The organism is Phenylobacterium sp. LjRoot219 (assembly GCF_964252995.1).
In the GTDB taxonomy this organism is placed as follows: domain Bacteria; phylum Pseudomonadota; class Alphaproteobacteria; order Caulobacterales; family Caulobacteraceae; genus Phenylobacterium.
This window is the reverse complement of the sequence record NZ_CAXUQI020000001.1, coordinates 329,564-384,824: the sequence shown is the minus strand read 5'-3', so window position 1 is coordinate 384,824 and position 55,261 is coordinate 329,564. Positions and strand designations below refer to the sequence as shown.

49 protein-coding genes and 1 pseudogene (2 of these 50 cut by a window edge) are annotated in these 55,261 nt (G+C 70.8%); 25 read left to right on the top strand and 25 right to left on the bottom strand.

The genetic code is table 11. The features are described 5' to 3' along the window. Positions 1 to 425 carry the start of a WD40 repeat domain-containing protein gene (locus ACSQ14_RS01915; RefSeq protein WP_436009167.1) on the bottom strand. It extends 544 nt beyond the left edge of the window, so only the first 425 of its 969 coding nucleotides appear in the window; the start codon lies at positions 423 to 425; the stop codon falls past the left edge of the window. 141 nt (positions 426 to 566) lie between these two features. Between ACSQ14_RS01915 and ACSQ14_RS01910 the strand changes: the two genes are divergently transcribed. Further along, positions 567 to 1,562, top strand: a complete 996-nt coding sequence (locus tag ACSQ14_RS01910; RefSeq protein WP_436009165.1) for an aldo/keto reductase — start codon at positions 567 to 569, stop codon at positions 1,560 to 1,562. Between the two features lie 102 nt (positions 1,563 to 1,664). On the opposite strand, the gene ACSQ14_RS01905 is transcribed toward ACSQ14_RS01910, so the two are convergent. Further along, positions 1,665 to 2,669 carry an aspartyl protease family protein gene (locus ACSQ14_RS01905; RefSeq protein ID WP_436009164.1) on the bottom strand — a complete coding sequence of 335 codons (1,005 nt, stop codon included), beginning with the start codon at positions 2,667 to 2,669 and terminating at the stop codon, positions 1,665 to 1,667. 251 nt (positions 2,670 to 2,920) lie between these two features. On the opposite strand from ACSQ14_RS01905, the gene ACSQ14_RS01900 reads away from it, so the two are divergent. Next, positions 2,921 to 3,361, top strand: a complete 441-nt coding sequence (locus ACSQ14_RS01900) for a hypothetical protein (protein ID WP_436009162.1) — start codon at positions 2,921 to 2,923, stop codon at positions 3,359 to 3,361. 9 nt (positions 3,362 to 3,370) lie between these two features. On the opposite strand, the gene dmeF is transcribed toward ACSQ14_RS01900, so the two are convergent. Continuing rightward, a complete protein-coding gene (gene dmeF / locus ACSQ14_RS01895) occupies positions 3,371 to 4,336 on the bottom strand; it encodes a CDF family Co(II)/Ni(II) efflux transporter DmeF (RefSeq protein ID WP_436009160.1) in 966 nt (321 codons plus the stop codon). Positions 4,337 to 4,429: 93 nt separating this feature from the next. On the opposite strand from dmeF, the gene ACSQ14_RS01890 reads away from it, so the two are divergent. After that, on the top strand, positions 4,430 to 5,554 hold the full coding sequence (locus ACSQ14_RS01890; RefSeq protein WP_436009158.1) for a CobW family GTP-binding protein: 1,125 nt from the start codon (positions 4,430 to 4,432) through the stop codon (positions 5,552 to 5,554). Further along, positions 5,547 to 5,933: a hypothetical protein gene (locus tag ACSQ14_RS01885; protein ID WP_436009156.1), complete on the top strand. Its 387-nt coding sequence runs from the start codon at positions 5,547 to 5,549 to the stop codon at positions 5,931 to 5,933. Before ACSQ14_RS01890 ends, ACSQ14_RS01885 begins: the two co-directional genes overlap by 8 nt. Before the next feature lie 36 nt (positions 5,934 to 5,969). Here the strand turns inward: ACSQ14_RS01885 and ACSQ14_RS01880 are convergent, their stop codons facing one another. Then, entirely contained in the window at positions 5,970 to 6,605 is a 636-nt protein-coding gene (locus tag ACSQ14_RS01880) for a TetR/AcrR family transcriptional regulator (protein WP_436009154.1), read from the bottom strand. 148 nt (positions 6,606 to 6,753) lie between these two features. On the opposite strand from ACSQ14_RS01880, the gene ACSQ14_RS01875 reads away from it, so the two are divergent. From ACSQ14_RS01875 to ACSQ14_RS01865, 3 genes and pseudogenes are all read left to right on the top strand, one after another. Next, complete coding sequence (locus ACSQ14_RS01875) at positions 6,754 to 7,569, top strand: UDP-2,3-diacylglucosamine diphosphatase (RefSeq protein WP_436009152.1); 816 nt, start codon at positions 6,754 to 6,756, stop codon at positions 7,567 to 7,569. A gap of 47 nt (positions 7,570 to 7,616) precedes the next feature. Continuing rightward, a pseudogene (locus ACSQ14_RS01870) lies at positions 7,617 to 7,808 on the top strand (helix-turn-helix domain-containing protein); the annotation flags it as partial. Positions 7,809 to 7,928: 120 nt separating this feature from the next. Further along, positions 7,929 to 9,032, top strand: a complete 1,104-nt coding sequence (locus ACSQ14_RS01865) for a glycosyltransferase family 4 protein (RefSeq protein ID WP_436015331.1) — start codon at positions 7,929 to 7,931, stop codon at positions 9,030 to 9,032. Between the two features lie 187 nt (positions 9,033 to 9,219). On the opposite strand, the gene pstB is transcribed toward ACSQ14_RS01865, so the two are convergent. The 4 genes from pstB to pstS all read right to left on the bottom strand — a co-directional run bounded on the left by pstB (position 9,220) and on the right by pstS (position 12,967). Beyond that, a complete protein-coding gene (gene pstB, locus ACSQ14_RS01860) occupies positions 9,220 to 10,029 on the bottom strand; it encodes a phosphate ABC transporter ATP-binding protein PstB (protein WP_436009150.1) in 810 nt (269 codons plus the stop codon). Next, a complete protein-coding gene (gene pstA, locus ACSQ14_RS01855) occupies positions 10,026 to 10,871 on the bottom strand; it encodes a phosphate ABC transporter permease PstA (RefSeq protein ID WP_436009148.1) in 846 nt (281 codons plus the stop codon). The genes pstB and pstA overlap by 4 nt, the downstream gene beginning before the upstream one ends. Continuing rightward, complete coding sequence (gene pstC / locus ACSQ14_RS01850; RefSeq protein ID WP_436009146.1) at positions 10,868 to 11,836, bottom strand: phosphate ABC transporter permease subunit PstC; 969 nt, start codon at positions 11,834 to 11,836, stop codon at positions 10,868 to 10,870. The genes pstA and pstC overlap by 4 nt, the downstream gene beginning before the upstream one ends. A gap of 93 nt (positions 11,837 to 11,929) precedes the next feature. Then, positions 11,930 to 12,967 (bottom strand): phosphate ABC transporter substrate-binding protein PstS, encoded by a 1,038-nt coding sequence (gene pstS / locus ACSQ14_RS01845; RefSeq protein WP_436009144.1) that lies wholly within the window; start codon positions 12,965 to 12,967, stop codon positions 11,930 to 11,932. A 266-nt stretch (positions 12,968 to 13,233) separates the two neighbouring features. Here pstS and ACSQ14_RS01840 point away from each other — a divergent pair, with 266 nt between their 5' ends. Then, entirely contained in the window at positions 13,234 to 14,820 is a 1,587-nt protein-coding gene (locus ACSQ14_RS01840) for a porin (protein ID WP_436009142.1), read from the top strand. Between the two features lie 222 nt (positions 14,821 to 15,042). Here the strand turns inward: ACSQ14_RS01840 and phnE are convergent, their stop codons facing one another. From phnE to ACSQ14_RS01825, 3 genes are read right to left on the bottom strand one after another with little or no spacing between them, the layout of a single operon-like run. Next, the gene (gene phnE, locus ACSQ14_RS01835) at positions 15,043 to 15,846 is read right to left on the bottom strand and encodes a phosphonate ABC transporter, permease protein PhnE (protein WP_436009140.1); all 804 of its coding nucleotides are present in this window, start codon (positions 15,844 to 15,846) and stop codon (positions 15,043 to 15,045) included. Next, positions 15,846 to 16,847: a phosphate/phosphite/phosphonate ABC transporter substrate-binding protein gene (phnD, locus tag ACSQ14_RS01830; protein WP_436009138.1), complete on the bottom strand. Its 1,002-nt coding sequence runs from the start codon at positions 16,845 to 16,847 to the stop codon at positions 15,846 to 15,848. Before phnD ends, phnE begins: the two co-directional genes overlap by 1 nt. Further along, positions 16,844 to 17,638 carry a phosphonate ABC transporter ATP-binding protein gene (locus ACSQ14_RS01825; RefSeq protein WP_436009136.1) on the bottom strand — a complete coding sequence of 265 codons (795 nt, stop codon included), beginning with the start codon at positions 17,636 to 17,638 and terminating at the stop codon, positions 16,844 to 16,846. Before ACSQ14_RS01825 ends, phnD begins: the two co-directional genes overlap by 4 nt. Positions 17,639 to 17,782: 144 nt before the next feature. Between ACSQ14_RS01825 and ACSQ14_RS01820 the strand changes: the two genes are divergently transcribed. From ACSQ14_RS01820 to ACSQ14_RS01805, 4 genes are all read left to right on the top strand, one after another. Continuing rightward, a complete protein-coding gene (locus tag ACSQ14_RS01820; RefSeq protein ID WP_436009134.1) occupies positions 17,783 to 19,909 on the top strand; it encodes a protein-disulfide reductase DsbD family protein in 2,127 nt (708 codons plus the stop codon). A 42-nt stretch (positions 19,910 to 19,951) separates the two neighbouring features. Next, positions 19,952 to 20,572, top strand: coding sequence for a thioredoxin family protein (locus ACSQ14_RS01815; RefSeq protein ID WP_436009132.1), 621 nt, complete (start codon positions 19,952 to 19,954; stop codon positions 20,570 to 20,572). A gap of 224 nt (positions 20,573 to 20,796) precedes the next feature. Beyond that, entirely contained in the window at positions 20,797 to 22,071 is a 1,275-nt protein-coding gene (locus ACSQ14_RS01810; RefSeq protein ID WP_436009129.1) for a type III PLP-dependent enzyme, read from the top strand. A gap of 101 nt (positions 22,072 to 22,172) precedes the next feature. Next, a complete protein-coding gene (locus tag ACSQ14_RS01805; protein WP_436009127.1) occupies positions 22,173 to 23,243 on the top strand; it encodes a 1,9-bis(guanidino)-5-aza-nonane synthase in 1,071 nt (356 codons plus the stop codon). Between the two features lie 310 nt (positions 23,244 to 23,553). On the opposite strand, the gene ACSQ14_RS01800 is transcribed toward ACSQ14_RS01805, so the two are convergent. Continuing rightward, a complete protein-coding gene (locus ACSQ14_RS01800; protein WP_436009125.1) occupies positions 23,554 to 25,638 on the bottom strand; it encodes a TonB-dependent siderophore receptor in 2,085 nt (694 codons plus the stop codon). Positions 25,639 to 25,882: 244 nt separating this feature from the next. Between ACSQ14_RS01800 and ACSQ14_RS01795 the strand changes: the two genes are divergently transcribed. Beyond that, the gene (locus ACSQ14_RS01795; protein WP_436009123.1) at positions 25,883 to 27,817 is read left to right on the top strand and encodes a methyl-accepting chemotaxis protein; all 1,935 of its coding nucleotides are present in this window, start codon (positions 25,883 to 25,885) and stop codon (positions 27,815 to 27,817) included. 41 nt (positions 27,818 to 27,858) lie between these two features. Here the strand turns inward: ACSQ14_RS01795 and ACSQ14_RS01790 are convergent, their stop codons facing one another. Further along, complete coding sequence (locus ACSQ14_RS01790) at positions 27,859 to 31,809, bottom strand: CHAT domain-containing protein (protein WP_436009121.1); 3,951 nt, start codon at positions 31,807 to 31,809, stop codon at positions 27,859 to 27,861. 118 nt (positions 31,810 to 31,927) lie between these two features. On the opposite strand from ACSQ14_RS01790, the gene ACSQ14_RS01785 reads away from it, so the two are divergent. Then, entirely contained in the window at positions 31,928 to 33,016 is a 1,089-nt protein-coding gene (locus ACSQ14_RS01785) for a trypsin-like peptidase domain-containing protein (RefSeq protein WP_436009119.1), read from the top strand. A 1-nt stretch (position 33,017) separates the two neighbouring features. Here the strand turns inward: ACSQ14_RS01785 and ACSQ14_RS01780 are convergent, their stop codons facing one another. Beyond that, positions 33,018 to 34,226, bottom strand: coding sequence for an MFS transporter (locus tag ACSQ14_RS01780; RefSeq protein WP_436009117.1), 1,209 nt, complete (start codon positions 34,224 to 34,226; stop codon positions 33,018 to 33,020). Between the two features lie 192 nt (positions 34,227 to 34,418). Here ACSQ14_RS01780 and ACSQ14_RS01775 point away from each other — a divergent pair, with 192 nt between their 5' ends. Together ACSQ14_RS01775 and ACSQ14_RS01770 are read left to right on the top strand one after the other, a co-directional pair. Continuing rightward, positions 34,419 to 35,381, top strand: a complete 963-nt coding sequence (locus tag ACSQ14_RS01775; protein ID WP_436009115.1) for an SDR family NAD(P)-dependent oxidoreductase — start codon at positions 34,419 to 34,421, stop codon at positions 35,379 to 35,381. 79 nt (positions 35,382 to 35,460) lie between these two features. Next, the gene (locus tag ACSQ14_RS01770; RefSeq protein WP_436009113.1) at positions 35,461 to 35,934 is read left to right on the top strand and encodes an META domain-containing protein; all 474 of its coding nucleotides are present in this window, start codon (positions 35,461 to 35,463) and stop codon (positions 35,932 to 35,934) included. Between the two features lie 150 nt (positions 35,935 to 36,084). Here ACSQ14_RS01770 and ACSQ14_RS01765 read toward each other — a convergent pair whose 3' ends face one another. The 4 genes from ACSQ14_RS01765 to ACSQ14_RS01750 form a co-directional block, all read right to left on the bottom strand. Then, a complete protein-coding gene (locus ACSQ14_RS01765) occupies positions 36,085 to 36,780 on the bottom strand; it encodes a glutathione S-transferase family protein (protein WP_436009111.1) in 696 nt (231 codons plus the stop codon). A 3-nt stretch (positions 36,781 to 36,783) separates the two neighbouring features. After that, positions 36,784 to 37,233, bottom strand: a complete 450-nt coding sequence (locus ACSQ14_RS01760) for a cupin domain-containing protein (protein ID WP_436009109.1) — start codon at positions 37,231 to 37,233, stop codon at positions 36,784 to 36,786. A 344-nt stretch (positions 37,234 to 37,577) separates the two neighbouring features. Further along, complete coding sequence (locus ACSQ14_RS01755) at positions 37,578 to 38,339, bottom strand: molybdopterin-binding protein (RefSeq protein WP_436009107.1); 762 nt, start codon at positions 38,337 to 38,339, stop codon at positions 37,578 to 37,580. Beyond that, on the bottom strand, positions 38,336 to 39,172 hold the full coding sequence (locus ACSQ14_RS01750) for a cytochrome b/b6 domain-containing protein (RefSeq protein ID WP_436009105.1): 837 nt from the start codon (positions 39,170 to 39,172) through the stop codon (positions 38,336 to 38,338). Before ACSQ14_RS01750 ends, ACSQ14_RS01755 begins: the two co-directional genes overlap by 4 nt. 101 nt (positions 39,173 to 39,273) lie before the next feature. Here ACSQ14_RS01750 and ACSQ14_RS01745 point away from each other — a divergent pair, with 101 nt between their 5' ends. Then, a complete protein-coding gene (locus ACSQ14_RS01745) occupies positions 39,274 to 39,492 on the top strand; it encodes a hypothetical protein (RefSeq protein ID WP_436009103.1) in 219 nt (72 codons plus the stop codon). Between the two features lie 71 nt (positions 39,493 to 39,563). Beyond that, positions 39,564 to 40,484: a thioesterase family protein gene (locus ACSQ14_RS01740; protein ID WP_436009101.1), complete on the top strand. Its 921-nt coding sequence runs from the start codon at positions 39,564 to 39,566 to the stop codon at positions 40,482 to 40,484. Here the strand turns inward: ACSQ14_RS01740 and ACSQ14_RS01735 are convergent. After that, entirely contained in the window at positions 40,481 to 41,347 is an 867-nt protein-coding gene (locus ACSQ14_RS01735; protein WP_436009099.1) for an alpha/beta fold hydrolase, read from the bottom strand. The genes ACSQ14_RS01740 and ACSQ14_RS01735 overlap by 4 nt on opposite strands. Positions 41,348 to 41,386: 39 nt before the next feature. On the opposite strand from ACSQ14_RS01735, the gene ACSQ14_RS01730 reads away from it, so the two are divergent. After that, positions 41,387 to 41,821: a DUF488 domain-containing protein gene (locus tag ACSQ14_RS01730; protein ID WP_436009097.1), complete on the top strand. Its 435-nt coding sequence runs from the start codon at positions 41,387 to 41,389 to the stop codon at positions 41,819 to 41,821. A gap of 142 nt (positions 41,822 to 41,963) precedes the next feature. On the opposite strand, the gene ACSQ14_RS01725 is transcribed toward ACSQ14_RS01730, so the two are convergent. After that, positions 41,964 to 43,178 carry a pentapeptide repeat-containing protein gene (locus ACSQ14_RS01725; protein WP_436009095.1) on the bottom strand — a complete coding sequence of 405 codons (1,215 nt, stop codon included), beginning with the start codon at positions 43,176 to 43,178 and terminating at the stop codon, positions 41,964 to 41,966. 215 nt (positions 43,179 to 43,393) lie between these two features. Continuing rightward, positions 43,394 to 44,074: a CHAP domain-containing protein gene (locus tag ACSQ14_RS01720; RefSeq protein ID WP_436009093.1), complete on the bottom strand. Its 681-nt coding sequence runs from the start codon at positions 44,072 to 44,074 to the stop codon at positions 43,394 to 43,396. Between the two features lie 474 nt (positions 44,075 to 44,548). Here ACSQ14_RS01720 and ACSQ14_RS01715 point away from each other — a divergent pair, with 474 nt between their 5' ends. Together ACSQ14_RS01715 and ACSQ14_RS01710 are read left to right on the top strand one after the other, a co-directional pair. Next, positions 44,549 to 45,337, top strand: coding sequence for a TerC family protein (locus ACSQ14_RS01715; protein WP_436009091.1), 789 nt, complete (start codon positions 44,549 to 44,551; stop codon positions 45,335 to 45,337). 145 nt (positions 45,338 to 45,482) lie between these two features. Then, positions 45,483 to 47,732, top strand: a complete 2,250-nt coding sequence (locus tag ACSQ14_RS01710; protein ID WP_436009089.1) for a hypothetical protein — start codon at positions 45,483 to 45,485, stop codon at positions 47,730 to 47,732. A 3-nt stretch (positions 47,733 to 47,735) separates the two neighbouring features. Here ACSQ14_RS01710 and ACSQ14_RS01705 read toward each other — a convergent pair whose 3' ends face one another. Further along, positions 47,736 to 49,898 (bottom strand): primosomal protein N', encoded by a 2,163-nt coding sequence (locus ACSQ14_RS01705; protein WP_436009087.1) that lies wholly within the window; start codon positions 49,896 to 49,898, stop codon positions 47,736 to 47,738. A 66-nt stretch (positions 49,899 to 49,964) separates the two neighbouring features. Here ACSQ14_RS01705 and fsa point away from each other — a divergent pair, with 66 nt between their 5' ends. From fsa to ACSQ14_RS01685, 4 genes are all read left to right on the top strand, one after another. Continuing rightward, positions 49,965 to 50,618, top strand: coding sequence for a fructose-6-phosphate aldolase (gene fsa, locus ACSQ14_RS01700; RefSeq protein ID WP_436009085.1), 654 nt, complete (start codon positions 49,965 to 49,967; stop codon positions 50,616 to 50,618). Positions 50,619 to 50,642: 24 nt separating this feature from the next. Further along, positions 50,643 to 51,320, top strand: a complete 678-nt coding sequence (locus ACSQ14_RS01695) for a DUF484 family protein (protein ID WP_436009083.1) — start codon at positions 50,643 to 50,645, stop codon at positions 51,318 to 51,320. Further along, complete coding sequence (locus ACSQ14_RS01690; protein WP_436009081.1) at positions 51,305 to 52,246, top strand: tyrosine recombinase XerC; 942 nt, start codon at positions 51,305 to 51,307, stop codon at positions 52,244 to 52,246. Before ACSQ14_RS01695 ends, ACSQ14_RS01690 begins: the two co-directional genes overlap by 16 nt. 170 nt (positions 52,247 to 52,416) lie before the next feature. Next, positions 52,417 to 53,991 carry a fatty acyl-CoA synthetase gene (locus ACSQ14_RS01685; RefSeq protein WP_436009079.1) on the top strand — a complete coding sequence of 525 codons (1,575 nt, stop codon included), beginning with the start codon at positions 52,417 to 52,419 and terminating at the stop codon, positions 53,989 to 53,991. Between the two features lie 33 nt (positions 53,992 to 54,024). Here ACSQ14_RS01685 and ACSQ14_RS01680 read toward each other — a convergent pair whose 3' ends face one another. The 3 genes in view from ACSQ14_RS01680 to lpdA are tightly spaced (at most 54 nt apart) and all read right to left on the bottom strand, a layout consistent with a single transcriptional unit that may run on beyond the window. Next, positions 54,025 to 54,279 (bottom strand): hypothetical protein, encoded by a 255-nt coding sequence (locus ACSQ14_RS01680; protein WP_436009077.1) that lies wholly within the window; start codon positions 54,277 to 54,279, stop codon positions 54,025 to 54,027. A gap of 54 nt (positions 54,280 to 54,333) precedes the next feature. Continuing rightward, positions 54,334 to 54,783: an N-acetyltransferase family protein gene (locus ACSQ14_RS01675; RefSeq protein ID WP_436009075.1), complete on the bottom strand. Its 450-nt coding sequence runs from the start codon at positions 54,781 to 54,783 to the stop codon at positions 54,334 to 54,336. Positions 54,784 to 54,794: 11 nt separating this feature from the next. Beyond that, on the bottom strand, positions 54,795 to 55,261 hold the end of the coding sequence (gene lpdA, locus ACSQ14_RS01670) for a dihydrolipoyl dehydrogenase (RefSeq protein ID WP_436009073.1). The gene runs 940 nt beyond the window's last position; only the last 467 of its 1,407 coding nucleotides appear in the window; its start codon lies off the right edge, out of view — the gene reads right to left on this strand; the stop codon is at positions 54,795 to 54,797.

Here is a 55,261-nt window from a genome sequence, read left to right as displayed (position 1 = left end):
CCGTAGCTGGCGGCCGCAATCCGCCGCCCCTTCGGATCGAAGGCGACGTCGGCGACCGACTTTTCGTGCGTGAAGACCCGGGCGAAGGCGGGATCGGCGGCGTCGCGCACGTGCACCTCGCGACCGGCCGAGAAGGCGATCAGCTTGGACTCGGCGCTCGCCGCGACGCTGTCGAGCCAGCGGCCCGGAACCTTGGCCAGCTCGGTCGCGCCGTCCGGCCTGGCCCAGACCAGCCGGCCGTCGTCGCCGCCGCTCAAGATCCCCTCGCCGGTCGGATGCAGGCAGGCGCTGAGCGAGGCGCCGTCGTGCGCCTCGACGCTCGCGCCGTCCTCGAAACGGACGGTCCCGTCGCCCAGGGTGAAGACCGCGCGGCCGGCGCGGTCGAACAGGGCGGCGGTGACGAAGGCGTCGAAGGACTGGTTCATGCCCTCCCCCTAGATCGGAGAGGCCGGCGGCGGGAAGTGCTTTCGCATCGCCGGGCGGCAGGATTTTCGGGCTCGCAAAGCGAAAACGCCCGCCGCAAGATCCCGCCGCTCCGCGAAGAGGGGCGCCAGGGAGAAACAGACATGCAGAGCCGCAAACTCGGAACCCAGGGCCTCGAAGTCTCGGAAATCGGCTTCGGCTGCATGGGCCTGACCGGCGTCTACAACGCCGCGGTCGCGGAGGCGGACGGCCTGGCGGTGCTGCAGCGCGCCGTCGAGCTGGGCGTCACCTTCTTCGACACCGCCGAACTCTACGGGCCGTACGCGAACGAGCAGCTCGTCGGCAAGGCGCTGAAGCCGGTGCGCGACCGGGTGGTGATCGCCACCAAGTTCGGCTTCAAGATTGAGCCGGGCGCCAACCGGCCCTCCGGCGTCGACAGCCGGCCGGAGCACATCCGCGAGGTCTGCGACGCCTCGCTGCAGCGGCTCGGCGTCGAGACCATCGACCTGCTCTACCAGCACCGCGTCGACCCCTCGGTGCCGATCGAGGACGTCGCCGGCGCGGTCGGCGAGCTCGTCAAGGCCGGCAAGGTGCGCTTCTTCGGCCTGTCCGAGGCCGGCGCCGAGACCATCCGCAAGGCCAATGCGGTGCATCCGGTGAGCGCCGTGCAGAGCGAATATTCGCTGTGGACCCGTGACGTGGAGCAGGCGGTGCTGCCGACCTGTCGCGAGCTCGGCGTCGGCTTCGTGCCCTACAGCCCGCTCGGCCGCGGCTTCCTGGCCGGCAGCGCGACCGACGCCGGCACGGAGATGAACCAGAACGACTTCCGCCGGATGATGCCGCGCTGGCAGGACGCGGCGATGGCCAAGAATCGGAGCCTGGTCGAGACGCTGACCGCGCTGGCCAAGAGCAAGGGCCACACCCCCGCCCAGCTGGCGCTCGCCTGGCTGCTGCATCAGGGCCCGGACATCGTCCCGATCCCCGGCACGACCAAGGCGCACCGGCTGGAAGAGAACCTCGGCGCCGCCGGGTTCCGGCTGTCGGCGGACGAGCTGGCCGAGATCGAGCGCGCGGTGCCGGAGTCGGCGGTCGAAGGCGGCCGCTACGACGCCGGCGGCCTGGCTATGGTCAACCTCTAGAGCCCTTCCCACTCGCGATGGATCACGCGAGTGGATGAGAAGGGCTCTCACTCCAAGACGACGACCCTGTTTATCCCGCCTGCAAGTCAGGCGGGACAGGGTCTAGGGCGACGGGGCGGCGGAGAACCGGGTCGGCCGCTGCGGCGTCTGCAGCCGCGGCGGGTGCTCCGGGCCGATCAGGAACAGCCGGCCGCCGGCGAGGTCGAGCGCCACGTGGAAGCGCGCCAGCACGCCCAGGCCGAGCAGGCCGTCCGGCACCGGGGCGTTCTCAGCCGGGCGGAAGATCTGCACGTCGAGATCGTGCAGCGCATGGCCGGCGAACTCCAGCCGGCGGGCGCGGACCATGCCGTCCTGGCTGACCCCGCCCAGGGTCACCGACTGGCCGAGCCGCACCGGCCGGCCGTCGAGCAGGCCGGCGGTGCGGGCGCTGGCCTCCGACAGCGCCAGCGCGCCGGTGGCGCCGGTGTCGACCATCACCTCGATCGGCGGGGCGTCCTCGATGCGCACCGGCACCATCGGCCCGCCGGCCTCCAGCCGCACCGCGACCGGCCGGGCGTCGGCCGGCGGCGTCCAGCTCTGCGGCACGAAGAAGGCGACCCGGCGCTGCGGCAGGTCCGCCTGGACCACCACCGTGCGCAGGAAGTCGCGGCCGAGCAGCAGGGCGAACGGCTGACGCGTCAGCCCGGACAGCGGCTGCAGGTCGAGCGTCGCGGCCCGCAGGCCGCGAACGCCGACGCCGTCGAGCCGGACATCGAGCCGCACCGCGCGGGTCACGCTGGGCCCGCCGCTGACGCCGAACGCGACCATCGGCAGCGGGGTGGCGGACGGCAGGCGCAGCTGCTCGGCGAGCCCGGCGTCGATCGCCGAATACTGCGCGCCGGAATCGATCACCGCCTGCAGCCGCGCCTCGCCAATGCGGGCGGGCAAGGCGATCAGCCCGCCGGCCGCCGGCGTCGGCATCCAGCCGCTCCAGCGGCCCTGGGCCAGCGTCACCTCCGGCGTCGGCCAGGCCAATTGCTGGCGAACGACCAGGAAGCCGGCCCCGCCGGCTCCCAAAATCGCCAGTCGCCGCAGAAACGCCCGACGGTTCGCGTCCAATGCGCTCAAGACACCGTGCTGCGGCCTGCGCCGCGCCCCACTCGGCCGGGGCGTTCCCCGTCGGTCATAGCTACACCTCTTCCTGGTTCTAATGCCGAGATGGAACCGGAAGTTCACAGGCGCGCGACGGCGCCTTCGGGCGTTTAACCGCCGGCCGTTAACCGGTCAGTCAGGCGCAGTTCATACGCCGGGTCCTAGACATCCGATGCGCCCGTCATGGAAGCGGGCGCGATCACGAGATTGGAGCGTTGATCCGCGGCATGCGATCCCTGCGTTACGCCCGGCGGGCCGCCCGCCTGAAACTCGCCGCCCGCGCGGTCACGGCAGCCTGCGTGGCCTTCGTCGGCCTGAACGCCCAGGCCGCCGAGCCGGGCGTCGCCGCGGCGTTCGGCAACACGGTGGTGTCCACCTATCCGGACGGCACCTCGCAGAAGATCTGGCTGCATCCCGACGGCAAGTGGACCGGCATCTCGCGCGGCAACGGCCCGCTCGCCGGCAGCTGGTCGATGCGCGGCGAGAAGGTCTGCCTCAAGCAGTCGCAGCCGCCGACCCTGCCGGTCGCCTACTGCACGGCGTTGCCGACCAACAGCCAGCCGGGCGTGCAATGGGCCAGCCGCGACGTCGCCGGTCGCTCGATCACCTTGTCGCTGATGCGCGGCGTGCCGGCGCAGTACCAGTCGGGCGCCGCCGCCCGCCACTAAGCTCCAGGGCTAGCAGCAGGCGTGCGTGCCGTCGCGCCGGACCTCGATGGTCAGGTGCGACAGTCCCGGCAGCCCCTCGAGCCGCGCGCGGTAGGTTTCCGCCGGCTGCGGCGGATCGGCGGCGAGCACCGCGACCGCCGCGTGGTGGCCCGGTCCTAGCCGCCACAGATGCAGGTCGAGCACCCGCGCGCCGCTGGCCTGCAGGCGGGTGCGGATCTCCTCGGTCAGCACCGGCGACGGATTGACGTCGAGCAGCGCCGCGCCGGCCCGGCGGATCAGGGTGTAGGCGAACTGCGCGACCAGGGCGGCGCCGACCAGCCCCATCAGCGGGTCGGCGAAGCTCCAGCCGAAGGCCTGGCCGGCGACCAGGCCGCCGATCGACAGCACCGAGATGATGGCGTCGGCCGACAGGTGCAGGTGCGCCGCCGACAGATTGAGGTCGCCGTCGTGGTCGTGATGGCCCTCGGCCTTGTGCGCCGGCCGCAGCAGCCAGACGCACAGCAGGGTCACGACCAGGCCGGCGCCCGCCAGCGGGATCGCCGAGCCGTAGTCCACCGCCTCCGGCGCGATCAGCCGGTGAACGCTCTCGACCGCGATGATCACCGCGGTGATCGCCAGCACCACGGCGTTGGCGAAGCCGGCCAGGTAGCCGACCTTGCCGGCGCCGAAGGCGAAACGCGCGTCGCCGGCCATGCGCCGGGCCAGCCAGTAGGCGCCGGCGGCGGTCAGCAGGGCGGCGACGTGGGCGGCCATGTGCAGGCCGCTGGCGGTGAGCGCCATCGAGCGGAACAGCGCGCCCCCGGCCAGCAGCCCGACCAGGGTGACGAGGCAGATGCCGGTGACGATCCAGGTCCGCCGCTCGTTGCGCCGGTGGTCGGCGCCCAGATAGGTGCGGTTCTCGCGGAACGCGTCGAGCTCGCGCGGCGGCTCGCCCCCGGAAACGGCGGTCGGAAGAGGACGGGCTACGCTCGACATTTCGTTACTTTATAACACCGCGAGGCGGAGACAAGCCGCTTCGCGGCGAGAAGGCGCTTCATAAGTCGCCGCCTGCGCCTTACATGGGAACCCATGACCGAAAAGACGCCCGTCACCGTCCTCACCGGCTACCTCGGCGCCGGCAAGACCACCCTCCTCAACCGCATCCTCTCGGAAGACCACGGCAAGCGTTACGCCGTGATCGTCAACGAGTTCGGCGAGGTCGGCATCGACAACGACCTGATCGTCGGCGCCGACGAAGAGGTCTTCGAGATGAACAACGGCTGCGTCTGCTGCACGGTGCGCGGCGACCTGATCCGGGTGCTCTCCGGCCTGATGAAGCGCAAGGGCAAGTTCGACGCGATCATCGTCGAGACCACCGGCCTGGCCGACCCCGGCCCGGTCGCCCAGACCTTCTTCGTCGACGAAGACGTCAAAGCCAAGACCCAGCTCGACAGCGTCACCGCCGTGGTCGACGCCAAGCACCTGCCGCTGCGCCTAGCCGACTCCAAGGAGGCGATCGAGCAGATCGCCTTCGCCGACCAGATCATCCTCAACAAGACCGACCTGGTCTCCGAGGCCGAGTTGCTCGACGTCGAGTCCGCGATCCGCACGCTGAACCCGCTGGCGCCGATCCACCGCGCTCAGCGCTCCAACGTGCCGCTGGAGACCATTCTCGGCCGCCACTCCTTCGACCTGGAGCGGATCACCAGCCTCGAGCCGGACTTCCTCAATCCGGGTCACGGCGAGCCCGGCCACGTCCACGACGAGCACTGTGATCACGATCACCACGTGCACGACGAGCACTGCGGCCACGACCACCATGTGCACGATGAGCATTGCGGCCACGACCATGGTCACGACCATGACCACGGCCACGCCCACCACCATCACGGCCCGATCCACGACCACGTGGCCGCGTCCGGGATCCGCGGGGTCTCGCTGACCAGCGACAAGCCGCTGCACGGCAACCGCTTCACCGCCTGGCTGAACAACGTGCTGCAGACCCAAGGGCCGGACGTCCTGCGCGCCAAGGGCATCATGGACATCGCCGGCGAAGATCGGCGGCTGGTGTTCCAGGCCGTGCACATGATCCTCGAGGGCGACTTCCAGGGCCCCTGGAAGGACAGCGAGCGCCGCTACTCGCGGATGGTGCTGATCGGCCGCAACCTCGACGAAGCGGCGCTCAAGGCCGGCTTCGAGAGCACGGTTGCGTAGGGCCGCGCGGTTGAGCGAGATGCGCCGCCGCGCCTTTTCGCCGCCCCTGCTGCTGCTGGCCACGGTGGCGGCCTATGCGGCCGTGCGGCTGGCCGATCCGCAGCAGCGCTGGGCCGCCATTCCCGTGGGCGGCGACCGCGTCGAGCACGCCGTCGTCGCCTATCTGCTGGTGATGTTCAGCTTTGTCGGCCTGCCGCGCTTGCCGCTCTGGGCGCCTGCGGCGGGTCTGATCGCCTTCGGCGTCCTGATCGAAGCCGCCCAGGCACTGCCGGGCGTCGTCGGCTCGCCGCAGCCGGGCGACGTGGTGGCGAACGCCGTCGGCGCGCTGGCCGCCACCCTGCCGGCCTGGCTGGCCCGCCGGCGCTACGAGGCGGCGTGAGACAAATCCTCTCCCGAGGGAGAGCACTTTGCGCGCTTAGTCCCAGAGGTCCTGGATGTCGCCCTTGCGGTTCAGCATCCGCACGGCGCGCTTGACGATCTGCAGCAGCCGGTCGCGGCGGGCGTCGACCTCGTAGGTCATCGCGCCGCGCGCCAGCCCCTCCAGCAGGAACCGGCCGAGGTCGCGGCTGGCCTGGAAGCGCGGGTCAGCGCCGGCCTGCACCAGGGCGCCGAACCGGTCGCCGCCGACCTGGGCGTGGTCGAAGGCGCTTTGGGCGCTGGCCAGCTGCTCGCGCAGCATCGGATCGGTGCGGGCGGCGGCCTCCAGCTCGGCGAAGGCGATGAACGGCGTCTCGTGCAGCAGCGTCCAGTAGCTGTCGATCGCGTGCTCGGCGGCGTCGACCCCCGGCCCCGCCGGCGTCGAGCCGGCGCGCTCCAGCAGCTTGGCGCGTTGCAGCTCGATGTGGGCGACCGCAGCCTCGACCAGCTCTTCGCGGGTGGCGAAATGGTAGAGCATGGCGCCGCGGGTCAGCTTGGCCGCCTCGGCGATCACCGCATTGGTCGCCGCGTGATAGCCGACCTCGGCGAAAAGATTCATCGCCGCGTCGAGAATGCGCGCGCGGGTGCGGAGCGACTTCGGCGTCGCTTTCGCCGGATTTGTTCTGGCGTCCATGGGGACCAATTGTCGTAAACCGGGGAGGGTTTAGCGGAGGCTCTTAGCAGGACAACTGCAGATCGCGCCACCTTTCCCGCTGATTTCATCAAACCGACACGCAATCAGCCTAGCCGATGGGCGAAATCGAGGCGCCTGGAGAGGCGAAATGACCGAGCTTCCGACCGGCCGCTACCGCAGCGTGTTCATCTCCGACGTTCACCTCGGCACCCGCGGATGCCAGGCCGAACTGTTGCTCGACTTCATCCGCCATGTGGACTGCGAGGCGCTCTACCTGGTCGGCGACATCATCGACGGCTGGAAGATGAAGAGCGGCTGGTACTGGCCGCAGAGCCACAACGACGTGGTGCAGAAGGTCCTGCGGATGGCGCGCAAGGGGGTGGCGGTGACCTACATCCCCGGCAACCACGACGATCGGGCGCGCGACTTCTTCGGCGTGCACTTCGGCGGCGTGGTGGTCGCCCGCGACGCGATCCACCAGACCGCCGACGGCCGGCGGTTCCTGGTGACCCACGGCGACGAGTTCGACGGGGTGGTGCAGCACGCCCGCTGGCTCGCCTTCCTCGGCGACTGGGCCTACCGCTCAGTGCTGGCGGCGAACACCATGATCAACCGCGCCGGCCGCCGGCTGGGCTTCGGCTACTGGAGCTTCTCGGCCTTCCTGAAGACCCGGGTGAAGAACGCCCTGCAGTTCATCGAGAACTTCGAACTGGCGGTCGCCGACGAGGCCCGCCGGCGCGGCGTCGACGGGGTGATCTGCGGCCACATCCACAAGGCCGAGATGCGCGACATCGGCGGCGTCGCCTACATCAACGACGGCGACTGGGTGGAGAGCTGCACCGCCCTGGTCGAGCATCCCGACGGGCGGCTGGAGATCCTCGAATGGGCCAAGCTGCGCTCCTGGTCGGCGATCGACCGCGCCCGCCGCTCGCCCGAGGCCCTGCCCGCGCCGCTCGCCGCGTGACCGGTTCAATTTGACAGCGGCCCGAAACTACTGACAGTGCGGCTGCCATGAAGCCTCCCTCGGCCTCGCATCCCAGCGCGCGCGACAAGCAGCGCGAAGAGACCCACGAGCAGATCCTGCGCGCCGTCGCCCGGCAGCTCGAAGCCGGACAGATGGAGGATCTCAGCTTCGCCGAGATCGCCCGGCTGGCCGGGGTCGGCGAGCGCACGGTCTACCGCCATTTCCCGACCAAGGAAGCGCTGCTCGGCGCCTTCTGGTCGTGGATGCAGACCCAGGCCCAGCTCGAGCGGCCGAGCCGCCCGGCGCAAATGCCGCGGATCCGCGAGTCGATCCAGGCCACCCGCGAGTCCCATCGCCCGATGCGCATCCTTCTGGCCACCGACGCCTGGGAGCCGCAGGTCAACGGCGTCGTGCGCACCCTGACCCGGGTGGTCAAGGAGCTGCGCGGCATGGGCCACACGGTCGAGGTGATCAGCCCCGACCAGTTCAAGACCTTCCCGCTGCCGACCTATTCCGAGATCAAGGTGGCGATCGGCGTCTATGAGCCGGTGCAGGAGCGCTTCAAGGCGTTCGAGCCGGAGGCCATCCACATCGCCACCGAAGGCCCGATCGGGCTGGCGGCGCGGCGCATCTGCGTCGAATGGAAGCTGCCGTTCACCACCAGCTATCACACCCGCTTCCCGGAATACGTCTCGGCGCGCCTGCCGCTGCCGCTGGCCGCCGGCTACGCCTACATGCGCTGGTTCCACAAGCCGTCCGGCCGGCTGATGGTGGCCACGCCGACCATGCGCGACGAGCTCGAGCAGCACGGCTTCCGCAACATCTCCGCCTGGTCGCGCGGCGTCGACACCGAGGTGTTCCGTCCCCGCCAGGAGGGCGAGCCGGACATCTTCGAGGGCCTGGCGCGGCCGATCTACCTCTACGTCGGCCGGGTGGCGGTGGAGAAGAACATCGAGGCCTTCCTCGGCCTCGATCTGCCGGGCACCAAGGTGGTCGTCGGGCCCGGCCCGCAGCTCGAGGAGCTGAAGGCCAAGCACGCAGACGTGGTGTTCCGCGGCGCCAAGTCGGGCGCCGAGCTGTCGGCTCATTTCAACTGCGCCGACGTGTTCGTCTTCCCCTCGCTGACCGACACCTTCGGCCTGGTGATCCTCGAGGCGATGGCCTCGGGCACGCCGGTGGCCGCCTATCCGGCCCCCGGGCCGATCGACATCATCCCAGGCTCCGGCGCCGGCGTGCTGGCCCCCAGCGCAACCGAGGGCCTGCGCGAGGCCTGCCTGGAGTGCCTGAAACTCGACCGCAAGACGGTCCGGGCGTTCGCCGAGAAGTTCTCCTGGCGCGCCTGCGCCGAGGACTTCGTGCGCAACCTGCAGCCCTATCCGGAACCCGAGAAGACCCGCTTCTGGCGCCGCCTGCGCCGGCTGGCGCGGGTGCGCCGCCGCCGGCCGGCGGAAGCGGCGGCCTAAAGCCCCAACGGCTGTCATCCCGGAAAGCGCGCAGCGCTTGTCCGGGACCCATGCACATCGATCGTGGAATTGAGGGCGCCGGCCGCGCCGCGTCCCGGGGACCGCCCGTGAACGCCTGCCCGCGCGGTGTTCACTGGGTCCCGGACAAGCGCTGCGCGGCTTCCGGGATGACACCGATGAAGAAGGCTTAGCCGAACCGGCCGGTGATGTAGTCGCTGGTGCGCGGGGTCGCCGGACGGGTGAAGACCTGGTCGGTGGGGCCGTACTCGACCATCTCGCCGAGGTACATGAAGCCGGTGTAGTCGCTGATCCGCGCCGCCTGGCCGAGGTTGTGGGTGACGATGACGATGGTGTGGTCGGCCTTCAGCTGGCTGACCGTCTCTTCCAGGCGGGCCGAGGAGATCGGGTCCAGCGCCGAGGTCGGCTCGTCGAGCAGCAGCACTTCAGGGCGGACCGCGACGCCGCGGGCGACGCACAGCCGCTGCTGCTGGCCGCCGGACAGGCCGAGGCCCGAGCCCTTCAGATTGTCCTTCACCTCGTCCCAGAGCGCCGCGCGGCGCAGCGCCTCCTCGACCCGGTCGTCCATCTCCGAGTGCGAGAGGTTCTCGTACAGCCGCACGCCGAAGGCGACGTTGTCGTAGACCGACATCGGGAACGGCGTCGGCTTCTGGAACACCATGCCGATCCGCGAGCGCAGCCGGGCCAGGTCCATGCGCGGGCTGAGGATGTTCTCCCCGTCCATCAGGATCTCGCCCTCGGCGCGCTGGCCCGGATAGAGCGCGTACATCCGGTTCAGCGTCCGCAGCAGGGTCGACTTGCCGCAGCCCGACGGGCCGATCAGCGCGGTCACCTGGTTGCGCGCGAAGGACGCCGAGATCGACTTCAGGGCGCGGCTCTTGCCGTAGAAGAACTCGAGGTTCTTGACCTCAAGCTTCACCTGATCGGCCGGGATCGACGCGATACTGACGTCGATGTTGTCCATTTTCATCGTATTCATGAGCGACTGGGCTCCTTGGCGAGGGCGCGGGCCAGGACGGTCACGCCCAGCACCGTCGCAGCGATGAGAAGCGCGCCAGCCCAGGCGAGACGACGCCAGTCGTCGTAGGCGCTGAGCGCGAAGTTGAAGATGACAACGGGCAGGTTGGCGGTCGGGTGCCTGAGGTCAAGGCTGAAGAACTGATTGTTCAGCGCCGTGAACAGCAGCGGGGCGGTCTCGCCGCTGATCCGGGCGAAGGCCAGCAGACCGCCGGTCATCATGCCGCTGCGCGCCGCGCGCCACATGATCTTGCGGACCACGAAGGAGAAGGGCGCGCCGAGCGCCACCCCGGCTTCGCGCAGGGTGACCGACTGCAGCTTCATCACGTCTTCGGTCGTCCGGGTGATCACCGGGATGGCGATCAGCGCCAGGGCGACCGCGCCGGCGAAGCCGGAGAAGCCGCGGAACGGCGCGACCAGGATCTCGTAGACGAACAGGCCGACGAGGATCGACGGGGCCGACAGCAGCACGTCGTTGAGGAACCGCACCACGCTGCCGTAGCGGCTGGCGCCGGCGTACTCGGCCAGCCAGGTGCCGGCCAGCACGCCGATCACCAGGGCCATGACCATGGCCAGCACGCACATCAGGATCGAGCCGACGATGGCGTTGGCGAGGCCGCCGTCGGAGCCGGGGGCCGGGGTCGACTTGATGAACACGTCGAGGTTCAGCCCGCCCAGCCCCTGCTTCAGCAGCGACCAGAGGATCGCCGCCAGCGCGATCAGCGCCACGCCGGTGACGAGGGTGCAGAAGACGGAGAAGACGCCGTTGGCGATCTGCCGCCTGAGGATGCGCGTGTTGGTCACAGACGTTGCTCCGCGCGTCGCAGCATCAGGCGCGCCAGCGCCAGCACGGCGAAGGTGATGATGAACAGCACCAGGCCCAGGGCCACCAGGGCGGCGCTGTGCACCGGGCTGGTCGCCTCGGTGAACTCGTTGGCGATGGTCGAGGCGATGGTCGAGCCGCTGTCGAACAGCGAGGCCGGCATGCCGTGGGCGTTGCCGATGATGAAGGTCACCGCCATGGTCTCGCCGAGCGCGCGGCCGAGGCCCAGCATCACTGCGCCGATCGCGCCGGCGCGGACGTAGGGCAGGGTCACCTTAGTGACCACCTCGGCGGTGGTCGCCCCCAGGCCGTAGGCGCTCTCACGCACCGCCGGGGGCACGGTCAGCAGCAGCTCGCGCAGGGTGGCGGCCATGAACGGCAGGATCATGATCGCCAGGATGATCGAGGCCGAGAGCACGCCGGAGCCGTTCGGCACGCCGGTGGTCAGCTTCTCGAGCAGCGAGCCCGGCTCGGCCTTCATCATCAGCGGCAGCTGCACGTATTTCGAGAACAGCGGGGCGAAGACGAACAGGCCCCACATGCCGTAGACGATCGAGGGAATGCCGGCGAGCAGCTCCACCGCCGTGCCGATCGGCCGGCGCAGCGGCGCCGGGCAGAGCTCGGTGAGGAAGAAGGCCACGCCGCCGGCCACCGGCAGCGCCAGCATCAGCGCGATCGCCGAGGTCACCAGGGTGCCGACGATCGGCCCGGCGGCGCCGTAGACGTCGGTCACCGGGTTCCAGGTGGTGGTGGTGAAGAAGCTCAGGCCGAAGCGCTGGAAGGCTGGCCAGCCGCCGATGAACAGCGAGACCAGCAGGCCGCCGAGCATCACCAGAAGGGCGGTCGCAGCGGCGAAACAGACGCCTTCAAACACCTTGGCCACCAGCGCCCCGCGAGGGTGCGATCGACGCAAGGGCGGCGCACTGGAAAGAGCGGTGTCGGTCATGGGCGCGCTCTACTTGGGATGTGCGACAGTTCTACGACAGTTCTGTCATGAAGCGCCCTCCCGCCCTGCGGCAGGAAGGCGCTCCGAAGACGATCAGCGGTAGATCGGCTTGCCGTCCGGACCGACGACCTTGGTCCACGAGCGACGGATCAGGTCCTTCACATTGGCCGGCAACGGCACGTAGTCGAGCTTGTCAGCCGACGCGTCGCCATTGCGGTAGGCCCAGTCGAAGAACTTCAGCACTTCGCGGGCATCGTCGGCGCTGGCCTGCTTCTGATGCATCAGAATGAAGGTGGCGCCGGTGATCGGCCAGGCGTTGGCGGCCGACTGGTCGAGCAGCAGCAGGTAGAAGCCTGGAGCCGACTGCCACTTCGCGCCAGCGGCGGCGGCGGCGAAGTTGTCGCCGGTCGGGGCGACGAACTTGCCGGACTTGTTCTGCAGCAGGGTGTAGGTCAGGCCGTTCTGCTTGGCGTAGGCGTATTCGACGTAGCCGATCGAGCCGGCGGTCTGGCGCACGAAGGCGGCGACGCCGTCGTTGCCCTTGCCGCCGATGCCGGTCGGCCATTGCACGGCGTCGTTGGCTCCGACCTGGGCGGCCCAGCGCGGGGCCTTCATGCTCAGGTAGCTGGTGAACAGGAACGAAGTCCCCGAGCCGTCCGAACGATGGACCACGGTGATCGGCAGGTTCGGCAGGTTCACGCCCGGGTTGGTCTTGGCCAGCAGCGGGTCGTTCCACTTCTTGATCACGCCGCGGTAGATGTCGGCGATCTGCGGGCCGGTGAGCTTCAGCTGGCCCGCGGCGATCCCCGGCAGGTTCACCACCGGCACGACGCCGCCGATGACGGTCGGGAACATCACCAGGCCGCCGGCGGCGAGGTCATCCGGTTTCAGCGGCTTGTCGCTGGCGCCGAAGTCGACGGTCTTGGCGTTGATCTGCTTGATGCCGCCGCCCGAGCCGATCGCCTGATAGTTCAGCGCGGTGCCGGTCTGGGCCTTATAGCTCTCCGCCCACTTCGCGTAGACCGGCGCGGGGAAGGTCGCGCCAGCGCCGGAAATGGTCGCGGCCTGGGCCAGGGTGGCCGCGCCGGCGATCAGGGCGGCGCCAAAGGCGGCCCCCAAGGTCTTCAACATGGTTCTCTCCAGAATTCTTAGAGCGCCCCATCCATGTCGCTCTTGCGGCGCTGCTTAGCGGCCCAGCATCTCAGTTTTGCGACACCTTCCGGCGGCTGAAAATCTTCCGATCACGGCGTGCGAATGCCTGTCTCGGCCTGACACACAACTGTCATGCAACTGTAGGCTAGCCGTCACAGCTCGGCTTTAGACCCCGCCGCGGCGGCGAGGCGGATGGCATTCGATCATTCCCCCGTGACGGCCGAACCGAGATTGGGGGATATTCCATGAACCATTCCACGAAGATGCGGACGCGCGCCGCGCGCGCCGCGTTCGTCGCGCTGCTGATGTCGAGCGCCGCCACCACCGTCCTCGCCGCGCCGGCCTCGCGCGACGCCCAGCTGCAAGAGATGCAGCGTCAGCTGGACGGCATGCGCGCGCAGATGGAGCAGATGCGCGCCGCCAACGCCGGCGACGCGCGCCTGTCGGCGATCCAGCAGCAGCTCGACACCTTCGGCGCCCAGCTCACCGAGCTGAAGGCCAGCCAGGAGACCGCCAACTCCGACATCGCCACGCTGAAGAAGCCGACCGGCGCGACCGTCGTGCCGAAACTGTCGAACGGCAAGCCGACCTTCGCCACCGCCGACGGCGCCTTCACCGCCAACTTCAAAGCGATCGTCATGTTCGACGGCGCCAGCTACATGCAGAGCGACGACCTGTCGCCCGCGGTCGTCGGCCGCGACCTCAACGACGGCACCAACTTCCGCCGCGCCCGCTTCGGGATCGACGGCAAGCTGTTCAAGGACTTCGGCTACAGCCTGCTGTATGAATTCGGCGGCTCGGGCGCTGAAGAAGCCGGCCGGATCCACGAAGCCTTCTTCCAATACACCGGCCTCGGCCCGGCGGTGATCAAGCTAGGCGCCATGGAGCCGAACATCGGCCTCTCGGCGGCCAGCTCGACCAGCGGCATCCCGCTGATGGAGCGCCCGTCCTCGGCCGAAATCGCGCGGAACGTGGCCGCGGGCGACGCTCGTAGCGCACTGCAGATCCAGGCCAATACGGTCCTCGGCGAGGGCGACACCGGCCTCTCCGCCAACCTGTTCGGCTCCACCGCGGTGACCGGCGCGGTGGTCGGCGCCGCGCAAGGCTTCGGCGAGCAACAAGCCTGGATCGGCCGCGTGGCGATCGCGCCGTCGACGGCGAACGGCTTCCAAGCCCACCTCGGCGCCAACGCCCAGTACGTGTTCCATCCGAGCGATGCGACCGGCGGCGCCAACCCGCGCTACCCGGTCCAGCTGCGCGACCGTCCGGAACTGCGGGTCGACGGCACCCGCCTGATCGACACCGGCGCGATCGACACCAACCACATCGCCGTCTACGGCGCCGAAGCGGCGATCGGCTACAACCAGTTCCTGATCGAGGGCGAGTACTTCAAGTTCGACATCGACCGTCGCCAGACCACGACGACGGCGCTCGGCGATCCGGACTTCGACGGCTGGTACGTCCAGGGCTCGTGGGTGCTGACCGGCGAGAAGCGCGCCTACAACGGCAAGGAAGCCCGCTTCGACGCGCCGAAGCAGGCCTTCAACTTCAACCCGTCGGCCGGCACCTGGGGCGCCTGGGAGCTCGCGGCCCGCTACTCGACCATGAACCTGAACTACCGCGAAGGCGTGGCCGGCGCGGCGACCCCGACCGGCGGCGTCCGCGGCGGCGAGCAGACGATCTGGGCGCTGGGCGTCAACTGGTACCTGAACCCGGTGATGCGCCTGATGCTCGACTACCAGAACGTCGACGTCGACCGTCTGGGCGCCACTGGCCTGCAGATCGGCCAGGACTACGACACGATCGCCATGCGCGCTCAGCTCAGCTTCTAAGTCCGACTTTCCCCGAGAAACCTGGCCGCCGCGGACCCCCGCGGCGGTCTTTTTCGTTTTTGTTGGGGCATTCCCCCTCTCCCCGTTGGGGAGAGGTCGGGTGAGGGGTGGCGCGATCGCGTCAACGCCGCCGAGGTCGAACGAGGATCCTCGACCAGACATCCGGCGCAAATGGCAAGGCCCAGCCGCTCCTCACTCCGCCCCCCGGCGGGGAGCGGGAGATCAGATCAGCCGGCTGCGCATCGCCTGGGACAGCAGGTCGATCAGCGAGACGGCGATGACGATCACCACCACCATCGCCGAGAGCTGGGCGTACTGGAACGCGTTCAGGGTCTCGAACAGCAGCTGGCCGATGCCGCCGGCGCCGATCAGGCCGAGCACGGTGGCCGAGCGGGCGTTGGACTCGAAACGGTAGAGGGCGAACGAGGCCCAGTGCGGCGCCACCTGCGGCACCACCCCCCAGGCCAGTTCCTGCAGCTTGCCGGCGCCGGTGGCGCGGATGCCCTCGACCGGGCCGCGGTCGATCGCCTCGACCGCCTCGGAGAACAGCTTGGCGAGCACCCCCCCGGTGTTGAGCGCCAGCGCCATCACCCCGCTGAACGGCCCCAGCCCGACGGCGACGATGAAGATCAGTCCGATCAGCAGGTCCGGGATCGAACGCAGCAGATTCATCACCAGCCGCAGCGGCTGCTGCAGCCAGGGCGGCGAGACGTTGCGCGCGCAGCCGAGGCCGAACGGCACGGCGATCAGCACCGCCAGCACCGTGCCCCACAGGGCGATCTGCACCGTCAGCCACATCTGGGCGACATAGAGCCGCCAGTCGGTGAAGTCCGGGCGCAGGAAGCCGTGGGCGAACTCGCGCATGTTCTCCGAGTTGGCGAACAGCCGTGCCACGTGCCCGAGCTCGACCGGCCGGGCGCTGACCAGCAGCAGCGCCAGCACCCCGCCCCAGACCAGGACGTCCGGCGCGCGCTCGGCCAGGCTCCGGCGCGGCGGCGCGGGAAGCGCGCCCCTGACCTCGCCCATCAGACGTCCGGGTTGGCGGCGCGCCGCTGGGCGGCGGAGGCCCGCACCCTGTCGAACTGCGCTTCGGCGGCGGCGATCTTCGCCTTGTCGCCGGTCTTGCGAGCCTCGGCCAGCGCCTCGCCGGCGACCATCTCGCGGATCGGGTCGAGGTAGGTGTCGTCGGCCGGGCGGAAGCCGCCGTAGGCCAGCCGTTTCAGCACCTCGCGCTGCCGGTCGGCCTCGGCCCCGGTCCCGGTCCCGTAGGTGATGAAGAACTGGCGAATCTTCTCCTTGAGCGCCGGATCGAGGTCGCGGCGCACCAGGATCGAGGACTCCGGCAAGGGCGGCGAGGTCCAGAGCACCTCCACCCGCGCGGCCAGCTCCGGGTTCTCGCGCTCGGCGAAGATCAGGCCGACGGTATTGTTGGTGGCCACGTCGACGACGCCGTTGGCGACGGAGAAGAAGTTGGCCTGGTGGTTGGCCCCGCGCACCGCCTTGAAGCACTTGGCGGGCTCGATTCCGCGCGGCGTGAACAGATAGGTCATCGGCGCCAGGGTGCCGGTCGTCGACTGGGCGTCGCCGATGCCGAAGCTGAGCTTGCGGTCGCACTTCAGCACGTCGTCCAGGGTGATCCCGCTGCCCTTGCGGGCGATCAGCACCGAGCGGTAGGTGGCCTCGCCGCCGGCGTCGACCACCCGGCCGAGCACTTCGGCGTCGGCCCGGTTCACCGCTTCCAGCGCCGGACGCGCCGAGAACCAGCCGGCCTGCACCTGGCCGAAGCGCATCGCCTCGACCAGGGCGGTGTAGTTGGTGGCGAAATAGGGCTTCACCGGCACGCCGATCGACTTCGACATGTCGTCCAGCAGCGGCTGCCAGACCGGCTGCATCGAGGCCTGGCTCTCGGCCGACAGGATCGAGAAGGTCAGCTCCTTGGAGCGCGGTCCGGTCACGGACTCCTGCTGGCCGCACCCGGCGAGCGCGAGCGCGGCGACGAGCCCCGCCAGCAGGCGGCGACGGATCATGTGGGCGCTCCTTCCCAGAACACGTCTTCGAACTCCGGACCGTAGATCTCGATCAGCCGCGCGCGGTCGAGGCCGGCGGACGGGCCATCGTACACGAGCCGCCCGCCCTTCAGCGCCACCACGCGATCGCAGTAATGCAAGGCGTAGTCCACCTGGTGAAGCGTCACCAGGACTGTCAGCCCGTCGGCGCGGTTGAGATTGCGCAACAGCTCCAGGACGCGGCGCGCGGAGACCGGATCCAGCGAGGCGATCGGCTCGTCGGCGAGCAGCAGCCGCGCCTCCTGCACCAGCGCCCGGGCGATCGCCCCGCGCTGCTGCTGGCCGCCGGAGAGCGTCGCCGCCCGCTGGCCGGCGTGCTCGGCGACGCCGACCCGGGCCAGCGCCGCCATGGTCTTGTCGCGCACCTCGGCCGGCCAGAACCCGGCCAGGCCCGCCAGCGGGCCGAGCCGGCCGAGCGCGCCCAGCGCCACGTTGGCGTAGAGGCTCAGGCGGCCGACCAGGTTGAACTGCTGGAAGATGACGCCGATGCGCGTGCGGATCGCCCGCACCTGCCGGCTGAGCCGGCCGTCGGCCTGCACGACCTCGCCGAAGGCCGCGATGCGGCCGGCGCCGCGGTCCAGCGTCAAGAGGCCGCTGACCGCGCGCAGCAGGGTCGACTTGCCCGAGCCGGAGGGGCCGATCAGGGCGACCATCTCGCCAGGCCGGATCGACAGCGACACGTCGTCGAGGGCCCGGCGCGCGCCGAAGGTTCTGGAGGCGTTTTCGACCGTCAGGACGGCGGCGGCGGACATGGCCGAGGGACATCCTCACCAGGACGCAAGGCGCAGGCGGTTTCCCTTGCGACGGCTTCATGACACGCGCCGCGGCGCACGGTCCAGTCTGGCGGGGAGCCGCCGCCCGGGCCATATAGCCGAGCGAGCTCAACGAGGACCGCAATGGCCCGCCTTCTAGCGTTCCTGATCACTTTGCTGGCGCTGGCCGCCGCCCCGGCGTTCGCCGCGCCGGTCGACACCGGTCATCTGACCGCCGAGCTGATGCCGCAGACGCAAGGGATCGCGCCCGGCCAGACCATCCACGTGGCGCTGCGCCAGAAGATCGACAAGGGCTGGCACACCTACTGGCGCAACTCCGGCGATTCCGGCGAGCCGACACAGATCGCCTGGACCCTGCCGACGGGCTGGAAGGCCGGCGACATCGTCTGGGCCGCGCCGTCGCGCCAGCCGACCGGGCCGCTGATGAACTACGGCTATTCCGACGAGGTGCTGCTGCCGGTGGCGGTGACCGCGCCGGCCGACGCCCGGCCGGGCGAGGTCGTCACCCTGAAGGCCCATGCGAGTTTCCTGGTCTGCGAGGAGATCTGCGTTCCCGAGGACGCCGCGCTGACCCTCGACCTGCCGATCACCGCCGGTCCCGCGCCCGAGCATCCGAAATGGGGCCGGCCGATCGCCCAGGCCCTGGCCGCCGCGCCACGGCCGGCCGGCCTGACCGCCGCCTTCGCCCGCGGCGGCGAGGCGCTGCAGCTCGCGGTGACCGGCGCGCCGCTGAAGGGCGCGGACGCCGCCGACGCCTACTTCTTCCCGTTCGACGGCACGGCGATCGACCACGCCAAGCCGCAGGCGATCGAGCGCGGGCCGGAAGGCCTGACGCTGACCCTGGCCCCGGGCGTCGGCTTCCAGAGCCCGACCCCGCCCGCCGCGCTGGCCGGCGTGCTGGTGGTCGATGGCAGGGCCTATGAGATCTCCGCCAGCGCCGGCGCCCTGCCCGCGGCCGCCGCCGGCCTCGGCGCGCCGCGCGCCGCCGCTCCGGCCGGCGGCGGGAGCGGCCTCGGGCTGGCGGCCGCGGCGCTGTTCGCCTTCCTCGGCGGGGTGGTGCTGAACCTGATGCCCTGCGTCTTCCCGGTGCTGGCGATGAAGGCGACCTCGTTGGCCCGCCACGCCGACCAGCTGAAGGCCGCGCGCGCCCAGGGCCTGGCCTTCCTCGGCGGGGTGCTCGCCACCTTCCTGGCCCTGGCGGTGACGCTGATCGCGGTGCGGGCCGGCGGCGCGGCGGTGGGCTGGGGCTTCCAGCTGCAGTCGCCGCCCATCGTCGCCGGCCTGGCGCTGCTGATGCTGGCGGTGGCGCTGAACCTGTCGGGGACCTTCGAGATCGGCCAGTCGCTGCAGGGCGCCGGGACCGGCCTGGCGTCGCGCCGCGGCCTGACCGGGGCCTTCTTCACCGGCGCGCTGGCGGTCGTCGTCGCCGCGCCCTGCACCGCCCCGTTCATGGGCCCGGCGATGGGCTGGGCGCTGACCCAGAGCGCGCCCGCGGCGCTGGTGGTGTTCGCCGCGCTGGGGCTGGGCTTCGCCGCGCCGTTCACCCTCGCCGCCTTCGCCCCCGGGCTGCTGGCGCGGCTGCCGAAGCCGGGGCCGTGGATGGAGAGCTTCCGCCGGCTGATGGCGTTTCCGATGTACGGCGCAGCCGCCTGGCTGGCCTGGGTGCTGACCGTCCAGGCCGGATCGGCGGCGCTGGCGCGGATCCTCGCCGCCGGAGTGGTGCTGGCCTTCGCCGCCTGGCTGTTCGGCCGCTGGCAAAAGGGGCGCGCCGCGGGTCGCCGACCGATAGCGCTGGCCGCCGTGGCTGCTGCCGCCGGGCTGCTCGCCGTCGCCGCGGCCCTGACCCCGGGCTACCAGAGCGTCGCGGCGCCGAGCGAACCGGCCGCCGCGCGGGGCAAGCTGGCCTACGAGCCGTGGAGCGCCGAGCGGCTCGCCGCCGCCCGCGCCGAGGGCCGGCCGGTGTTCGTCAACTTCACCGCCGCCTGGTGCGTCAGCTGCCAGGTGAACGAGAAGGTCGCCCTGTCGACCGACAAGGTCGCCCGCGCCTTTGCGACCTCCAACGCGGTCTATCTGAAGGGCGACTGGACCCGGAAGGACGCGGTGATCGAGGCCGAGCTCGCACGCCACGGTCGCGCCGGGGTGCCGCTCTACCTGGTCTATGGCGCGAAGGCCGGCGACGGCGTTATCCTGCCGCAGCTTCTGACCGCGGACACGGTCGTCCGCGCGCTCGAGGCTGCGCAATCGCGATGAGACGTTCCTGCCGATAGACCGACATTCCCCGGAGGACCTTCGATGTCGATGATCCGTCGTTCCGTACTGTCCGCCGTCGTCGCTTTCAGCTTCGCCCCCGCCCTGCCCGCCCGGGCGGCCCCCGCCGTCGGCCAGCCGGCGCCGGCCTTCACCGCAACCGACGCGAACGGCCGCACCGTTTCGCTGGCCGAGTTCAAGGGTAAGACGGTGGTCCTCGAGTGGACCAACGAGGGCTGCCCCTATGTGAAGAAGCACTACAATTCCGGCGCGATGCAGAACCTGCAGAAATCGGCCACCGCCGACGGCGTCGTCTGGCTGACGGTGGTGTCCTCGGCGCCCAACGCCCAGGGCTACCTGGCGCCCGACGCGGCGAAGGGCTGGAAGACCAAGAACAACGCGGCCTCCACCGCCCTGCTGATCGATTCGTCCGGCGCGGTCGGCAAGGCCTATGACGCGCGCACTACGCCGCACATGTTCATCGTCGATAAGAGCGGCAAGCTCGCCTACATGGGCGGGATCGACGACAAGCCGATCGCCGACTCGGCCAGCCTGAACGGCGCCAACAACTACGTCTCGGCCGCGCTCGGCGACCTGCAGGCCGGCCGCGCGGTCGCCACCCCGGTGACCAAGGCCTACGGCTGCAGCGTGAAGTACGCCGGCTAGCCGGACCGACCGGCCCGGCCGTTTTCCGCCTCCGGGATTCCCCCGATGCGACCGCGCCTGTCGCCTGAGCGTCACTGCGGACGGGGTGCGACCGTATTAACCGCGATCATTTCTTTACATGCGGGGCGATAGCCCCTATCTCCACGCCTTCCGGCGGACCCGATGTCCTAAAAAGCGCTGCTAACGCCGGCCTAGGTTCAACAATCCGTTGGGGGTTGCGTGAGGTGCATAGGTACCATACGCCCCTGGACCTGGTCCGTGAGCGGTCCCCGGAACGTCCTGTCGCCCTGGCGCGACCGGACGCGGTGGCTGTAGCGGCGCGCTGGTTCCAGGACAATTTCAAAGGCGACGTTTTTTACGCCGTGAAGGCCAACCCTTCGCCGTGGGTCATCGAGACCCTCGCGGAGAATGGCGTCGCGTCGTTCGATGTCGCATCGTCGGTCGAAATCGAGCTGGTGGCGAAGTACGCCCCCGGCGCGAGGATGGCTTTCATGCACCCGGTGAAGAGCCGCGCCGCGATTGCGGCCGCCTACTTCGACCATGGGGTGCGGACCTTCGCGCTCGACACCCACGAGGAGCTGCAAAAGATCCTCGCGGCGACCGGTGGAGCTGACGATCTTTCGCTGATCGTGCGCCTCGGCGTGCAGGCGGAAGGCGCCTCCTATTCGCTGTCCGGCAAGTTCGGCGTCGACCTGCATGAGGCCCCGAGCCTCCTGCTCGCCGCGCGCCGTGCGACCCAGGACCGGATGGGCGTCTCCTTCCACGTCGGCAGCCAGTGCATGCGGCCGACCGCCTTCCAGGCGGCGCTGGCCCAGGCGAACCGGGCGATCGTTCGCGCCGGCGTCATGGTCGACGTCGTCGACGTCGGCGGCGGCTTCCCGTCGGTCTATCCGGGCATGATGCCGCCGGACCTGGCGGACTACCTCGACTCGATCGACCGCGGCTTCGCCGAGATGGCGGTGCACGAGGACACCGAGCTGTGGTGCGAGCCGGGCCGGGCGCTGGTGGCGGAAGCCTCCTCGATCCTGACCAAGGTCGAGCTGCGCAAGGGCGACGCGCTCTATCTGAACGACGGCAGCTACGGCAGCCTGTTCGACGCGGCGCACGTTAAATGGCCCTTTCCGGTCAAGCTCTACCGCGGCGAAGGCAACTCCGCCGAGGAAGTGGAAAGCCCGATGAAGCCCTTTCGCTTCTACGGCCCGACCTGCGACTCGCTCGACCACATGCCGGGCCCGTTCTGGCTGCCGGAAGACGTTCGCGAAGGCGACTACGTCGAGATCGGCATGCTGGGCGCCTACGGCGTGGCCATGAACACCCGCTTCAACGGCTTCGGCGACGCCGAGACCGTGGCGGTCGACGACGCGCCGATGGCCTCGATGTACGGGCTCGCCGGTCGTGTCATCCGCCTGCCGCGCGAGCAGCGGGAGGACGAGCGCAACAAGGTGGTTCGCCTGTCGCGGCCCAAGGGCGCGGCTGGCAAGAGGCGTCGCAGGCGCTAAAAGCCGTCACGTTCTTGAGTTAAGAAGCGCGGTCGGTCGCTCCGTCCCGGCCGCGCTTTCCTATTGGACGGGCGATCACCCTCAGAAGGGAACTTCCGACGATGAACGCTCCTGTTCAGAATTCCAATCGCAAGGCCGAACTGCTCTCCCGCACCGTCGAGCACGTGGCGATCGACCAGTACGACGCGCGTCCGGTAATCGACGCCATGCGCAACATGAGCTTCACCAGCCGTGACACGGCGCGTGCGGCCGACATCTTCTCGATGGCGCTGGAAGACGAGGGCTGCTCGACCTGGCTGACGCTCGCTGGCTCGACCAGCGCCGGCGGCTGCATGCACATCTACCGCGACATGGTGCAGTACGGGCTGATCGACGCGATCATCTCGACCGGCGCCTCGATCATCGACATGGATTTCTTCGAAGCCCTCGGCTTCAAGCACTACCAGGCCAAGCCGGGTGAAGTGGTCGACGACCGCGACCTGCGCGCCAACTACATCGACCGCATCTACGACACCTACATCGACGAGGAAGAGCTGCAGGCCTGCGACCACGCGATCTACGAGATCGCCTGCTCGCTGGAGCCGCGCCCCTACTCGAGCCGTGAGTTCATCCACGAGATGGGCAAGTGGCTGGCCGACGGCCACGCCAAGAAGCCGAACTCGCTGATCGAAACCGCCTTCAAGGAAGGCGTGCCGATATTCTGCCCGGCGTTCACCGACAGCTCGGCCGGCTTCGGCCTGGTGAAGCACCAGGTGGAGCGGATGAAGGCCGGCAAGCCGTACCTGACCATCGACTCGATCGCCGACTTCCGCGAACTGACCGACATCAAGATCGCGGCGGGCACCACCGGCCTGTTCATGGTCGGCGGCGGCGTGCCGAAGAACTTCGCGCAGGACACCGTCGTCTGCGCCGAGATCCTCGGCGTCGAGGTCGACATGCACAAGTACGCCGTCCAGATCACCGTCGCCGACGTGCGCGACGGCGCCTGCTCGTCGTCGACGCTGCAGGAGGCCTGCTCCTGGGGCAAGGTCGACGTGACCTGGGAGCAGATGGTGTTCGCCGAAGCCACCACGGTGGTGCCGCTGATCGCCTCCGACGCCTGGCACCGCGGGTCGTGGAAGACCCGCACCAAGCGCCGCTGGGCCAAGCTGTTCGACAAGACGGCGGCCTAAGAGACTAAAAGCCCTCTCCTCGGAGAGGGCTTTTTTCTTGGACGCGGCCGCCGCCGCCAGGCTGCCTGAGGAGACCGCGCGGCTGGGGCGCGCGGCGACCGGCCAGGCGCCAGGGGAGGCGACGCCCGCGATCGCTCAGGTCTCGAAGCGCTTGCGAAGAGCGAGAGAGGGCGGGGCGATGAAGCCCCGATCTCCGCAAGCGCCGGCAGCCCGGCGGCGACGGCCGCCTGGGCGCGGCGCCATCCTGACCGGCGGCCGAACCCAGGAGGTCAGACGCAGGCGACGGGGGCCGCCGCCTGCCGTCGCGGCCTCAGAAAGCGTAGTCCACGCGCAGCGCGACGTTGCGCGGTGCGGCGTAGTAGGCCTGGTTCCACATCAGGCTGCGCAGGTACTTCTTGTCGCCGACGTTCCTCACGTTCAGCGTCGCGCGGACCTGCTCGGTGACGTCGATCGAGGCGGTCAGGTCGGCGACGACGTAGGCCTTCTGGCGGTAGGGCGCGAGGTCCAGGGTCGAGATGTCGTCCTGCCAGCGCACCGCCGCGCCAAGCCGCAGGTTGCGCAGCTCCGGCAGGGTGTAGGTGGTCGCCGCCTTGAAGGTCCGGCGCGGGATGTAGGTGCGGATCGGCGTGTCGGTCGGGCCGTCGATCTCGAGATCCGAATAGCCGCCGTTCAGCGTCCAGTTTTCGGTGATCCGGCCGGCGACCTCGAGCTCGAAGCCGGTGACCTTGGTGTCGAGGCCCTCGTAGTAGGTCTTGCCGGTGTCCAGATCGACGCCGGCCGCCTCGGCGAGGCCCGTCTGCTCCGCCTGATAGATCGCCGCGGCCAGATAGAGCCGGTGGTCGAACAGCTCGCTCTTGATCCCCGCCTCGTAGCTGGAGCCGCGGGCCGCCGACAGCGTCCGATGGTCGACGTCCTCCTCGGACTGCGGATTGAAAATGTCGGTATAGCTCGCATACAGCGAGACCTGCGAGGTCAGGTCGTAGGTCACGCCGACGTAGGGGCTGACCTTGGATTCGTCGCGCGGCGTATCGACTCCATAGGAGTAGCCGCGCGACTTCAGCTTCACCGCAGTGGCCCCGACCACCGCCTTCAGCTCGTCCGTCAGGTTTAGGTGCGCGGCCGCCGACGCGCGGTACAGCTTGTCGACCTGGTTGGCAGCAAGGTACTCGCCCGGATAGGCCGGCCGGGCGACCTGCTCGCGGCCCCACAGCGAGATCGCCGGATAGGCCGGAAAGTCTTCGGCGAAGTTCTCGAACTCCTTGCCCTGGCCGCGCGCGCCGCTGAGGCCAAAGGCCAGCTCATGGGTCCGGCCGAAAGCCTGGAACGGGCCGGAGGCGGTGACGTCGAGCAGGTACTGGCGATACTCCGAGGGATAGATCCCGGCCATGCCGAACACCCCCTCGCCGGTGACGGGATCCGGGTTGCCGAAGGCGTAGAGCAGCTCGGCGTGCTCGTCGAACTCCCGATAGGTACCGGTGGCCTTCAGGTTCCAGTTGGCGGGCAGCGCGTATTGCGCCTCCAGGAAGCTCGTCTTGTCGACGACGTTCCAATAGGTCCAGTCCGCCGCGCTCGAGGCCGAGCGCGGATAACGGATCGGCGCGCCGTCCGAATACTGCAGCGGCAGCGCGCCCCACAGCACCCCGTCGGACTTGCTCTCGTTCCGCGAATAGCCGCCGGTCAGGGTCAGGTCCGGGGTCACGTCCCAGGCGAGGACGCCGTAGGCCACGCCGCGCTTTGACGCATAGTAGTCGAGGTAGGAGTCGGCCTCCTGGCCGGCCAGCACGACGCGGCCGCGCACCGTGCCCGAAGCGTTCAGCGGCCCGGACAGGTCCGCCTCCAGCCGCTTCAGGTTCCAGGAGCCGACCTGGGCGGCGAGATTGCCCTGAAAGGTCGCGGTCGGCCGCTTGCGCACATAGTTGATCGTCGCCGAGGGGTTGCCGATCCCGGTCATCAGCGCGTTGGCGCCGCGGATCACCTCGACCCGGTCGAACATCGCAGTGTCGAGCTGGCCGAACTGGATGTCCCAGATCAGCGGCAGGCCGACCCCGTCCATCTGGAAGTTGGTGATGTCGAAGCCGCGGGCGTTGTACTGGGTCCGGTCGGTCTCGATCTCCTCGACATTGACGCCAGGCGCCTGGGCCAGCAGGTCGTTGACGCTGGTGAGGGCGAAGTCGCGGATCTGTTGCGGCGCGATGATGGTCACGGACTGCGGCGTTTCACGCAGGGTCAGCGGCAGGCCGGTGACCGCGGCCACCGGCTGCTGCGCGGCGCGCGTCACCACCACCTCGTCGACCACCTTGCCGGCCGCGTCGGCTGCGTCCTCGGCGTGGGCCGCCCCGCAGGTCGCCGCGGCGGCCGACGCGAGAAGCACGAGTTTGAAGAGACGGGCGGGCATGTCTGGACCTGATAATGCGAATGACTCGCAGCCGCATAAGCACACACGCCGTCGGTGTCAAATGCTCAAGCTCGCTCGGCGTGGGCGCCTCGCCCGAGGGCAAGCGAGGCGTACGGATCAATCCAGAACGCCTGTTATGGCGGCAGCGTCAGGCAAAGTGACGCTACGTAACCCTCGCGTAAGCTTTGGTAGGCAAATGACAAAAAGAATGGGGCGCGGCAGCGCCTGGTAGCGGGGGCTGCTCGTGTCGCTCAAGAATCTGAACGTCTCTCTCAAGCTCGTCGCGGCGTTCGCCGTGCTGATCGCGGTGTCGTTGACCAGCAACGTCATCGTCTACACCCAGTTGCGGACGATCAAGAACGCAGCCCAGCTCGCGGTGCTTTCGGCCCACCAGTCGGCCCTGCTCAGCGACGCCTATCGCGGCGTGATCGAGCATCAGAACGCCATTCGCGCCTACGGCATCGACATGCAGCCGGTGTTCCTGGAGACCGCGGCGGAGAACGAGAAGAAGACGGTCGAGGCGATCGACGAGTTCATCCGCAACGCCAGCCTTCCCGAGCAGAAGGCGCGCGGCGAGACGTTCAAGGCCGCCTACGCCCATTGGCGGATCAATTCGGTGCAGAAGCAAATCGCTCTGGTGCAGGATCCGGCGACCCGCGCCGAGGGCCTGGCCATGAGCGGCCGCAAACAGCTCGGCGACATCCGTGCGGCGATGAAAGAGCTGCACACCGCCCAGGACGCGATCCTGGCGACGCGGGTCGCCACCCAGGACGGCGCCATCAAGACCTCGACCACTGTGCTGCTGCTCGGCGCGCTGTTCTCGCTGGCCAGCGCCGCCGCCATGGCCTGGCTGCTGCGCAGCCTGGTCGCCGCGCCGATCGCCGCCATGACCACGGTGATGCGCAAGCTCGCCGCCGGCGACAACACCGTCGACATCCCCGGCACCGACCGCAAGGACGAGATCGGCGACATGGCCGGCGCCGTGCAGAGCTTCAAGGACGCGGCGATCGAGAAGCTGCGGCTGGAAGGCATGACCGCCGAGCAGCACCAGCAGGCCGAAGACGAGCGCCGGCGCAACGAGGCGGCCAAGGCCGAGGCGGCGCGCCAGCAGGAGCAGGTCGTCACCTCCATCGCCACCGGCCTGGAGAAGCTGTCGACTGGCGAGCTGACCTTCCGCATCAACGACGCCTTCGCGCCGGACTACGAGAAGCTGCGCGCCGACTTCAACGGGGCGATGAACACCCTGCAGGAGACGATGACGGTGATCTCCGGGGCGACCCAGGGCATCCGCATGGGCACCGACGAGATCAGCCGCGCCTCGGACGACCTGTCCAAGCGCACCGAGCAGCAGGCGGCGAGCCTGGAGGAGACCGCCGCGGCGCTCGACGAGATCACCGCCACCGTCCGCAAGACCGCCGAAGGCGCCAACCACGCCCGCGACGTGGTCTCCACCGCCAAGGCCGACGCCGAGCACTCCGGCGAGGTCGTGCGCCAGGCGATCGCGGCGATGAGCGAGATCGAGAAGTCGTCGGGCCAGATCAGCCAGATCATCGGGGTGATCGACGAGATCGCCTTCCAGACCAACCTGTTGGCGCTGAACGCTGGGGTCGAGGCCGCCCGCGCCGGCGAGGCCGGCAAGGGCTTCGCGGTCGTCGCCTCGGAAGTCCGAGCGCTGGCCCAGCGCTCGGCCGACGCCGCCAAGGAGATCAAGACGCTGATCTCGGCCTCCAGCCAGCAGGTCGGCCAGGGCGTCACCCTGGTCGGTCAGACCGGCGAGGCGCTGACCCGGATCGTCGTCCAGGTCGCCGACATCACCAACGCCGTCTCGGAGATCGCCGCCTCGGCCCAGGAGCAGGCCACCGGCCTCGCCCAGGTCAACACCGCGGTCAACCAGATGGACCAGGTGACCCAGCAGAACGCCGCCATGGTCGAGGAATCCACCGCCGCCAGCCACAGCCTGGCGCAGGAGACCCAGGAACTGTCGCGCCTGATGGGCCGCTTCCGCACCGGCGCGCCGAGCGCCGCCGCGGGCCCCGCCCGCCGCGCCCCGCCGGCCGCCCGTCCGTCCCCGCGCGCCGCCGCGCCGCAGCTCAAGACCTTCTCGACCCACGCCGGTGGCGGCGGCGCGCTGCGCAAGCCGGAGCCGACCGCCGACCTCGACAGCTGGGAAGAGTTCTGACGACGCCTAGCCCCGATCAGGCTGCGGCCTGATCGGGCGGGTCACGGCGCGAGCCTGAAGACGGCGCCCTGACCGCCCAGTGACCCGCCCAGCAGCACCCCGCCACGGTCGTCGGCGAGGGTCGCGTTCGGCAGTACGTCCGCGCCGGCGTCGAGCAGCGTGGCCGGCGACGCCCGCCCGTGGCGATCCAGCGTGAAGACCAAGGTCGAATAGCTGCGGCCGGCCCCCGGCGCCGCGCCGGGCGGCGCATAGTCCATCAGGTTCTGCTTGTAGGCCGCGACGAACAACCGCCCGTCCGGCAGCGCCTGCAGCGCGCGCACCTCCGAGGCGCCGAGGCTTTCGTCGGCGTGCAGGGTGCGGGCGTTCAGCTCGGCGTCGACGGCGACCACCACCGCCTGCCGCTCGCCCTCGCAACCCGCACGCCGCGAGCCGGCGAGCAGCACCGCGCCCTGCGGGCCGGACGCCGCGGCCACCAAGGCGAGGTCCAGCCAGGCCTCCGAGCGCAGCACCTCGCCCGTGCGCAGGTCGCGGACCTCCGCCCAGGTGATCCGCCGCGGCAGGCAGGCTTGCGCGTCGTAGTCCTCAAGTCCGCCCGGCGGGGCGGCGGCCGCGGCGTTGTCGGCGGTGTAGGTGACCAGCACCCGATCGCCGGCCACCGCCAGCGTCGCCGCTGAGAGCTGCGCCCCGATCGGCGCGACAGCCGTGAACAGCAGCCTCGGCTTCAGGTCCGGCCCGACCTCGAGCACCTGCAGGCGCCCGCCGCCGGGATCGCCGGCCACGCGCGAACGCTCGGCCACGGCGATCAGCAGGGTCTCAGGGCCGCGCACCGCGGCGGCGAGGACGCCAGCGTCGACCTTGGCGAGGTCGGTCCCGCGCCAGGTTGCGGTTCGCCGACCGGTGCGGTCATAGGCGTCGAGGCGGGGCGTCAGCCGGCCTTCCGCGCCGCGCTCGTAGCCGCCGGTGACCAGGACCGAACCCAGCTGCGCCAGCGCCCGTGAAGCTTGGACGGCGGGCTCGACCTGCCGCCAGGCTTCGCCGTCCTGGGTCGCCGTCCGAACCCCTGCCCCGCCCTTGCCGCCAGCATCCGTGGCGATGAACCGTGCGGCGACGCCATCGGGCGTCGCCGCCAAGGCCAACACCTCGCCGGGCGCGACCATCTCCACCCCTTTCAACGCCGGCCCGTCCGACGGCGTGACCAACGCCGCCGCCGTGCCGTCCCCCAACACCAGGAACGGCGCCCAGAACCGCGGATGCAGGAAGGCGCGGCCAGGCGGGGCCGCGAGGAAGGCGCGCTGCGCTTCGGCCAGCGCCTGCGCCGGCGCGACGTCGGCGCGCAGTCTCGCGAAGAGGCCGCTGACCACCGCCTCGCCGGTCGCCGAGTCCACCGGCCACAGGGTGCCCAGCGTCGCCGGCACGCCGGAGACGGCGAAGGCCGACGCCAGCGCCGGCAGGTCCTGGGCCATGGCGTCGAGGTCGAAGTTGGCGGTGTTGCAGGCCGAGAGCGCGACGAAGCTGGCGCGCAGGTTCATGTCGGCGATCTCGGAGGCGGTGAGCAGGCCGTCGTCGGCCGCGTCGCCCGACACCGGGGTCAGCACCAGCGCCGGCTCCGACAACCCCTGAAGGTCGTCGCGCAGCAGCCCGTGGGTGGCGAAGGAGAGATAGCGGTAGGCGCCGAGCATCTGGCTGCGCAGGCCGCGCTCGGTGGCGGCGTTCTGCACCAGCACCGTCGCCGAACCGAACCCTCTGGCCGAGGCCTCGAGCTCGCGGCGCGTCTCCGGCAGGGGCGCCAGGCCCGCGAAGCGGGCGCCCCCGCGGACGCCGCGCGTTAACTTCCCAGGCGCGTCCAGCACCGGATCGCCGACGCCGAGGAAATCGAACTCCGGCGCGGTCCGCACGGCCGACCGGCGGGCGACGATCACACCCGCCGAGCCGGCGTAGCTGACCGCATGGCGCCGCACGAGCCAGTCGGCGGCGGCGAGATCGTAGCCCTGCGCCAGCTTCGGCGGCGCGTCGCGCAGCAAGGCCGCCAGCGGCAGGCCGACGGTGGCGACCCCGCCCATCCAGACGATCTTGTCGTTCGGCTTCAGGCAGGCCTCGAACGGCCGGATCAGCCGGTCGTAGAGCCGCACCGCCGCGGCGGCCGGGAACTGCGCATCGAGCGCCTCGGACGGCGCATGGCCGGCGGTCAACGCCGCCTGCACGAGCCGGGTGTCGAGCGCCGTCTGGCGCAGGTCGCCGGCCGCGACCAGCGCCGTCGCGCTCTCGCGCCGCACGCACATGTAGGCCATGCCGCCGACGGTCGGCGCGATCGCCAACGCCGCCTCGTCCGGCGCCAGCGCGCCCTGCAACTGACGCAGGCCGACGAGACGTGCGCCCCGCAGGGAAATCCTGTCCCGGCCCAGCGTCGCCTCGGCCTCCGCGAGCCGCACGGCGTAGTCCCGCAGCTGTCGTCGCGGCTCGACGTCGTGCTGCAGCAGGCCGCTCGTGGCCGGCCCTGCCAGCATGGCGGCCGTGACCTTCTGGATCTGCTGGCGCTCCAGCCGGTCGCGCCGGGCGCGCAGGCGCAGCGCCTGATGGAGCGTGCGCCGCTGCAGCTCGTCCTCCGCCTGGGCCAGCGTCGCCAACGCGTCGGCGTCGAAGGTGGGGCCCGCCCGGTTGGCCAGCTGGAAGAGGGTGAAGACGGCGTCGGTCTCGGCCGGCGTGCGCACGGCCTGCGCCTGGCTGAGCGCCAGCCCGACGAGGATCTGGTCCACCGCCCCCAGCCGCCCAAGCGCGCCGACCGCGTCCTCGCGCCACGCCGCCGCCTGAAGGCGAGCGGCTAGGTCCATCAGCCGACGTCCGCGCTCCGGCCCCGGCGGCAGCGCCAGGGCGGCGCCTGCCGTGCGGTAGACGGCCTCCAGCTCGGCGGTTTCCGCATCAGCTTTAAACGGCAGCGGTTTCTGCAACGCCGCCGCCGCGATCGGATCGGCGCCGCCAGCCGCGTTCGCCACCAGACTGCGGGCCGCCAGATAGCTGATCTCCTCCAGGCTCTGAGGCGCGCGGCCCGAGGTGGCGTAGAGCGCCGCGAACGGATGCTCCACCAGCGCAGCCTGGGCCGACGCCGCGTCGCCGGCAGACGCATCCAGCGCCGCCCGCAATGTCAGCACTTCGGCGAGCAGGCGCTCGCGCACCGCCGGCTCCAGCTCGATCCGCCGCAGAATCTGCACGGCCGCGTCGAGCGCCGTGCGGGCGCCGGCCGCGTCTCCCACCTGTTGGTGCAGCTTGCCCGCCGTCAGCCGGTAGGCCGCGGCATCGAGGCTGACCGGCGGCAAGGCCTTGCCTATGTCGGCGCCGCTGGCGCGGTAGAGGCCCCAGGCCCGCTCGGTCTCGCCGACGTCCAGCAGGGTGGCGATGACGTCGGCCAGACTGGCGGCGACCGTGGTCCGCGCGGCCTGCGGGTTCTTCAGCGAGCCGACCAGCGACAGGATCTTCGCCAGCGACCGATCGAGCTCCGGCCGGTTCCCCGTCTCCAGCCAGAGATTGGAGGCGAACACTTGGCGGCGCAGATAGAGGTCGCCGTCGTAAGCGATCTCGCGCCTCCAGGACTCGCCGGCCAGGATCGCCGCAGGCGCCACCCCAGCGCGCAGCCGCATCTGGTCGAAGTAGTAGGCAACCTGCAGCGCCAGGCGCTGGCGCTGGACGTCGTTCACGGGCGGCGTCGCGCGCGCCGTCTCAGCGAAGGTCGGAGCGTAGCGGACGACGCAGGCGTCGTGCCCGTTGCCCAGACAGACGTCGAGCAGCGCCCGCGACACCTCGAGCCGGGGGCTCGGGGCGACGGTCTCCTGCAGCAGCGCCTCGAGCTGGCGGCGCGCCGTCTCCCCGCGTCCCTCGGCCTGCAGCTGCAGCGCCGCGGCGATCTGCGGCGCAGGGTCGGCCGCGGCTACCGCCGGTTTAGCACCTGTTAGAAGTGCGAGTGCTACGAGTGCTCCCCGGATATGGCTTCGCAGATTCAAAGCGCTCCGGGGGGCAGCTCTCATGAAATGGGTCCAGATCACCGCGGGCGCGCTCGCGGCCGTTTGCGTGGCATCTTACAGTCAAGCTGGACCGCTGGAAGCGCTGCTCGGAACGCCTGTGGCGCAGGCGCGCGGCCCGGCCGGGGCGGCCTCCCAGGCCGGCCCGAAGATCGCCAAGCCGCCGAAGGCGCCCGCGGACCGCTTCGCCCAGGCGCTTGGCGGGCTGCAACCCGAGCCGGCGTCTACGACCCGCGGCGCTGCAGACGCGCAGATCTATCGCCGCGCCGCGCCGTCGGTCGTGTTGATCGTCACCGACAAGGGGGTGGGCTCCGGCAGCCTGATCGCCGCCGACGGTCAGATCCTGACCAACCACCATGTCGTCGACGGCGCGAAGCAGATCGGCGTCATCTTCAAGCCCGCGCTGGAGGGCGCCGCCATCGGCAAGTCCGACCTGCGCCGGGCCGAGGTGCTGAAGCTCGACCAGGTCGCCGACCTGGCGCTGATCAAGGTCGAGGCCGTGCCGCCCGGCGTCACGCCGCTGAAGCTCGGCGACGGCGCCAGCCTGCAGGTCGGCGCCGACGTGCACGCCATCGGCCATCCCACCGGCGAAGCCTGGACCTACACCCGCGGCATCGTCAGCCAGATCCGCCGCGCCTACGAGTGGGGCTCCGCCAAGAGCCCGCACGAGGCGACGGTCATCCAGACCCAGACGCCGCTGAACCCCGGCAACTCCGGCGGGCCGCTGCTCGACGGCCAGGGCGTGGTCGTCGGCGTCAACAGCTTCATCGGCGACGGCGAAGGCCTGAACTACGCCGTCTCCGTCGAGGACGTGAAGACCTTCCTGGCGCGGTCGCGCGACCGGGCGGCGACGCCCGCGGCCAAGCCGGCCGACTGCGAATGGAAGGCGGTCGACACGGAGACCTGGTCCGATCCGAAAGGCGTCGCCGAGCATCTCGACACCGATTGCGACGGCGAAGGCGACGCCACCTTCTTCACCCCCGCCAAGCGCCGCGACCCGACCCTGCTGATGGTCAGCGAGCGCGAGGAGAGCAAGGGCGAGGTCGACACCATCTACTATGACGCCAACCGCGACGGCGACGCCGACTGGGTGATCTACGACACCGACGGCGACGGCAAGCCGGACATGCGCGGCGACTTCCGCAAGGGCGAAGACGAGCCCTACCGCTGGGAGAAGATCTCCGGATAGCTCACGGCGTCGCCGGCGCGGGCGCTGCGGCCGGCGGCGCGCTGTCGGCGGCCGCCGACACCGCTTCCGGGTACTTGCCGAGCAGCATGAACAGTCCGGCGGCCATCACGCACAGGACGATGATCGCCAGCAGCACCAGGTCATAGCTGCGGGTCACGTCGTAGACGCGGTTGGCGGCGGCCGGGGCGAGGCCGTTGCCGAACAGCAGCAGGCCGGTGATCGCGCCGAACAGAGTTCCGAAGTTGCGCATGCCGAAGTGGCGCGCCGCCAGGTAGGCGCAGGCGTCGAGCTCGGTGCCGACCGACAGGCCGAGGATCAGGCAGGCGGCGATCGCCGCCGGCTGCGAGCCGTCGGTCGCCAGCAGCAGCGAGACGCTGATCACCGGCGCCAGTACGCTGACCGCCGCCACCTTGCGCGCGTCGATGCGGTCCAGCAGGTAGCCGCCGCCGAGCCGGCCGGCGATCGAGCCCAGGCCGATCAGTCCGGCGACACCGGCGGCGGTGGTCCGGTCGAAGCCCTCGCCGATCAGGATCGGCACGCCGTTGCTGGTCAGGGCGCAGGAGGCGATGGCGAACAGCAGGGCCGCGCCGGCGAGCTTGAGGAAGCTGGGCGAGGTCAGCTCGGCGCGGATCTCCTGGCTGCGGCGTCCGGCAGCGACCGGACGTGCGCCTGCCGGCGCGGCCTTGAGATTGTGGAACAGGAAGAAGACCAGCGGCAGCACGATCGCCCCGCTGATCAGCGCCAGCGACACATAGGCCGCGCGCCAGCCCTGGGCGGCCACCAGGCTGTTGGTCAGCAGGGGCACGGTCGCCGCGCCGACGCCGGTGCCGCACAGCGCCAGGGCCAGCGCCATGCCGCGGTTCTTGTCGAAGCGGCTGTTGATCGCCGCGGTCCAGACCATCGGCGCCACGAACATGCTGGCCAGGCCGATCAGCGCCCACAGCCCCCACCAGGAGGTGACGTCCGCGGTGGTGGTCGCCAGCAGCGCCAGCGCCGCGCAGTAGAACACCACCCCGAACAGCCCGACCGGGCGCGGTCCCAGCCGGTCGACGACCAGCCCGACCAGCGGGGCGCAGACCAGGGCGATCATCGAGATGATCAGCGGCCCGCTGGAGATCTCCGCCCGGCTCCAGCCGAACTCGCGCTCCAGCGGGCCGATCATCACCCCGAGCGAGTAGTTGTTCACCGAGCACAGCAGGATGCCGGCCATGCACGGCGCCAGGATCCATCCGTGGCGGCGCCACTCGCTGTCGGCCGGTCGCAGTTGTCCTGGCGTCACGGTCTCGCTCCCGGTGATTTTTTCTTTGCCGGGATTGTTGCGGCCTTTCCGGCCGGCGGCATAGCCCCTGTGCGCACACGCCGCGCCGTGGACCCCGCGTCGCCGCCATGACAGCCTGGGCCGATGAGCCGCTACGACCGCACCACCACCGCCGAGCAGATCGCCCGTGCCGCCGACCTGCGCGGCCGCGTCGCCGTGCTGACCGGAGCCTCGTCGGGCCTGGGAACGGAGACGGCGCGCGCGCTGGCGATCGCCGGCGCCGACCTGGTGCTGGGCGTGCGCAATCCGGCGGCCGGCCAGGCCGTGGCCGAGGCCATCGCGCCGCAGGCCCGGGGCGGAACGATCCGCGTGCTGCCGCTGGAGCTGTCCGACCTCGGCTCGGTGATCGCCTTCGCCGATCAGCTCGACGCCCCGGTCGACCTGCTGATCGCCAACGCCGGGGTCTCGAAGACGCCGGACAGCCATCTGCCGAACGGGCTCGAGACCCGGTTCGCCACCAACCACCTCGGCCACTTCCTGCTGGCGCTGCGCTTGCGGGCGCAAATGGCCGCGCGCGGCGCTCGGCTAGTGGTGCTGAGCTCGGCGGCGCACAAGGGGATGAGGCTTCGGCTCGACGACCTGCAGTGGCGGGCGCGCGAGCACACCCTGGCCGCCTACGGCGAGTCCAAGACCGCCAACATTCTGTTCGCCCAGGAAGCCACGCGCCGCTGGGGCGCCGAGGGGATCTTCGCCAACGCCGTGCTGCCGGGTTCGGTGCTGACCGGCCTGCAGCGCTACCATGGCGAGGAGATGAAGCGGCGGATCGGCTTCATCCTCGACGACGGTTCGGTCAATCCCGACGTGAAAAGCCTCGGCCAGGGCGCGGCGACCACCCTGTGGGCGACGACCGCGCCGGAGCTCGCAGGCCGCGGCGGGCTGGTGCTGGAGGACTGCGCCGAGGCCCTGCCGGTCGGCCCCGACACCCACGCCTGGTCCGGCTTCGACGCCTCGGTCGCCGATCCCGAGACCGCGCGGCGGCTGTGGGAACAGTCGCTGGCGCTGGTCCGCGAGCTCGCCGGTCCGGCGGCGCTTCCCGCCGACGCCTGAGGGCCGCGCCGGATTGACAAGCGGCGGCGCAGGCGCGTTCGCTTGCAACCCGAAATTGCTGATCCGGGAGGGGCTGACCATGCGCGCCGCGCTTCGGAGACTGGGCCTGCTGGGCGCCGCGCTGCTCGCCGCCGCCTGCACCACCACCACCCCGCCAACGACCACTTCGGCCGCGCCCGGCGCCGGCGGCGGGCTCGCCGGCACCCGCTGGCGGCTGGAGAAGTTCGAATCCTCCGACGACGCCCAGGGCGTTTCCCAGCCGGCTGATCCAGCGAAGTACGGGCTGGAGTTCCAGCCGGGCGGGCTGCTGGCCATGCGGCTGGACTGCAATCGCGGCGCCGCCACCTGGAGCGCGATCCCGACTGAGGCCGGCCGCGGCACGCTGAGCATCTCGCCCGGCGGCATGACCCGGGCGGTGTGCCCGCCGGGCTCGTGGGACACCCGCATCGCCCAGCGGATCGGCGAGGTGCAGAGTTACGTCATCCAGGGCGACCGGCTGCACCTGGCGCTGAAGCTCGACAGCGGCGTCTACACCTGGGTGCGCGAGCCCTGAGGGGGCGTAGCGGGGCGAAGCCGCTAACGCCCCCTCCGTCTCGCGCCTGCGGCGCGATCCACCTCCCCCGCTGCGCGGTGGAGGATCTGAGCGCCAAGATGCTCCACCGCGTAGCGGGGGAGCTGTCGGCGTAGCCGACTGAGGGGGCGTTCAGCGGGCGGACTGGTCGCCCATCTCTCCGGATTTCTTTCCGGCCCAATCCATTCCCAGCGCCAGCGCCCGCTGCACCGCCGGCCGCGCGGCGATGCGGTCGCGCCAGGCGGCGATGTGAGGGTAGTCGCCCAGGCCGCCGACGCGGTGGTGGTACTGCTCGACCCACGGCCAGCAGGCCATGTCGGCGATCGAATAGGCGTCGCAGATGTAGTCGCGGCCGGTCAGCTGCCGCTCGAGCACGCCGTACAGCCTGCGCGTCTCCTTGGTGTAGCGGTGCAGCGCGTAGCTGGAGTCCCGCGGGTCGCGGCCGGGCGTCTCGGCGACGCGGGCGAACCAGTTGATCTGCCCGGTCATCGGCCCGAGGCCGGCCATCTGCCAGAACACCCAAGCGTCGATCCAGGCGCGCTCGCTCTCGCGTTGCGGATAGAACCGCCCGCTCTTGCGGCCGAGGTACTGCAGGATGGCGCCGGACTCGAAGATCACCACGCGGTCGTCGGCCCCCTTGTCGTCCTGGATCTCGTCGACCAGCGCCGGAATCCGGCCGTTCGGGCTGAGCGCGAGGAACGCCGGAGCCTGCTGCTCGCCGTCGAGGATGTTCACCGGCTCGACCGCGTAGGCCAGGCCCATCTCCTCCAGGGCTATCGAGACCTTTCGGCCGTTCGGCGTCGGGAAGTAGTAGAGCCGCAGTCCCACCGCCTATTTCCGGATCGGCCGGAACTGCAGTTCCATGTGGGTGCGCGCCTCGTAGCCGATGTCGGGGAAGGTCGAGACGTCCCAGGGGTCGCGGCCGCCGACGTCGAAGTAGACGGCGGGCTGGTCGCTGCGGTTCTGCAGGTGGTGGGCGTTGCGTTCGCCGGCCTTGAAGCCGACGCAGTCGCCGGCGCGCAGGATCTCCTCGCCGTCGTCGGTGACCAGCACCAGTTCGCCGGAGACCATGATCACCGCCTCGTCGTTGCTGCGGTGCCAGTGCCGCTGGGTGGACCACGAGCCGGGCGCGAGCTCGACCCGGTTGACCCCGAACTGCTTCAACCCGAACGCGCTGGTCAGCGCCCAGGTGGTGCGTCCCTTGAGCTTCTCGTTGTGCGCTTCCGGATAGGTGCTCGACCCGGTGCGCGACGCGATCTGGCTGATGTCGGCCTTCTTCATGGGGCGCCTCCCTTGCGCGACGCAAAGCGTGCGGCGATCGCCGGCGCAGTTCAACCGCCGACGGCCGGGTGATCGCCGGGGCGAAGCCGGCGGCCCAGCCCCAGACATCGAAGCGCGGCTTCGCCCCGTCGCTGTGAAGCCCGAACGCCCCCTCCGTCTCGCGCCTGCGGCGCGATCCACCTCCCCCGCTGCGCGGCGGAGGATCTGAGCGCCAAGATGCTCCACCGCGCAGCGGGGGAGCTGTCGCCACCCCGCCGCCTCGCGGCGGGGTTCGGTAAGGATCACCGGGTCGCAAAGCGACCCGGTGGGCCGACTGAGGGGGCGTTCAGCGGCCGCGCCGGCTCTCAGATCCCCGCGTACCACTCGTAGCCGCGGTCTTCCCAGTAGCCGCCCTGGCCGCCCTCGATCTTCGCGAAGTCGGCGACCGCTTCCAGCCGCATGACGTACTTGGCGTGCTTGTAGCCGAGCTGGCGCTCGACCCGCAGCCGCAGCGGCGCGCCGTGCGCCACCGGCAGGGCGGCGTCGTTCATCGCGTAGGCCAGGATGGTCTGCGGGTGGTAGGCGTCGATCAGGTCGATGCTCTCGTAATAGCGGGTCGCCCCGTCGAGGCTGTCGGCGCAGTGGAAGACGATGTAGCGCGCCTCCGGCTTCAGCCCGGCCTTGTCGAGCAGCGGGCCGAGCCGCGCGCCGGTCCACTGGGCGATGTCCGACCAGCCCTCGACGCAGTCGTGGCGGGTGATCTGCCGCCGCGCCGGCTGGGCGCGCAACTCGGCGAGGCTCAGCGCCAGCGGCCGTTCGACCAGGCCGTCGACCACCAGCTTCCAGTCGGCGAAGCCGCCCGCGACGTGGGCGCGGTAGGCCGGGTCGTCCGGATCGGTCGAGCCGTTGGCGCGGAAGTCGGCCGACACCAGCGCCGGGCTGAACTCCTGGGCCAGGGCGTGGCGGTCGACGACCAGCCGCTGCGCCCGCCGGGTCAGCCCCTCGGCCGAGGCGAGCGCCGCCTGGCCCTGGCGGCTCTGGCTGATGCGGTCGCAGGCGGCGAGCCACAGGCCGGCGAGGCTGGCGGCCGCGCCCTTCAGCCAGCGGCGGCGGTCGAGGCGGCTCATGCGCCCTCTCCTTCCGTCTCGATCCGGCCTTCCGTCTCGATCCGGTAGCGGCCGGTGATCATCGAGCGCAGGTTGTTCCACGGTCCCGAGGCCACGACCATCGCCAGGTGGACCAGCACGAACAGCACGAGCGCGCCGGCGCAGAGGAAGTGGATCGAGCGGGCCGACTGGCGGCCGCCGAAGAAGTCGACCAGCCAGGGCGTCGCGGCGTTGAACCCCGGCGACATGGTCAGGCCAGTGGCGACCATCAGCGGCACGAGCCCCAGCGCGACCATCAGATAGCTCAGCTTCTGCAGCACATTGTAGCGCCGCGCGGCCTCGCCCTTCGGGAATTGCAGCCGTGCGTGGGTGGCGATCTCATGCCGGAGATTGCCGGGGGCGAGATCGGCGCGGGTCGGACAGAGGTCGCGGCGCAGCCGCCCGCTGAGCAACCCCCACAGCAGCCAGACCAGGCCGTTGAACACCAGCACCCAGGCGAAGAAGAAATGCCAGCGCCGGCCGGTCGCCAGGTCGCGCCAGCTGGGAATGGTCGCCCAGGCCGGGAAGGCGATCGGCGAGCGCGCGGCGGGCTTGCCCGACCAGCCGAGCACGCCGGTGGTCTCGAAGCCCTTGCCGGCGATCTTGGTCAGGCCGACCGGCTCGCCGCCGCGCTCGACCGCGCCGATCGCCAGCCACGGCCGCTGGAACTCCGACTTCGGGCCCCAGTAGAGCGCCGGGTGGGCGTTGAAGATCTGCAGCCCGCTCATGAGCAGGCACAGCAGCGCCAGCGCGTTGACCCAGTGGGTGATCCGGGTCACGGCGGCGTGCCGGCGCACCAGCTGGCTCGTCTTCATCGGGCCTCCGTCGGCATCCAACCTGCCACAGTGCGAGGGCGACGGGAACGCCGGCCTAGTCGCCGACGCTTTCTATGCGCCGCATCACAAAGGAGCTGCCCATGGCCGACGAACGCGCCGGCGCTCAATCGCCGGAATCCGCCCCGCCCAAGCGCGGCGGACCACAACCCTATCCCGCGGTCGACCAGACCGACGGCGTGCATGGCGAGGCCCGCAGTTTCGCCGCCGCGCCGCAGCGGGAAGGCTGCGACCCCACCCCGGTCTCCACCGCCGAAGGCCGCCTGGGCCCCGGCGGAGACCCCTGTGAAGGCAAGCCGTAGGCCTCCGACGCCGCCTCTAGGCGCAACGACGCCCGCCGCCTAATCTTCGGGCGAATTCGGGGGAGCGTATCTTGGGCGAAGCGGTGGAAGTCTGGCGCGGCAGCGTGGCGACCTGGGAGTGCGACTCCATGGGTCACCTGAACGTCGGCTTCTACCAGGCCAAGGCGATGGAAGGGCTGGTCGGACTGGCCGCCGAGCTCGGCATGCCGAGCGCGTTTGCGCCGCACGCCGACGCCACCCTGATCGTCCGCGAACAGCACATCCGCTTCCTGCGCGAAGCCCAGGTCGGCGCGCGGCTGCACATAGAGGCGGGCGTGCTGGAGATGGGGGAGGACGAGGCCCGGGTGCTGCTGCTGATGCGGCATCACGACGGCGAGCTGGCCGCCAGCTTCCAGCTGCTGGTGGCCCACGCCACCGCCCGCGAGGGCCGCGCCTTTCCGTGGCCGGTCTGGGCCCGCGAGCGCGCCCAGCGGCTGATGATCGAAGCGCCGGAAAAGGCCCGTCCGCGCAGCGTCGCGCTCGGCCCGGTGCAGAGCTCGGCCAACCTCGAGCGGGCGCATGCGCTCGGACTGAAGCGGATCGGCCTGGGCGCCTGGCGGCCCGGCGACGTCGACCCGTTCGGGCGGATGCGCACCGAGCTGGTGATGGCGCGGATCTCCGATTCCGTCGCCCACCTGATGGGCGCGGTGCTGGCCGAGATGGCCGCCGCCGCCGGACGCCAGCCGGGCGCGGTGATCCTGGAGTACCGGCTGCTCTACCTGGACTGGCCGCGGATGGGCGACCGCTGGGAGCTGCGCTCGGCCCTGAGCGGCGGCGATCCGCGGCTGCGGCGGATGGTGCACTGGTTCTTCGATCCGACCACCGGCCAGCCGTTCGCGGCGGCCGAGGCGGTGGCCGCGGTGTTCAACCCCGAGGCCCGCAAGATGGTCGCGCTCACCGAGGAGGAGCTGGCGATCTGGGGCCAGTTCACCGTCGAGGACCTGTCGATCTAGCCGACGGCCTCGCGCAGCGCCTGGCGCACCAGCTCCGGCCGCTCCATCGGCAGGAAATGGGTGGTTCCCGGGACCACCTCGAGCGGCACGCCGACCTGCTCGGCGAGCGCCCGGGCCCGCGCGCCGACGCTCGATCCCTCGACGCCGGCCAGGATCCGCGCCGGCGCGCGGAGCTCGGCCATCGCCTCCCAGGCGTGAACGTCCTGGCGCGCGTAGATCGCCGCCTCCCAGGCCGGGCGGCAGGCGAGCGTCACTTCGCCGGCGTCCGTGTCGCGCAAGCCGCCGGCGGCGAAGTCGGCGAGCTGCGCCTCGCCCCAGGTCTCGAACGCGCCGCGGCCGCGGTAGGCGTCCATCATCGCCGCCCGGCTGAGGAAGCTCTCGCGGCGCCGCAGGGTGGCCCGGGTGATCGGGTGGTCCGGCATCGGCATGCCGATCGTCGCGGCGTCGAGCATCACCGGCTCGAACAGCACCAAGGCGCGGACCCGCGCCGGCGCGGCGACGGCGGCCAGGAGGCAGGTGATCGCGCCCAGCGAATGGCCGGCCAGCACCACCGGCCGGTCGACGGCGACGTCGAGCGCCGCCAGCAGGTCGTCGGCGAACACGTCCCAGCCGGACAGGGCGTCGGGCTCCGCCGGCAGGGTGGTCGCGCCGTGGCCGCGCAGGTCGAGCGCCAGGATCCGCAGCTCCGCGCCCAGCGGGCCGAGGATCGTCCGGTAGGTGCGGGCGTTGAAGCCGTTGGCGTGACAGAAGACGACGTCGATCGGCCGGTCTGTCGGCCCGAACTCGAGCGCCGCCATGTCGCCGCCGCGGCTGGGAAGGTGCAGGCTGCGCGACCGCGGCGCGTACTCGACTGTGGCGTCCATGGGGAAGGCATATAGCGGCGCAAGCGGCGGAGAGAAGGCATGAAGGCGCTGGCGACCATCGGTTACGAAGCCGCCACCCAGGAGCAGGTGATCGGCCGGCTGAAGGACGCCGGGGTCGAGGTGCTGATCGACGTGCGCGCCGTCGCCGCCTCGCGCCGGGCCGGCTTCTCCAAGGGCGTGCTGGCCGCCAGCCTCGCCGCAGCCGGCATCGACTATGTGCACCTGCGCCAGCTCGGCACGCCCAAGCCCGGGCGCGACGCCGCGCATCACGGCCGCATCGCCGAGATGCACGCCATCTACGAGGAACACCTGCGCGAGCCCGCCGCCCAGCTGGAGCTGGCCAAGGCCGCCGAGATCGCCGCCGAACGCAAGGCCGCCCTGCTCTGCTACGAGGCCGACTTCCGCCACTGCCACCGGGAGATCGTCGCCGAGCGGCTCTGCGCCGAGCTGGGGTGCGAGGTGGAGAACCTGTAGCGGCTGTCATCCCGGAATGCGCGCAAGCGCATGTCCGGGATCCAAGAACACTGCGGTCAAAGGGGGCGCCTTCTCAGGCCACGCCGTGTTCTTGGGTCCCGGTCTTTCTGCGCGAAAACCGGGATGACATCCCCGTTCGGCCTCAGCCCTCCAGCTCGGCGTGCTGCAGATTGCAGCCGTCGAGGCGGGCGAACTCGAGGTCGCACTCGAGGAACCGGGCCCGCACCGCGCTGGCGCCACGCAGGTCGGCGTTGCGCAGGCCGGCGCGGCTGAAGTCGGTGCGCACGTAACGGCCCTGGCCGATGGTCAGCGGCCCGAGTTGGGCGCCGCGCAGGTCGGCGCGGCCGAACTGGGTGTCGACCAGCTTGGCCCCGCGCAGGTCCGCCTCCCGCAGGTCGGCGCCGCGCAGGTCGGAGCCGGACAGGTCCGCGCCCTGCAACTGCACCTTGCGCAGGTCGAGGCCGAAGAAGATCGACTGCGGGGCGATCAGCGCGGTGAGCCGGCGGCCCGCCAGGGTGCGCAGGGGCCGGAAGTCGACTTCCGGCAGGTTCAGCACCCGGCCGCGGACGCCATGGGAGTCGCAGTAGGCCTCGTGCTCGGTGAGGATCAGGTCGAGCGGGCGATCGTCGATGTAGACCAGCGGCGGCGGCCCGCGCAGCACCGCGGTCAGGTCCGCCTCGTCCAGCCGCGCGTGCTCTAGATTGACGCCGGACAGCACCGCCCGGCGCATCGAGGCGCCGGTCAGGTCCGCCCCGCCGAGGTCGGCGTTGGAGAGGTCGGCGCCGTCGAGCACGGCGCGCATCAGCCGCGCGCCCGCCAGCCGCGCGCCGGCCAGCACCGCCTCGGTGAAGTCGCTGGCGGTCGCGACCGTGCCGCTCATCAGCGCCCCGGTGAGGTTGGCCCCGGAGAGGATGGCGTAGTTGAGCTCGCCGGGCCGCTGTTCGTGACGCAGCACGCGGAAGCCGTCGAGCTTGTCCTGCAGGGCGATCCGGCCTTCGCGGAGGTCGCAGCCGGCCATCTCGGCCTGGGCGAGATTGGCGCCGCGCAGGCAGGCGCCGCGCAGGTCGGCGCGCTTCAGGTTGATGCGCCGCATGTCGGCTTCGCGCAGGTCGGCCCCGAACAGGATCGCCCGCGACAGGTTGGCTCCGGCGAGGTGCGCGCCGGACAGGCAGGCGCCGGCCAAGTCGGCCTCGCGCAGGTCCATGCCTTCGAGGTCGCAGTTCGACAGATCCGCATAGGTCAGGCTCAGCCGCCGACCGCCGGCGCGGCCGGCGATGTAGCGCTGATGGGCGTCGACCGCCTCGCGCAGCGACGATGCGTCGAGCGGCGTGTGATGTTGCGGCAGCGTACTCGTCATGGGCGACCTCGGTACAACCCTGCCACGAACGCGCTTAAGGAACCGTGTGCGCTGAACGATTTTTCTGAGCGCGATGCGCTTTTAGGTTGTGGAAAGCTCAACCGTCATGGCCCGGCGTCCCAGGGGCCAGTCCGCCCGAGACGCCAGCCGCAGCTGATGAGGAAAGGCGCTGGGGTCGCCCGGACACGCCGGGCGATGACGAAAGTAAGAGGAGCCTACTGCGCCGGCTTGGCGTCGCCGCGGGTGGCGGCGGCGATCAGCGCGCCGATCTGGTCGGTGGAGTCCACCGCCTGGCTCAGCATGTGCAGCGGACCGGCGCCCGGCCGCACGGCGGTGGCCATCTGGCTGGCGGCGGTCTGCGCCATGGCGATGGCGGTGTTCTGCGCCTTGTTGAGGCCGGCGCTGGCCGTGCGGGCGGCTTCGGCGTCCGGATAGATGAAGCCGTAGGTCGGATAGGTCGAGCCGCCGAGGTCGCGGCTCGGATCGTACCAAACCTTCACCTGGCTCCAGTCGCCGCTCGGCGACACGTCGACCAGGGTCACGTCGCGCTCGATCTTGCCGCGCGACCCTTCGATCGGCGACCAGTTGGCGTGGGTGATCTGCACGATGCGGTCGGTGAGCACCTGGCTGACCACCGCCACGTGGCCCAGCTTCATCCGCTGGGTCGGCTTGAAGCACAGCACCGCGCCGGCGCGAGGCTGGAAGCCGGTCTCGTACTTGCCGATGGCCTGCTGCCACCAGGTGCGGGCGTCGCCGAAAATCTGGATGCCGGAGATCAGGCGCGCAAAAGGAACGCACTGCCAATAGGTGTCGGCCACCGCACCGGCGGTCGACGTCAGGCTGACCATGGCCGCGACGACCAGGGAACCCAGCAGAGTTCTCGTCCGTTTCCGCATGTTTGGGGCGCTCCCCGACGCTACGTCCAAGGGATAACCCTAACCCCAATCCAGTGAAAAGAGCGTTTACGCCGACGCGGCCGCACGCCGCGGCGGGTCTAGCGCGATCACACGGACGTTACCCCAGACAACACCTACATTTCCGAAAGCTGTCCCGAGATTCTTCACGCAATAGATCGGCCACTTACGGGCCGAACCGCGCCACGCCCGCTCGCCATACGTAGAGTTGCTGAATTCAGACCGGACATATACCGATAGGCGCCCAAACCAACGGGACGTAATACACGATCACGCAGCCGCGAAACGATCTGAAACAAGAGCTGCACAGCTTGACGCAAATCATGGCGCCGCCGCCCGCGCCAAGCTTCACAAAAGCGCGAACTGCGCAGCCGCCTGTGGAAAACCCGCCGTCCGACCTTTCGCTCGCCTGTCGATGCGGATCGGCTAAAAGCGCTGCAGGAGGCTCGACTTTACATGGAATCACTTGCTGAGCTGGCGGCCAGTCCCGCCGCCTGGGCCGCGCTCGTCACCCTGATCGTGATGGAAGTGGTGCTGGGGATCGACAACCTGGTCTTCATCTCGATCCTGTCGAACAAGCTGCCTGAAGAGAACCGGCGCAAGGCGCGGTTCATCGGCATCTCGCTGGCCCTGGGCATGCGCATCGCGCTGCTGTCGACCCTGGCCTTCATCGTCGGCCTCACCGCGCCGGTGTTCACCCTGCCCTTCAGCATTCCGGCCGGTCCGGACGGTCACGCGCCGATGGACTTCGCCTTCTCCTGGCGCGACCTGATCCTGATCGCCGGCGGCCTGTTCCTGGTCTGGAAGGCGACCACCGAGATCCACCACACGGTCGATCCGCCGACCAACGACCTGCTCGACAAGCGCCAGGTGGCGTCGGTCGGCTTTGGCTCGGCGATCATCCAGATCCTGGCGCTCGACCTGGTGTTCTCGATCGACTCGATCCTGACCGCGGTCGGCATGACCGAGCACCTGCCGATCATGGTGATCGCCGTGATCGTCGCGGTGCTGGTGATGCTGCTGGCGGCCAATCCGCTGGCCGACTTCATCAACGAGAACCCCAGCGTGGTGATGCTGGCGCTCGGCTTCCTGCTGATGATCGGCGCCGTGCTGATCGCCGACGGCTTCGGCGCTCACGTGCCGAAGGGCTACATCTACGCCGCCATGGCCTTCTCGGCCCTGGTGGAGGGCCTCAACATGGCGGTGCGCAAGGCCAAGGCCAAGCGCGGCGAAACCGTCCACTAGCGTGCTCCGGCGCCTCCCGTCGCAGCGCGACGGGAGGCCGCCCCAAGGCCAAGCTCGCGTTGAACTAAGCCGCGACGCAACCTAGGCTGGGCGTCGGTGAGTCGCCCCTCCGCCGCGGCTCGAGGGAGCCGCCCCGGGAACGCGCATGCCGATCAGCTACCTTTCGGCCGCCCAGATCTCGGCCCTCGACGTCACCGTCTTCAAGGACATCACCAGCACCAAGATCGGCCAGCTGACGCAGAGTCAGATCGGCGCGCTCAGCGTGACCAACGTCGAGGCGTTGTCCACGGTCCAGGCCGCCGCCTTGTCGGCGACCCAGGTGAAGGGCTTCTCGGTCGCGCAGATCCCGCACATCCCCGATGTGGTGGTGTTCGATTCCAACCAGCTGCTGGCGCTGAACGGCGGGCAGCTGAGCGCGCTGAACGACACCCAGTTCGGCCGCATCGGCGACAGCCAGCTCGGCCAGTTCTCGACCGGCGCCATCGCCGGCCTGTCCACCACCCGGTTGTCGGCGCTGACCAGCACCCAGGTCGCCGCGCTGTCCACTGTCCAGGTCCGCAGCCTGACCAGCGCGCAGCTCGGCGCGCTGACCACCACCGACATCGGCGAGCTCACCGCCACCCAGCTCGGCGCGCTGACGAACACCCAGATCGGCTGGCTCAGCTCCACCCAGACCGCCGCGCTCAGCAGCCAGCAGGTGCTGGCCCTCAGCTCCAGCCAGATCGGCAGCCTGACCAGTTCGGGCCTCTCGGGGCTGACCGCGACCCAGGTGGCGCTGTTCAACGCAGCCCAGCTCGCCGGCCTGACCACCACCCAGGTGGGCGGCCTCAGCGCCGCCGATTTCGCCGAGCTGTCGGCGAGCCAGATCACCTCGCTGCAGACGACCGACTTCGCGGCGATCTCGCCGACCAACCTCTGGAGCCTCGACACCGCGGTGATCCAGGGGCTGACGCCCAGCCTGTTCGCGGTGATCAGCACCACCCAGATGGGCGGCATGGGCCCGACCGGCTTCGCCAAGCTGAGCCCCGCGCAGATCGCGGCGCTGGCGCCGACCCAGCTGGGCGCGCTGTCGGTCAGCAACTTCGCCGCGCTCAGCGACAGCCAGCTCGCCAGCCTCACCGTCAGCCAGCTCCAGGGGCTGTCGCCGACCCAGCTGAGCGGCCTCAGCGCCAGCGAGTTCACCCGGCTCTCCAGCACCCAGATCCTGTCGCTCAAGCCGGCCCAGATCGGTTCGCTGTCGGCGGAGAACTTCTCGGCCCTGGACGCGGACGTCGTCGGCGCGCTGTCGACCTCGCAGGTCGCCGGGCTCTCGGCCTACCAGGCGAGCCGCCTGAGCAGCACCGACGTCGGCGAGTTCAGCGTCACCCAGATCAAGGCGATGGGCGCCGGCCAGATCGGGGCCCTGTCGCCGAGCTCGCTCGCCGCGCTCAGCGACAGCCAGTTCCAGGCGCTGAGCTCGGCGCAGCTGTCGGGCGTCAGCGCCAGCGCGCTCGACGCGCTGAGCAGCACCCAGTTGCAGGCGCTGACGACGACGCAGATCACCGGCCTGGGCTCGACGACCATCCGCACGCTGTCGCCGGCCGAGTTCGCCGAATTCACCAGCACCCAGGTCCTGGCCTTCACCGGCGTGCAGATCGCCGCGCTCTCGACCACCAACCTGGTCGGCATGAGCACGACCCAGGTCACCGGCCTGACCTCGACCCAGGTCTCGTCGCTGACCACCACCCAGGTGGGCGCGCTGACCGGCGACCAGGTCAGCCACATGTCCTTCCTGCAGCTCCAGGCGCTGTCGAAGACCCAGACCTCGGGTCTGTCGGCGACCGGCGTCGCCGCGCTCCGCACCAACCAGCTGACGGTGCTCAACTCCGGCCAGATCGGCGCGCTGTCCACCACCGCGCTGGCCGCGCTCTCCTCTACCCAGGTCCAGGCCCTGTCGAACACCCAGGTCCAGGGCCTCAGCGCCGTGCAGCTGCGCAGCATGACGCCGGAGGACCTCGACCGGCTGGCGGTCACCCAGCTGTCGGCGCTTTCACCGACCCAGATCGGCGCCCTCTCCACCACGGCGATCGACAGCCTGACCAGCACCGAGGTCGGGGCGCTGACGCCGACGCAGATGTCCGGCGTGTCGACCGGCCAGCTGGCGGCCCTCGACTTCGTCTACATCAGCCCGAGCCAGGTGGCGGGGCTGACGCCGACCCAGATGCGGGTCCTGCCGCTCGACGTGCTGGCCGCCTTCAGCCCGAGCCAGATCTCCGCCCTGACCACCGCCCAGATCCCGGCGCTGACCACCGCCCACATCGCCGCCCTGACCAGCACCCAGGTGTCGGCGCTGACCCCGCTGCAGCTCAACGCCCTGACCGCGAGCCAGGTCGGCTACCTGCCGGCGGCGGCGTAAGGCCTACAAGAAGCTGTACGGATCGACGTCGATGGCGACGCGGATCGCCGCCGGCGGCTTCACCCGCGCGCGCCAGGCGCTCATGTAGGCCGACAGGTCGACGCCGCGGTCGGCGCGCACCAGGAAGCGCTTGCGCCGCCGGCCGCGCACCAGGCTGAGCGGCGCGTCGGCCGGGCCGTAGACCTCCACGCCCTCGGCGTTCGGCGCGGCCTGGGCCATCTCGCGCATGAAGGCCTCGAGTTGGGCGGCGTCGGGGCCCGAGGCGATCACCGCCGCCAGCCGGCCGAACGGCGGCAGCTTGGCCAGTTCGCGCTCCTCCATCTCGGCGGCGACGAAGGCGTCGCGGTCCTGGGCCTGCAGCGCCTGCATCACCGCGTGCTCCGGCGCGTAGGTCTGCAGCAGCGCCTTGCCCGGACGGTCCCGGCGCCCGGCCCGGCCGGTGGCCTGGGCGAGCAGCTGAAAGGTGCGCTCGGCGGCCCGCAGGTCGCCGCCGCGGAGGCCGAGGTCGGCGTCGACCACGCCGACCAGGGTCAGCTTCGGGAAATTGTGGCCCTTGGCGGCGGCCTGGGTGGCGACCAGGATGTCGATCTCGCCCTCGGCCATGGACTCCACCAGCCGCTTGGCTTCGCGCGCGTCGAACACGGTGTCCGAGGAGAAGACGGCGACCCGCGCCTCCGGGAACAGCTGGCGCGCCTCCTCCTCCACCCGCTCGACCCCGGGCCCGATGGAGACCAGGCTGTCCGCCGCGCCGCAATGCGGGCAGCGCTCCGGCTTGGGCATGGAGAAGCCGGTCAGGTGGCAGACCAGCCGGCCCGAGTAGCGGTGCTCGACCAGCCAGGAGTCGGTGTCCGGCGCGGTCATCCGCTCGCCGCAGGCCTTGCACAGCACCAGCGGCGCATAGCCCCGGCGGTTGAGGAACAGCAGGGTCTGCTCGCCCTTCGCCAGCGTCTCGTGCATCGCCGCGATCAGCGGCGGCGACAGCCAGCGCTGGCTCTCCGGCGGGGTCGCGCGCAGGTCGACCAGCTGGATCTCCGGCAGCTGCGCGGTCCCGTGCCGCGCCGACAGCCTGAGCCAGCGGTAGCGGCCGGTCTCGGCGTTGCGCAGGGTCTCCAGCGACGGCGTGGCCGAGGCCAGGATCACCGAGGCCTGCTCGATCTTGCCGCGCACCACCGCCAGGTCGCGGGCGTGATAGATGAAGCCCTCCTCCTGCTTGAAGGAGCCGTCGTGCTCCTCGTCGACGATGATCAGCTGCAGGCGGGTGAACGGCAGGAACAGCGCCGAGCGCGCGCCGACGACGATCCGGCAGCGGCCCGCGGCGACCGCCTCCCAGACCCGGCGGCGCGCCGGCGGGGCGACGCCGGAGTGCCACTCGCCGGGCTGGGCCCCGAAGCGGGTGGTCACCCGGGCGATCACCGCCTGGGTCAGTGCGATCTCCGGCAGCAGGATCAGCACCTGGGCGTCCGGATCGCGCGCCAGGGCGTGGGCCGCGGCCTCCAGATAGACCTCGGTCTTGCCCGAGCCGGTGACCCCGTCGAGCAGGGCGACGTTGAACCCCGGCTCGTCGACCATCTCGTTCAGCAGGCCCGCCGCGGCCGCCTGGCTGGGGTTGAGTTCCGAACCCGGCAGCGACAGATCCGGCGCGTCGCAGGCCGCCTCGGCCGCGACCTCCAGCACCTCCAGCACGCCCTCGTCGACCAGGCCCTTGACCACGCCGGACGAGACGCCCGCGGCGCGCGCCAGGTCGGCCGCCGACAGGGTCTGGCCGGCCGCGGCCTCCAGCACCTTGGTCCGGGCCGGGGTCGCCCGGGCCGGCTGGACGCCGGTCAGACGCACCACGCGCACCGGCTTGGCCTTCGGCGCCCGCGCGCCGCGCAGGGCGATCGCCAGCGACTGGCCGGGCGCGTCGACGGCGTAGCGCGCGGCCCACTGCACGAACTGCAGGGTGTTCGGCGGCAGCGGCGGCTCGTCGAGCCGGCGGTCGACCGCCTTGAGCTTGCGGTTGCCGCCGGCCGCCTCGCGCAGCTCCACCACCACCCCGCGCAGAAGCCTGGGGCCGAGCGGCGCGGCCACCTGGTCGCCGACCGACAGCCCCATGCCCTCCGGCTCGGCGTAGTCGAACGCCTCCGGCAGCGGCATGGGCAAGAGAACGGACGCGATGCGGCTCATTGAGAGGCTTTTGCGCTTTTATCCTCAGCCGCTACAAGCGGCTGCGAGCAACTGAAAGTCTGATCGATGCAGCTCTTCCTCGACACCACCGACATCAACATCCTGAAGGACCTGGCCGCCACCGGCCTGGTGGACGGGGTGACCACCAACCCGACCCTGATCGCCAAGTCGGGTCGACCGATGCTGCAGGTCATCGCCGAGATCTGCGACGCCGTCGAGGGCCCGGTCAGCGCCGAAGTCGCCGCCATGGATACGGTGGGCATGCTGGACGAAGGCCGCAAGCTGGCCGCCATCGCCCCCAACGTGGTGGTGAAGGTGCCGCTGACCCGCGACGGCCTGATCGCCACCCGCGAGTTCGCCCACGAGGGCATCGCCACCAACGTCACCCTGTGCTTCTCGGCCAGCCAGGCGCTGCTCGCGGCCAAGGCGGGCGCGACCTACATCAGCCCGTTCATCGGCCGGCTCGACGACCACGGCGCCGACGGCATGGACCTGATCACCGAGATCCGCACCATCTACGACAACTATGACTACGACACCGAGATCCTGGCGGCCTCGATCCGCAGCTCGGCGCACGTCAAGGAAGCGGCGATGGCCGGGGCCGACTGCGCGACCATTCCGCCGTCGGTGTTCCAGGAGCTCTTCAAGCATCCGTTAACCGAGAAGGGCCTTGAACTGTTCATGGCCGATTGGGCCAAGACCGGTCAGTCGATTCTCTGACCACACGGCAACCGGGGGCGCAGGATGGACGGGACGCAGGGCGGCATTGAAGAAGCCCCGCTGGAGCCGTCCGCGGTCCGGCGCTTCCTGGCCGACAATCCGGAGTTCCTGCGCGAGGACCACGGCCTGTTGGAAGAGCTGGGCCTGAAGGTCGACGCCGCCAACGTCGTCGACTTCGGCCCGGCGGCGCTCGCCCGGGTGCACGCCGCCCACCAGCGCGAGGCGCTGCAGCGCCAGCAGCTGGAGGAGATCGCCCGCTCGAACTTCGCCGCCCAGGCGCAGATCCACGGCGCGGTCGTCGACCTGCTGGACGCCCGCAACCACGCCGACCTCGCCCACCGCCTCGACCATCTGGCCCAGCACCGCTTCGGCCTCGCCGCCGGGGTGATCGCCCTGGAGAGCGAACGCGCGCCGGCGGGCTGGAAGATGCTGGTCGAGGGCCAGGTGGACATGATCCTCGGCGACCACGGCCTGGCCCGGATGGGCGTGCTGCCGACCGCGCTCGGCCTATTCGACGCGCGCCAGGGCGAGATCCAGTCGATGGCGCTGGTGCGCATGGCGATCTGGGAGCCGTCGCAGCAGGGTCTGCTGGCTTTCGGCTCGCGCGAGCCTGAGGGCTTCACCCCGGACATGGGCTCCGAGCTGGTGGCCTTCCTCGCCCGGGTGGTGGAGCGCACGGCGGAGCGATGGCCGCTGCTCTGAGCGCCGCCCCCTTGAGCGCAGGCGAAGCCCGGGCGCTCTGGCTCGCGCACCTGGCCAACGAGCGCCGCGCCTCGCCGCGGACCTTGGAGGCCTACGGCTTCGCCACGGCGCGCTACATCGCCTTTCTCGAACGGCACCGCGGCGAGGCGATGACCGTGCCCAGCCTCGCCGAGGTCACCGCCGGCGAGGTGCGCGCCTGGCTGGCGCACCTGCGGTCCGGCGACCGGCCGCTGTCGCCGCGCTCGCTGTCCCAGGCGCTGTCGGCGATCCGCACCTTCCACCGCTTCCTCGACCTGCGGCTCGACGCGCCGAACGCGGCTATCGGCCTGGTGCGCGGCCCGCGGGTGAAGCCTGGCGCGCCGCGCCCGGTGACCGAGGACCAGGCGCGCGGCCTGATCGCCGAGCCGGCGCTGGACCCGGACCGCGCCGACTGGGAGGCGGCCCGCGACCAGGCGGTGCTCACCCTGCTCTACGGCTGCGGCCTGCGGATCTCCGAGGCGCTGTCGCTGACCCGCGCCGACGCCCCGCTAGGCGTGGAGCTGCGGATCACCGGCAAGGGCTCGAAGACCCGCATCGTCCCGGTGCTGCCGGTGGTCCGCGCGGCGGTCGACGCCTACCTCGCCGAGCTGCCGTTCGTGCTGGGGCCGCAGGACGCGCTGTTCCGCGCCAAGCGCGGCGGGGCGCTGTCGCCACGCCACGTGCAGGCGACGGTGCAGACCCTGCGCAGCCGCCTCGGCCTCGCCGCCAGCGCCACGCCGCACGCGCTGCGCCATTCGTTCGCCACCCACCTGCTGGGCGCCGGGGCCGACCTGCGCTCGATCCAGGAGCTGCTCGGCCACGCCTCGCTGTCGACCACCCAGCGCTACACCGAGGTCGACGCGGAGCGCCTGCTGTCGGCCTATTCGAAGGCGCACCCGCGGGCGTAGGCCCAGCAACTGTCATCCCGGTTTCGCGGAGCGAAGACCGGGATCCATGAACATCGATCTTGGAATGTCTCGCGAAGCGGCGCTTCACTCAGCGCCGCCGTGTTCATGGGTCCCGGACAGCCGCTGCGCGGCTTCCGGGATGACAGCTATGATGACGGCGGGAGGAACCTATGACCGACAAGCTGGCACAGCCGGCGCCCGACCTGATCCGCAGGCAGACGCTGGGCGACGCGCTGCGACGGACAGCGGCGCGGTTTCCCGTGCGCACCGCGATCGTCTGCGGCGCGACCGCCTGGACCTACGCGGAGTTCGACGCGATCGCGACGCGGGTCGCCGCCGGCCTCGCCGCGCGTGGCGTCCGGCCCGGCGACCGGGTGGCGGTGATCGCCCGCAATTCGCACAGCTTCGCCGCCCTGCGGTTCGGCCTGGCGCGGCTCGGCGCGGCGATGGCGCCGATCAACTTCATGCTGCAGCCGGCGGAAGCCGCCTACATCCTGCGCCACTGCCGGGCGAGCCGGCTCTGCGTTGACGCCGAGTTCGCCGCCCTCGGCGCGGCGGCCGCCGCCGAAGCCCCCGGCGTGCGCGAGCTGATCTGGCTGCCCGGCGAGACGCCGACCGCCCAACCCGCCGGAACCGTCAGCTTCGACGAGATCGCCGCCTGCACCGCGCCCTTCGTCGACCCGGGCTTCGGCGCCGAGCAGGTGGCGCAGATCATGTACACCAGCGGCACCGAGGCGTTGCCCAAGGGGGTGGTGCTGACCCACGCGGCGATCCTCGCCGAGTACGCCACCTGCCACGCCGACCTGGAGATCCAGGACAGCGACCGGCACCTGCACGCGCTGCCGCTGTATCACTGCGCCCAGCTCGACGTGTTCCTGGGCCCCTCGATCCAGGCCGGCGGCTACAACCTGATCATCGCCGCGCCGGCGCCGGAGAAGGTGCTGTCGCTGCTGGCCGAGCACCGGATCAGCTCGTTCTTCGCCCCGCCGACGGTGTGGATCGCGCTGCTGCGCTCGGCGCTGTTCGACCAGGTCGACCTGTCGGCCCTGCGCAAGGGCTACTACGGCGCCTCGATCATGCCGGTGGAGGTGCTGAAGGAGCTGCAGCGGCGGCTGCCCGCGCTGCGCCTGTGGAACTGCTACGGCCAGACCGAGATGGCCCCAATGGCCACGGTGCTGAAGCCGGAGGACCAGCTGCGCAAGCCGGGCTCGGCCGGCCGCCCCTGCCTCAACGTCGAGACCCGGGTGGTGCACGACGACGGGAGTGACGTGGCGATCGGCGAGGTCGGCGAGATCGTCCACCGCTCGCCGCACCTGATGCTCGGCTACCTCGACGATCCGGAGAAGACCGCCGCGGCCTTCGAGGGCGGCTGGTTCCATTCCGGCGACCTCGCGACGCTCGACGACGAGGGCTACATCACCGTCGTCGACCGCAAGAAGGATATGATCAAGACCGGCGGCGAGAACGTCGCCAGCCGTGAAGTCGAGGAGACCCTCTACCGGCTGTCCGGGGTGGTCGAAGTCGCGGTGATCGGCCTGCCCGACCCCAAGTGGGTCGAGGCGGTGACCGCCGTGATCGTCCGCAAGCCCGATGCGGCGCTGAGCGAGGCCGAGGTGCTGGCCCACTGCGCGAACCTGGCCGGCTACAAGCGGCCGAAGCGGGTGTTCTTCGCCGACAGCCTGCCCAAGAACGCGAGCGGCAAAGTGATGAAGCGCGAACTGCGGCTGGCTTACCTGGAGCGCTAGCCGCCGCCCACTGCTGTCGTCCCGGGATGACAATCAGGGCGACGGGATGCGGTAGCGCGCAGGCGCCGGGACCATGCAGCCGTCGACCAGCCGCATCACCGCGTACTCGGCCTTGGCGCGCGGCAGGTCGCCGAGCTTGCGGGCCCGCGCGGCGGGCCAGTCCTGCGGCCGCATCAGCATGGCGGGATCGGACGCCTGCGCCATGCCGGAGGGACAGGCGCGTGACGGCGCCAGGGGCGACGAAGGCGGGGCCACGGCGAGGCCGGCCGCCAGGAGGAGCGCGATCATCTCGGCCTCCATGCGAGGAGGCGCATGTTCGCGCCGCGCGGCCGGCGCGCCTAATTAACTTTCAGCCGCACGCCGCTCGCGCACCAGGCGGATCCAGACGACGTCCGACCCGGGATCGCGGCCGCGCTCGGTCGCGACGAAGCCTTCGCGGGCGTAGAAGGCCTGCGCCCGGCGGTTGGCCTCCTGCACCTTCAGCGAGACCGGGCCGCGCGCCGCGGCGACGACATGGTCGAGCAGCGCCTTGCCGATCCCGCGGCCGCGCTCCTCGACGTAGAGGGAGTGGAGGAAGTTCATCGGCCGGTAGAAGCCGGCGAGGCCGAGGATCCGGCCGTGATCGAGGGCGACGAAGATCTCCTCGTCGCGGGTCGAGCGCAGGAATTCCTTGCGGTCGTGCCGCTCGGGCGGCAGCCAGGTGAAGGTCTCGACCAGCACCTTCAGATAGAGGTCGGCGCAGGCCTGGAGCTCCTCAGGCCGCGCCTTTCGGATCTCCAGGTCCTGCGCCAAGGCCAGACTCTTTAGGCCTGCATCGTCCAGCCTTCCACGCCCATCGCCGCCTGGCGCAGGGCCTCGGAGCGGGTCGGGTGCGGGTGGCAGGTGCGGGCGATGTCCTCGGACGCGGCGCGGAACTCCATCGCCACGCAGTACTCGCCGACCATCTCGCTGACCGACGGGCCCATCATGTGCACGCCCAGCACCTCGTCGGTGACGGCGTCCGCCAGCACCTTCACGAAGCCCTCGGTCTCATGATTGATCTTGGCGCGGCTGTTGGCGAGGAACGGGAACTTGCCAGACTTGTAGGCGCGGCCCTCGGCCTTCAGCTCTTCCTCGGTCTGGCCGACCCAGGCCACTTCCGGGGCGGTGTAGACCACGCTCGGAATGATGCCGTAGTTCACGTGCGCCGCCTTGCCGGCGATCGCCTCGATCGCCGCGACCGCCTCTTCCTCGGCCTTGTGCGCCAGCATCGGGCCGAGCGTCACGTCGC

What these genes read in the sequence shown, in the direction of transcription:
- phnE (WP_436009140.1), bottom strand. Translation starts at nt 15,846, where the DNA reads ATGGGCGAGGTCAGGGGCGCGCTTCCCGCGCCGCCGCGCCGGAGCCTG.
- ACSQ14_RS01875 (WP_436009152.1), top strand. Translation starts at nt 6,754, where the DNA reads ATGACCGAGCTTCCGACCGGCCGCTACCGCAGCGTGTTCATCTCCGAC.
- ACSQ14_RS01745 (WP_436009103.1), top strand. Translation starts at nt 39,274, where the DNA reads ATGGCCGACGAACGCGCCGGCGCTCAATCGCCGGAATCCGCCCCGCCC.
- ACSQ14_RS01770 (WP_436009113.1), top strand. Translation starts at nt 35,461, where the DNA reads ATGCGCGCCGCGCTTCGGAGACTGGGCCTGCTGGGCGCCGCGCTGCTC.
- fsa (WP_436009085.1), top strand. Translation starts at nt 49,965, where the DNA reads ATGCAGCTCTTCCTCGACACCACCGACATCAACATCCTGAAGGACCTG.
- ACSQ14_RS01825 (WP_436009136.1), bottom strand. Translation starts at nt 17,638, where the DNA reads ATGTCCGCCGCCGCCGTCCTGACGGTCGAAAACGCCTCCAGAACCTTC.
- ACSQ14_RS01880 (WP_436009154.1), bottom strand. Translation starts at nt 6,605, where the DNA reads ATGGACGCCAGAACAAATCCGGCGAAAGCGACGCCGAAGTCGCTCCGC.
- ACSQ14_RS01800 (WP_436009125.1), bottom strand. Translation starts at nt 25,638, where the DNA reads ATGCCCGCCCGTCTCTTCAAACTCGTGCTTCTCGCGTCGGCCGCCGCG.
- ACSQ14_RS01730 (WP_436009097.1), top strand. Translation starts at nt 41,387, where the DNA reads ATGAAGGCGCTGGCGACCATCGGTTACGAAGCCGCCACCCAGGAGCAG.
- ACSQ14_RS01735 (WP_436009099.1), bottom strand. Translation starts at nt 41,347, where the DNA reads ATGGACGCCACAGTCGAGTACGCGCCGCGGTCGCGCAGCCTGCACCTT.
- ACSQ14_RS01715 (WP_436009091.1), top strand. Translation starts at nt 44,549, where the DNA reads ATGGAATCACTTGCTGAGCTGGCGGCCAGTCCCGCCGCCTGGGCCGCG.
- pstS (WP_436009144.1), bottom strand. Translation starts at nt 12,967, where the DNA reads ATGTTGAAGACCTTGGGGGCCGCCTTTGGCGCCGCCCTGATCGCCGGC.
- ACSQ14_RS01840 (WP_436009142.1), top strand. Translation starts at nt 13,234, where the DNA reads ATGAACCATTCCACGAAGATGCGGACGCGCGCCGCGCGCGCCGCGTTC.
- ACSQ14_RS01760 (WP_436009109.1), bottom strand. Translation starts at nt 37,233, where the DNA reads ATGAAGAAGGCCGACATCAGCCAGATCGCGTCGCGCACCGGGTCGAGC.
- ACSQ14_RS01695 (WP_436009083.1), top strand. Translation starts at nt 50,643, where the DNA reads ATGGACGGGACGCAGGGCGGCATTGAAGAAGCCCCGCTGGAGCCGTCC.
- ACSQ14_RS01710 (WP_436009089.1), top strand. Translation starts at nt 45,483, where the DNA reads ATGCCGATCAGCTACCTTTCGGCCGCCCAGATCTCGGCCCTCGACGTC.
- ACSQ14_RS01805 (WP_436009127.1), top strand. Translation starts at nt 22,173, where the DNA reads ATGAACGCTCCTGTTCAGAATTCCAATCGCAAGGCCGAACTGCTCTCC.
- ACSQ14_RS01775 (WP_436009115.1), top strand. Translation starts at nt 34,419, where the DNA reads ATGAGCCGCTACGACCGCACCACCACCGCCGAGCAGATCGCCCGTGCC.
- ACSQ14_RS01680 (WP_436009077.1), bottom strand. Translation starts at nt 54,279, where the DNA reads ATGATCGCGCTCCTCCTGGCGGCCGGCCTCGCCGTGGCCCCGCCTTCG.
- ACSQ14_RS01820 (WP_436009134.1), top strand. Translation starts at nt 17,783, where the DNA reads ATGGCCCGCCTTCTAGCGTTCCTGATCACTTTGCTGGCGCTGGCCGCC.
- pstC (WP_436009146.1), bottom strand. Translation starts at nt 11,836, where the DNA reads ATGACCGACACCGCTCTTTCCAGTGCGCCGCCCTTGCGTCGATCGCAC.
- ACSQ14_RS01910 (WP_436009165.1), top strand. Translation starts at nt 567, where the DNA reads ATGCAGAGCCGCAAACTCGGAACCCAGGGCCTCGAAGTCTCGGAAATC.
- ACSQ14_RS01750 (WP_436009105.1), bottom strand. Translation starts at nt 39,172, where the DNA reads ATGAAGACGAGCCAGCTGGTGCGCCGGCACGCCGCCGTGACCCGGATC.
- ACSQ14_RS01780 (WP_436009117.1), bottom strand. Translation starts at nt 34,226, where the DNA reads ATGGCCGGCATCCTGCTGTGCTCGGTGAACAACTACTCGCTCGGGGTG.
- ACSQ14_RS01690 (WP_436009081.1), top strand. Translation starts at nt 51,305, where the DNA reads ATGGCCGCTGCTCTGAGCGCCGCCCCCTTGAGCGCAGGCGAAGCCCGG.
- ACSQ14_RS01755 (WP_436009107.1), bottom strand. Translation starts at nt 38,339, where the DNA reads ATGAGCCGCCTCGACCGCCGCCGCTGGCTGAAGGGCGCGGCCGCCAGC.
- ACSQ14_RS01900 (WP_436009162.1), top strand. Translation starts at nt 2,921, where the DNA reads ATGCGATCCCTGCGTTACGCCCGGCGGGCCGCCCGCCTGAAACTCGCC.
- ACSQ14_RS01815 (WP_436009132.1), top strand. Translation starts at nt 19,952, where the DNA reads ATGTCGATGATCCGTCGTTCCGTACTGTCCGCCGTCGTCGCTTTCAGC.
- ACSQ14_RS01720 (WP_436009093.1), bottom strand. Translation starts at nt 44,074, where the DNA reads ATGCGGAAACGGACGAGAACTCTGCTGGGTTCCCTGGTCGTCGCGGCC.
- ACSQ14_RS01725 (WP_436009095.1), bottom strand. Translation starts at nt 43,178, where the DNA reads ATGACGAGTACGCTGCCGCAACATCACACGCCGCTCGACGCATCGTCG.
- ACSQ14_RS01705 (WP_436009087.1), bottom strand. Translation starts at nt 49,898, where the DNA reads ATGAGCCGCATCGCGTCCGTTCTCTTGCCCATGCCGCTGCCGGAGGCG.
- ACSQ14_RS01890 (WP_436009158.1), top strand. Translation starts at nt 4,430, where the DNA reads ATGACCGAAAAGACGCCCGTCACCGTCCTCACCGGCTACCTCGGCGCC.
- ACSQ14_RS01685 (WP_436009079.1), top strand. Translation starts at nt 52,417, where the DNA reads ATGACCGACAAGCTGGCACAGCCGGCGCCCGACCTGATCCGCAGGCAG.
- dmeF (WP_436009160.1), bottom strand. Translation starts at nt 4,336, where the DNA reads ATGTCGAGCGTAGCCCGTCCTCTTCCGACCGCCGTTTCCGGGGGCGAG.
- ACSQ14_RS01865 (WP_436015331.1), top strand. Translation starts at nt 7,929, where the DNA reads ATGCGCATCCTTCTGGCCACCGACGCCTGGGAGCCGCAGGTCAACGGC.
- phnD (WP_436009138.1), bottom strand. Translation starts at nt 16,847, where the DNA reads ATGATCCGTCGCCGCCTGCTGGCGGGGCTCGTCGCCGCGCTCGCGCTC.
- pstB (WP_436009150.1), bottom strand. Translation starts at nt 10,029, where the DNA reads ATGAATACGATGAAAATGGACAACATCGACGTCAGTATCGCGTCGATC.